This is a genomic window from Edaphobacter sp. FHG110511_03 (assembly GCF_059115365.1).
Window position 1 is genome coordinate 230,687 of record NZ_JBZYWL010000003.1, and the last position, 57,671, is coordinate 288,357.

Sequence of the window (57,671 nt, forward strand, 5' to 3'; positions counted from 1 at the left end):
AGATTTTCTGTGGCGACGTTGGCCTGGGCAGAGATGAAGTTGCTCATCGCCGGCAGAATGCTTAATACGAGCAGAAGCGCGGCGACGCGATAATCCGGGGGGGCGTCGTGGTATACCCAGATCACAGCAGCAATGGTGGCAACAGCAGCAAGGCTGGTTTGGAGGAGCAGGGTGCGTATGTAGATGTAGCGGGCAGTTGAGTAATCTCCGCCGCCGATGAACTCCGCCATATACTTGCGCGTGGTTTCAGGAATTCCTACTGAGCCCAGGCTGCTGACGATCCCAGTAAGCCAGGTGACGTAGATGATGTACCCCATCTTCGTCGGACCGAGAGTCCGAGCGATGGCGACGGAAGTGATCAGCGATGTTACAAAGCCAATCAGGTTTTCCAGCCCATACCAGGCTGTATTTCGGGCGATGGTTTTGCTATTCACACGTTTCCCAGGAAACTTTAATATTGTCGGACCCAGGCGAAAGCGATGGGTCCGGCAACGAAATGAAGCGAGGATCAGCTGAGTTGGCTAAGCGCCTTCTCGGCGTCCTTTGCCGTCTGAGTATTCGGAGCAAGGGTTACTGCCTTCTTCAGATGCAGCGTAGCATCGGAGGCGTCAGAGAGCTTGCTGTAAGTCAGACCAAGGTGATAATGCAGGGCGGCATCATTCGGGTTCGTTTTGACGGCGTCCACTAGCAGATCACGTGCCGAGGTGTAATTCCCTTTGTGATAGTAGGCCCACGCAAGGGTGTCCGCGGTGCTGGGAGAGTCGGGCAAGGCACGATGGGCCACCTGGGCCAGCGAAAGGGCGACATCAATATTCTGGCCGGTCTCGATCATCAGGTAGGAAAGATTGTTGGAGGCGATCGGCTGTTCCGGTTGAATCTGCAACGCTTTTTTGTAAGCAGCGATAGCCTGATCACGGCTTCCCTGCGCCTCCTGCAGGGTGCCGAGAATTGTAAAGCCCTGGGCGTCATTGGGATGATCGTTCGTCCACTGCTGCCACTTTGCGACGGCCTTGCTTGGATCTCCGCTTGCGATGATGGCACGGGTGTAGACGACTGCCGCCCCTGAATCGTTTGGATTCATCTGCATCGCTTTTTCGGCTGAAGTGAGTGCACCTTTCGTATCCCCAGTTGTCCCCTGGAGTTGTGCCAACAGACTGTACATGTCGCCATTCTGAGGTGCCTTCGCGATCTGCTCCTGGACCCGGATAACAGCCTTGGGAGCCTGTTTATCTGCTACGTAGATAGCTGCCAGCAGACGAAGCGCACGCGACGAATTGGGATTGTGGGCAAGGGACTGTTCCAGCAGAGCTTTGGCTTCGCCCATATTCTTCTGGACCAGCCGAAGCTGAGCCAACTCCAGGTAGCCTGTGGCGTTATTGGGATCGACCTTGATGGCTTCCTTGAAATCGGCCTCAGCCTTGTCATTGAGCTTCTGGCTACCCTCAGCGATGCCGCGCCAGATGTAACCATTCGCAGATTGTGGGGTAGAAGTGATGGTCGCATCGCCCAATTGTGCAAGCGTGGTAAAGTCACGACGATCGATTGAGATCTGCGCCAATCCCATCTGTGCTTCGTTATTGCGGGGATTGATTCGAACGGCATCACGGAATGCCTGCTGTGCCGTGGGGATGTCTCCCTTCGCGGCGGCTGCCCGTCCTAGCCAAACCTTCAGCTGGGAGTTTTCCGGGTTGGCTTTGGCGGCTTTTTGCAGGGTGTCAAACGCTTCGGTTGTCTTACCATCATTCAACATCAGCATCCCGTTCAGAAGGGCCACCTGAGGGAGTTCACTGTCCGTCTTAGCCAGTTCCTGACCAAGAGCGCGAGCCTTTGGAAGATCTTTTTTGGCGATCAGAATGCGAGCATAGGCAAGCTTAAGAGAAGGGCTCTTGGGATGTTTGGAGACCAGCTCAGAGTACACCTGGGCTCCACGATCAATCTGTTGGCTTCGAAGGTAATAATTTGCCAGCAGATCGGAGGCATTCCCATCATCCGGCAGATCATCAGCTGCTTTCCGAAGGGCTTCTTCCGCCTTGCCAGGATCATTCTGACGCATATAAAGATCGGCCAGGCTCGAGCGAGCTATGATGTTATGCGGGTCGGCGGCAACGGCGGCGTTCATCTGTTCAAGAGCACCGGAGAGATCACCGTTCTTTTGCAGCATCGCCCCCAGAACGATATGCGCTCCGACACTCTTGTTGTCAAGGGCAATGGCCTTGCGAAGCTGTTCTTCCGCCTGTCCTGATGTGGACGGATCAGAGGCCTGAAGCATTCCAAGTGTGGTGTGGAAGGTTGCCCGGTTCGGGTCAATGGAGAGCGCCTTCTGGATCTGGGTCAGGGCGGTTGCGTGATCGCCTTTGCGCGCAGCAATGGCCGAAAGTAGAGCATAAGCATCTGCATTATTGCTGTTCAGGGCGAGAACGGCATTTGCCTGCTCAGTGGCCTTGTCCAGCGCTTTGCCGGTCAGCAGCAGATTTCCTAATTCGATGCGCGCTTCCTGGTTGCTCGGCGCGAGATCGACCGTGCGCCTCAGTTCGGCATATCCAGTCATTGCCGAACCTTGCTTGAGATAAACTTTCGCCAATTCGTAGTGCGCGTCGGCGAAATTGCGATCAACCTTGAGCGCGTTCGAAAACTGAATCGTCGCTTCCTTGAGCTTGCCTTCGTTGGAGTAGCGCTTGCCGCTTTCAAGATACTTATGCTTCTGTTTATTGGGGTCGCGCGAACATCCAGTTGTAAAACCAAGGGCAAGGGATGCTGCCATAAAGGCGGCGAAGAGACGAACAGGAGCGGAAGCCCGTGAGATTTTCATCGTACCTTTCCTTATTTAGTCGTCCATCGAGGACAGAACCTTCCGAGATGGATCTTACGCCCGGCATCATGCCTGCGGCGTGTTAATGCGACCTCAATTGGGAATGAATTGAGGCAGGTACGGAGTCATATGCGTCGTAAAGAGAACGGCTCGCTTGCGTGCGTCAGCTACCTGCTCGGAGCTAGAGATTGGAGTAATAACTCTGACCAGCGCGCCATCAGTCCGATTGAATCGGATCGCATCGGCCAGCATGTAAGCCTTGGCCTTGTATTCATTTGCAATGCTGCGGCCATGTGCTTGATACCAGTAGATGACAAATTGCCTGGATTCACCATTGTTGATGACATATTCCCCGACGTTGAAGCGTTTGCCCTGAATGTCCTCCAGGCTGGCGTAGCGGGAAGACTCAAAAGTCCAGCCCGCACCAGGCAGACAGTGCTGTGGCGAGTGGATGGATTGGCCGGTGCGCTGAGTGGCGAAGTAGCCGATGAACAGGCTGATGGGGTAAGCCGAGGACGGCTGCGCCGAAATCGCGCTAGCCGTGGGAACGCTGTAGATTCGATTGAGAAAATCACCTTTGCCGAGGACGGCGAGGACGTCCTCTTCAAGAGGAAGGTCCTGAGCGACAAGGCCTTCGATGACACTGGGCATTCGGCTAAGCGGCTCACTGGGAGGGACGTGGTCGGCGTCCCCGCGGTGCATCAACATCACAAGCGTTACACCCATAAGAAGAACAACGGTCCAGAATCGGGGCGATTTCATGCACTTACCTCCTTCGGGCGGGAGACAATCCGCATGAAACAGTGGATGAGATAAAGGCAAGCCAACGAGATCACGAACATGACCCAGCCAGAGAACTCATGAAAAAATCCGAGCGCTTTGACCGGATCCCAATATTGAACGCAAAGGCCGGTTCCAACGATACGAACGGCGTTGGCGGCTACAGCAATAGGAATACTCGCCAGGGCAAGGATCACACGGCGCGCAGTGGTGCGTTCGAGGAAATACCCATAAAACACCGATAACGTAAATAGGCTCATCAGTGACCGGATGCCACTGCAGGCCTCGGCGACCTCGAGCTTCATCACAGGAAGCTGAATCACATTGCCCTCCTGCAGTACGGGAACGCCAAGCACGGGAAGCGTCGAACTCGCTAGCCTTGAGGCCAGAAGCTGTAGCGGAAAGGTGATTTGATTGAAGATTATGGCGGGAAATGGAATCGCCAACAAAAGAATAAGTACGGGAAACTGGAGTTGGCGGAGCATGGGACGGCCGAGAAAAGTCCAGATAAGACCCGTCAAAAGGATTACGAAGGAGACACGAGAGGTAAACAGGTCAACCCCATAGACACCGAAGATGAGGATGATCAAGCCCAACCCTACGAGGGGAAGGCCGGACCAACTTGGTCGGACCGATGTCTCTGCAATCTGCTTTCTTTTGTCCCAAATCAGGAAGATCGAGAAAAGGGGGACCAGAAAACCGTGAGAATAGTCGGGGATGTTGTACCAGTCGACAATGAGCTTGATGCCGATGCGGTAATAGAGCGCAACAAGAAGGACGCCAATGATGGAGGCGGGTAGCCAGACGTGGGATGGAATCTTGATCCGGGGTGAGCTCAAGGGGAGCTGATCATAGCCGGGAAGAGTCTCCGGAGAAAGCTGTTCGTTTTGCAAGCTGCCGGTCACCGTTCTTAGGGCGTTATACTTCACGACTCAAACTATAAGCAATTTTCTTGCCGTGAACAGATGTAAGAGATAAGCGTAATTTCTAACTTAGATACGCCGCGATAGGAAGATAGTCGACCATAGTTGTAGAGAAAAGAGAAAAAGTTTTCCCACTCAAGCTGCACTTCTGCATACCATGGGAGTGCCTGCGGAGGACAAATATCCCATTTCCCTACCTGAAATCGGTGAAATAAGGGGTGGAGCGCGGCCCATATAACAGTCGTTCCATGACTATGCAAAAAAGTCTCTAAAAACTACATTTTGGCCATCCCTGTGCTTACTGGAAATGCGGTGACTGCTTACAGATTTAGTTTTTTGACGGGTGTGCATATTTTTTGCGTTCGCCAATACATCACATTCTTCGAGAGATCGCGCAACGAAAACTAAAATCTAGGGTGAGAACTGCAATCCGAGTGAGTCGTTATGCACGTGTAAATCGAACAAATAAATGCGGATGAACATAAAGGGGAGGCAGGAGCTTAGCCGGATGAGTGAGAATGGGAAGAATAATAAGGAAGGTCGCAGGCGAATCGGGAGTGACCCCATGAAATGGCATCATATTGGATGTTTTGTTCTAGTGGCAGCGATTTCTACCCAGGCGCAAGATTCTACGAAAAAGCCAGATACTCCAGTCCAAGGACAAAGCAGTACGTTGTCGCAGGGGCCGGCAACGAAGTCTGCTTCGCCATCGGTTTCGGGTGTTGCAGAGATAGACAACACCCGATATGTCATCGGTCCCGATGATTCGCTGGCGATCACTGTCTGGAAAGAACCATCGCTTTCGGGAACGATTCCGGTCCGGCCGGATGGAATGATCTCGATCGCCTTGATTGGCGACCTGCGAGCGGCAGGGCGAACGCCAATGCAGCTGGCTGATGACATCACCGTAAAATTGAAGAAGTATATTCAGGATCCGAATGTCTCCGTTGTCGTAATGGCAGATAGTAGCCAACGGATTTTTCTGATTGGGGAAGTTGGCCACGTAGGACCCGTTCCAATGACGCCAGGGATGACTCCTTTGCAGGCGATCGCAGCTGGCGGTGGACTGTCAGCTTTTGCTAACTCAAAGAAGATCTATATCTTGCGGAATGAAGGCGGAAAGCAGCAAAAGATTCCCTTCAACTATAAGCAGGCCCTTAAAGGCGAGAGTTCGCAGGATGTGACCTTGAAGCCGGGAGACACGATCGTCGTTCCATGAGCCAACCAATGAAGACGTGGATTCCCCTCTCGATTTTGCTGTTCGTGTTTGCCGGGCGATTGTTTGGCCAGGCTGCGCCTACAGCGACCAGCGTGCAGACGGCAACGCCTGCCGGCACCACGACGCCTCGCCTGTCGTGGATAGACGGCTCTGTTCACTATGCTCTGAGCGCCTCGGAGATTGTCCAGTACGGCTATTACGGCACAGGAAATCTAACCAGTTCAACGGCGCTTTCCGGCCTTGTAGGGTATTCGTCGTTGAGTATGGTGCACCCTACATCATTTATATTCGCCGGCGGAGTCGTGGTTGGCCAAGGTGGGCAGGGTACTTCAACTTACCAGAACCTCGCTATAAGCCAATCTCTCATCAAGGGATTGTGGCTCTTCAATGTCACCGATTCGTTCAGCTTTCTTCCTCAATCCCCTGTGACGGGCGTCGCGGGAGTTCCAGGTATCAATAACCCTGGAACGATCCCGACCGATGGTCCTTCTCAGGGCCCCGCAGGGGGGATTCTGACTTTTTCGGGAAATCGCCTCAGCAACGTGCTAAGTGGAACCCTCGAGCGCAGGTTGACGGGAAGAACCTCAATCAGCGGCAGTGGCGTATGGTCTGTTCTGCACTTTCTGGACAAGAATGCAGGTCTTGATAACACCATGGTGAGTGGCCAGGTTGCGCTGAATCATCAAATCGATCGGAGAAACTCTGTAAGTCTCAGCGCGGTTTACTCAACTTTTAACACTTCCAATATTTCGGGCCTCTTTCCCCCTGGTTTTCCAGCCAACGACGTTACATACCAGACCAAAGGCATCAATCTATCGTATTCGCGCATATGGACGCGGTCTCTTTCCACGGATATCTCCGCTGGTCCTATGTGGATCCAGACTTCAGCCGCGCCGTTGATCCCGAATAAGCTTAACTATTATTTGAATGCGGGACTCGGATACAACCGCCGGCTCACCCACTACGGCTTGCGTTACACACATGGAGCTAATGGAGGATCCGGAGTGCAGCCGGGGGCGCTGTCGGATACCGTGAGCGGTTCAGTCGGACGTAATTTCAGTCAGCGGTGGGCGGGTTCCGCTGCTCTGGTGTATACGCGAACCACCGGATTGCTTGCTCTCTATCCTGGCCAGCAATCGTTCAATGGGGCAACGAACACCGAATACGGCACATTGCAGCTTACGCATGGCTTTACGCGAACCATCTCCGGCTATGCCAGTTATACGGCGCAGAATCAGTCGGTAAACCAAGGATTTTTGACACCGAACGCTTTCAACGGCTTATCGCATATCTTCGGGATTGGGATCTCGTGGACACCGCAAGCAAAGCGTCTCGGGGATTTTTAAGGAGCTAGCTATGTTGGGACATCGTGCGCTCAATGTGGACGATTATTTTGGAATTCTGAAGCGCAGAGGCTGGATGATCGCACTGCCCGCGCTGCTTTTGACGCTGGTCGGGTTTGCGCTTACGTTTATAGTTTCACCGCAATACGTATCGCAGACCCTTATCCTGGTCGAGCAACAGAAGGTGCCGGACGATTATGTCCGGCCGGTGGTGGTGGAAGATATTACGGCTCGGCTGGCCTCGATGAAGGAACAGATTCTCAGCCGTTCCCGGTTAGAGCCGATCATCGAGAGATTCAATCTTTATGGAACTAAAAAGATGTCGATGGACGATCGGATCGACCTGGTGCGAAAGAATATCGATATCAAGCCAATTCACTCCGAGATGGCGCGAACGGGAGGCCTGCCGGGATTCTTCATCTCGTACAAAGATTCGGACGCTCATACGGCGCAGCAGGTCTGCGGTGAGATTGCATCGCTCTTTGTGACGGCCAACCTGAATGCGCGAGCGCAATCGGTTGAGGGCACGACGGAGTTCCTGAAGGGACAGCTAGCGGATGCCAAGCGCGCGCTCGACGAACAGGACGCGAAGCTTGCTGTCTTCCAATCAAAATACATGGGCAAGCTTCCCGGTGAAGAGATGCCCAACATGAACATGTTGACCAGTCTCAATACGCAGCTCGATGCGACCACCCAGGCCCTTAGCCGTATGGAGCAGGACAAGAGCTACACCGAATCGATGATTGCGCAGCAGCAGAGCTATGCTCCTGCTGGTTCTGGTGAGCACGGTGCACCCGCTCCTGGAGCTCAGCAGACAGAGCTGCAGAATCTACAGAACGAGGAAGCCGATCTAACTCGACGATATACGGACGACTATCCCGATGTAGTCGCGGTTCGGCGAAGGATCAAGAACTTGCGCGCGCAGATTGATGCAGCTCCGCCGGCTCCTGTGGCATCTTCCCCTTCTCCGAGCACAGCCCCGAACCGTAACGATCCTCCCGCTGTGCAGCAGTTGCGCGCGCAACTGCGCTCATTGGACCAGGGAATCCAGGCGAAAAGGCACGATCAAGCTCTGATCTCGAGCCAGGTTCGCATGTACCAGGACCGGATCTCTTCAAGTCCAATGGTGCTCGAAGAATATAAAAACATTACCAGGGACTATCAAACGGCCCAGGGTTTCTATGACGACCTGCTGAAGAAGATGAACCAATCGAAGATGGCAACCGATCTCGAACGGCGCCAGCAGGGAGAGCAGTTCAGCGTAATGGATCAGCCGAATCTACCCGACAGCCCGACGTTCCCTAGACGCGATGTTTTTGTTGGGGCTGGATTCATGGCGGGCCTGATCCTGGGAATGATACTTGTTGCCTGGAGAGAATATCGCGACACTTCGATGCGGACGGAACGTGATGTATGGGCATTTACAAAGCTTCCAACACTCGGCGTCATCTCTTTCTCGATGAATGAGCCTGGGATCGTGACTCCAGCAAGAGGGCGCTGGGCGTTAGGACGCCGTAAGAAGGCGGAACTCCAAGCTGGCAAGCCTTTGGCGAATACGGGCGGATGACGAATGTATAAAAGCTATTTCAAATTACATACCAGTCCTTTTGGCACGAGTCCGGATCCGCATTTCCTTTACATGATGCCGCATACGCGAGAGGCTCTCGCGTGTCTGGAATATGGCATCTCCGCGCGGAAGGGGTTTACGGTGCTTACGGGTGAGGTCGGAACAGGAAAGACGACTTTGCTCAAAAGAGCATTGGCGTCATTCAACAATCGGCGTATCTCTACGGCGTTCGTCTTCAATCCGCGCCTGGAAGTCTTGGACTTTTTAGAATTCGTTCTTGCGGATTTTGGCATCGTGGCGGCAAACAGGACAAAGTCCGGCATGCTGCTTCAACTGAATCGCTGGCTGATTGAGCGATTTCGCATGGAGGAGACCTGCGTTGTCGTCATCGATGAGGCGCAGAACCTCTCCTGGGAGTTATTGGAAGAGATTCGGCTGCTAACGAATCTGGAAACCTCCTCCGAGAAGCTCCTGCAGATCGTACTTTCCGGCCAACCCGAGCTCGAGGAGAAGCTACGTCACCCAAGCGTGCGCCAACTTCGTCAGCGAATTGCCCTGTGGTGCCGCACTCAGCCGCTAACGGAGAGTCAGACCCATGCTTATGTCGGTGAACGGTTGAGGCTGGCCGGGGCAGGTCGCCCTCTCTTTACTCCAGACGCTCTTGACCTGATTTACCGCTATAGCCATGGAATTCCACGCATCATCAATCTGTTATGCGAACACTCCCTGATCGTGGCTTATGTCGAACAAGTGCAACAGGTATCCGCGGTCATCGTTGACGGAGTTGCAGCGGAGCTTGAGCTGGAGACACAACCTTTTTTGATCTCGCCGGTTGCCATAGGCGGAATGAACGCTCGAGGGAACAGCGCCGGTGAAGGCTCTGGCCTGATGACAGCATTTGACGGCGATACGAAGGGAAGGCAGGATCGATGAGCCGAATATACGAAGCACTCCAGAAGGCCGAATCCGAAAGAAAGCTGGAGCGTCCAGAGAATGAACCGCGCACTCCGCCTGAAAGGCTGGATGCTCGACCGCCTTTAGAAACGGTTGAGTATGAGGCGCCGTCTTCCTTTGCCGAATCGAGGATGGAAGATGCCCCCGACGGCGAGTTTTCGCTAGGTAGCGGAGGATTGGACCTGGGCCAGATTCAGCGCTACGCCTGGAACCCTTCCGTTACCCGACTTCCGTCCCTGCTCGAGAGGGGGCCCGCGATCGAACAGTTTCGCAGTCTAAGATCTCGGGTTTATGAGGCGCGAGATATCCGTCCTCTTAAGTCCATCCTGGTGAGCAGTGGCCTGCCCCAGGAGGGCAAGAGTTTCATATCGGCGAATCTGGCTGTGAGCCTCGCCCGCCATAAGAATAGCAAGGTTCTTCTGATCGACGGCGATATGCGCCGGTATACGCTTCATGAGTTGCTGGGCACCGAATCGCATCCGGGGCTTGCTGATTATCTGGCTGGCAAGGCGACTATTGAACAGATCATGCAACGGTCTGAAGATACCGCCCCCCAGGGTACGGGAAACCACGTTCTTTCTAACCTGACATTCATTCCTGGCGGAAATGGTGGCGATAAGGCGGCGGATCTTTCTGGCAACGCAAGATTTGGGGATTTGCTTCGGATAGCAGCTCCCTACTTTGATTGGATCATCGTCGATTCATCCCCTGTTGTACCGGTCTCCGATGGCGTCAATCTTGCACGCTCCTGCGATGGAGTTCTCCTGGTTGCGCGTGCTGGAGTCACAAAATATACGGTAGCTCAGCGGGCCGCCTCAGAATTGCGCGCCGCCAATATTCTTGGATTTGTTCTGAATGCTGTACAGGAGAATCCCCAGACGGGAAGCTACTACGGATACAACACAAACAAGGAGTAGGCGGGAGCACCGTCGGTAATGATTCGACTATTCAATGTGTATTATTCGACCCGCACTATTGTTTTGTTGATGTGCGAGGCTCTGATCGTCAGCGGGTCGTTCCTACTAGCGACAGTGTTAGTTTTAGGGCCGGACACATACATCTGTCTGAATTATGAGTACGGCGTTCTTAAGATCGCGGCACTGACAATTCTGACATTGCTGCTTTCCTACTACTTCGATCTTTATGAGCCCCAGCGCATCTCGGAGCGGTGGGAGATCTATTTCCGGCTGTTGCTTGTCCTTGGTTTTCTCTCGTTTCTACTCTCTGCGGTCATTTATTTTTTTCCTCAAGTTGACATCGCGCATTATGTCCTTCTGATTGGCCTCATGTTCCTTACTCTGGGGCTGGTCATCTGGCGAGGAGCCTATGAATGGATCATCGGCCGTGAAGTCTTCCGCGAACGAGTTTATGTCCTCGGCGGGGGCGATCACGCACGCATGATTGCCGACACACTACGGACACGCAAAGACGCAGGCATGGAGGTAATTGGCTTTGAGGCAATGCCGGTCGACAAGCTTGAACGTCGAGAGGCTTTCCGTGCAGCTCTTGAATCTTTTCGCGGGAGAACTCCAGGAATTGATCGTGTAGTCATCGCACTTGAAGATCGCCGCGGCGAGCTTCCGCTGCGTGAACTACTAAAGCTGCGATTCGATGGTGTCGTGATTGAAGAAGCTGGCGCATTACTCGAACGTCTGACCGGCAAGCTCTATCTCGATGGCCTTCGGCCCAGCAATTTCATCTACAGCGAAGGCTTTCGGGTGAAGCCTTCGCAGCAGATTGCACGTCGTATCGTGTCTACGTTTACAGCTGCAGCCGGGTTACTGTTATTTCTTCCATTTTTCCCTTTTGTGATTTTGGCGGTTAGGCTCTCTTCTCCTGGCCCCATCTTCTTCCGTCAGACCCGGGTCGGCATGAAAGGTCGCAACTTCACGGTTTACAAGTTCCGTACGATGAGAACCGACGCCGAGATTTCCGGTGCCAAGTGGGCGAGTAAGGATGATCCCCGGGCCACAAAGGTCGGACGTTTCATGCGCAAGACCCGGCTCGATGAAGTTCCGCAGCTGTGGAATGTGCTGCGTGGAGATATGGGATTCGTAGGCCCTCGACCGGAGCGGCCGGAGTTTGTGCCGTGGCTTTCAGAAAACATCCCGTACTTCGACCTTCGCCACATGATTCGGCCTGGTCTCACGGGGTGGGCTCAAGTGCGGTATGGCTATGGTGCGACGCTGGAGGAGGCACGAGAGAAGTTGGAGTATGACCTCTACTACATCAAGCATATGACGCTTGGGCTCGATCTCTTGATTATGTTCGAGACGGTCAAGACGATTCTCCGGAGAAGGGGTGCGCAGTGAAGGCGCTCTTCTGGATTTCATTGGCGGTCATCGCTTACACCTATATTGGGTATCCAGCGATCATGTTTCTACTCGCCCGTCTCTTCCCTCGGCCATGGAAGAAGGAGCCCTTCACTGCGCCAGTCAGCGTTGTGATGGCAGTGCATAACGGCGCGGAGCGTCTTCATGCGCAGGCGGAACACCTTCTCTCACTCGAGCCGGATCTAGTACGCGAAGTGATCATCGTCTCGGATGGATCGAATGACGGCACTGCGGAGATTCTGAATCGTCTGCAACAGCCTCGCCTGCAGACGATCGTTTTACCCGAACAGGTGGGAAAGGCAGCGGCGCTGAATTACGGCATCTCCGCCGCTACAGGAGATGTTCTGTTGTTCATCGACATCCGGCCCAAGGTGTGGTCAGGTGCTCTCATGAAGCTACTGAGTAATTTTGCGGATCCAGCTGTAGGTTGTGTCGCAGGGGAGCTGGTTCTAAATACGGACGGGCATGATGCAGCTGCCTCGGCAGTTAGCGGTGTTTACTGGCGCTATGAGCAGTGGATTCGCAACTGCGAAGCCGCGTGGGATTCTCCTGTAGGAGTTTATGGCGGTTTCTATGCCGCGCGTCGAAATTTGGTGCAGCCATTCCCACCAGGTGTCATTTTGGACGATATGTTTCAGCCTTTGTCGATTCTGCGTCAGGGGTATCGCAGTGTGCTCGATCGCTCGGCGATCGTTACGGATACCTGGCCGGGGAAGGTCTCAGGTGAGTTTCAGCGGAAGGTTCGCACTCTGGCAGGAAATTATCAGCTGTTTTCACTGGCGCCTTGGACATTAGGTCCGGGAAATCGGGTGCTCTTTCAGCTGGTTTCTCATAAGCTGATGCGGCTAGTCGTTCCGTATTTCTTCGTTTTTCTATTGCTGAGTGCGACCTGGCTTGGGGAAGAATCCATTGAGTGGAGAATCGTTGCGATTGCGCAATGGGGTTTCTGGTTAGTGGCTGCCCTTGCGCTTCGAATAAAGCTCCCCATGATTCATCGCGTTGCTTCAGCAGCCGGGGCGCTGTTGGTGTTGAATTTTGCTGCGATAGCTGGTTTGTACAAGTTTGTATTTACGGCGGGCCCCCTTTGGAAGATCTGGTCCCCGACAGGTCGGGTGACTGAGGCGATTTCGCTGGAGACGGGGCGGGAACGCGCGTGATCGAGGTCAAAGCAAGTATGTGTGCTGGAGATCACGCGCCGCATAAATCATGCAGAGGTGGTTAGGTCGCCAATTTTTGGAAGTGAGGGTGATAGTTTGTCGATTTCAGGGACGGCGCTGGTAGAGCTCCATGTAGGACGCGTCCATGTGTCCAAGCGTGAAGTGCTCGTTGTAGGCTGCCCGGGCGTTTTCGGCGAGAAGGCTTCTTTTCACAGAATCAGATGCGAGTTGAACGATCGCTTCACCTATCGCCGCGGCGTCACCAACAGGAGCGGTCAGACCGGCATCAGCATTCCTGACCACCTCCGCCATGCCGCCTACATCCGTCACAATGGAAGGCAAGCCAGCCGACATGGCTTGCAAAAGGGACATCGGAAGACCTTCGGACGTAGACGACATGCAGTAGATATCCGCAGCAGTGAAGAATCCCGCAACGTCGAGGCGTTCCCCCCAAAAGGTAATATGATCCTCAATTCCCAATTGGGCGACAAGAAGATCGAGTTGCGGCCGTTCTGCTCCATGGCCTACCACCCAAAGATGAAGATCAGGAATGCGTGGCACCGCAACTGCTACAGCGCGAATCAGAGTCGGAAGATCTTTTATAGGAGCGAGGCGCCCAACGAACAGCAACGTCAAGCCGCTCTTGACTGGTTGATCGGCGGCCGCGACGGGAATTACGGGATCTACGCCGTTGTAGATGCGTACAAGACGACTGCGAAGAGCACCAGGGGTATGTCGCAGGTTTTCACAGGTGGCATCGCAGATGCCGACGACCCAGTCGCAAAAACGCGCAACAAAATTAAAAAGGATCTCGGCGCCCTTTTCATATGGCGGGGCAACAAGGCTATGGCGAGTCGAGAGAACGGAGCGGGCGCCCGCGAGCCTCGCGGGAATGGCAGCCTGAAGCGTCGGTGCTGGGTTGTGGCAATGGACAATGTCAGGACGGAGACGTCGGAACTCGCCGAGGAACCGCACAAAGGTTTTGGGCAGAGGAGCTTCGCCGAGAACGAGGACGGGGATACCTTCAGCCTGAAGTTGTTCGCCAAGAGTACCAAGGTTGCTGTAAGCAATCACCGAAACATCGTGTCCATGCTCTCTCTGAAGGCGACAGAGCTGAGCTACGAGAATCTCCGCTCCGCCCATCTCAAGACTGTAGACAACGTGAATGATCTTCATGCGAAGCGTCGGGTCAATTCCATTGCAGAGAAAAACAAGAGTCTGAATTCGAATCTACATAATACTAACTGCTACGCATATTCTCAGCTACGCGCCAACGTTATCCTTACTCAGTTGCAGATTTTGAAAACAACCGTTTTTTCGCAAGCAGACAGGATTATTGCCGGACGCGCATATCTTAGCGATCGAGGGGCAATTCAGCAGAGGAGTTGTGCGGTATGAGTAGTGAAGCTATAGTCCAGCCACCGAAATCAAAAAACGGACTTGGTGATGTGCGTGAGTTGCTGGGGCAGAGATCCACGGAATTCTGGCCTGCGCTCCGAGCGGCTACTAGAAGCGCAACTGATTTTTCTGAGGTACTCGCTCTAACCACTTTGCGCAAGAAGGCGCTTCGGGCCGGCATTCCCGGCGGTATCGATAAGACAATCCGCCTGGCCATGGTCGGAGGCTCAAGCCTTTATCCTTTGCACGAGCTGATACAGCAGATGATCGGAGCCGGATCTTCAGCAGGATGGTGGGAGATTGAGCTTTGGAAGGGTGATTACGACAACTACATCGCGGAGATTCTCGATCCTGAGAGTGAACTATACGTGTTCAAGCCGGATGTAATCTTTCTGATTCCCTCAAGTCAACGCTGTGTTTATCAAGGATCGATGACCGATCCGAAGGAACTGCAACGCGCGGGGGCGATGAAGACTGCAGAAGACCTGTTAAGTCTTTGCAGGATGGCGCACGAGCGCTCAGGCGCTGAAGTCATTGTTGCAAACTTTCTTCCTGCAGCGGAGTTCGACCCCGGCCCCTTCCGTGTGCGAACTCTCGGCTCAAATTGGAACTTCCGCAAATTGGTTAACCTCGAGCTAGGCCTCAATGCGCCTTTTTATGTCCATGTCTGTGATGCGGAGTTCCTGGCGACCCGCCTTGGGGCAGCGTCTAGCTATGACGAGCGTGCATGGTTTGAGACAAAACAGCTATATTCTTCCGATTTCGCTGTAAGTATTGCGCGGGAGGTGGCCGGGATCGTTAGCTCTTTGCATCGGCCTTCGAAGAAAGTGCTGGCGCTCGATCTCGACAATACGTTATGGGGAGGCGTGATCGGGGACGATGGAATGACTGGCATCGAGATCGGAGGAACACACCCCCGTGGGGAGGCCTTTAAACAGTTTCAGCTTGCCATAGCTTCTTTGGCGCAACGGGGCGTCATTCTGACTGTTTGCAGTAAAAATGATTACAAGAATGCCGCCGAGCCATTTGAGAAGCATCCTGAGATGATTCTGCGGCTCAAAGACATTGCCTGTTTTCAGGCAAATTGGGAGCCCAAGTCGGAAAATCTTCGCAGAATCGCCCAGGAGCTGAACCTGGGCCTCGATTCCATTGTCTTTGTCGATGACAATCCTGCAGAGATTGAGATCGTGAAGCAGTTCGTTCCCGAGATTGAGACCATTTGGCTTGGTCCCGATCCTGCGGAGTATGCCTCGCAGCTTCTCAATTCCCGATTTTTCGAGCCCCGTTCCATTACTGATGACGACCTGAGACGCGGCGAACAATATCAACAGCAGGCTGCACGCGCTCAGGCAATGAACGCGGGGACAGATATGGAGGCTTACCTGGCATCTCTCGAGATGCACAGTACCATCAGCGAGTTCAGCGGAGTGGATGTTCCTCGAATCTCGCAGCTGATCAACAAGAGCAATCAGTTCAATGTCACCACTCGCCGACGCAGTGAAACCGAGGTGGAGGCATTGCTGACGAATCATGACTACTACGGGTTCAGTGTGCGCCTTGCAGATAAATTTGGCGATAACGGCCTGATCTCCGTGGTGATTGTTAAGGCTGAAGGAAAGACCGCTATCGTCGATACATGGCTGATGAGTTGCCGCGTTCTAAAGCGCCAGATGGAGGATGAAGTCGTCAACGAGATTGCCCGTCTCGCCTTACAACGTGGCTGCACAATGGTTGTGGGTCAATATCTGCCTACCGAGAAGAATGGCATGGTAAAGGATCTCTTCCCGCGCATGGGGTTTTCCCTAGTGGAGGAGACCCCGGATCGCACCACGTATCAGTTGATTCTTGAAGATTTTGTACCGCGAAGAACTCATATTCAGATTGACCGGAGAGCTTATGACCCAAACTGAAATCCTTGCAACAATGCAAACTGTCTTCGACGATGTGTTTTTAGACGACGTCAAGGTCACGCCCGAGCTGAGCGCCAACGACGTAGAGGAGTGGGACTCTCTGCTGCAGATCTCTCTCGTTCTGGGTGTGGAGAAGGCCTTCAACGTCCGGTTTCGAGTTGGAGAGGTAGAAGCGACGAAAAACCTGGGCGAGTTTGCCGATCTGATTCAGCGACGCATGAACGAAGGCGCAAAGGTCTAAATGTTCCCTGCGATCTGGTCGAACCGCCATGCGGTAGCCTTGATCCTCGTTATCGCGACTCTGCTTACGTTCCCGATACTGATGTCGATCGTGGGTCTGCCTCCGCGCGACCGCGTCTATAGCGGAATCCGCGTAGAGACCGGCATGGGTCCATTTGACGAACACGAGATCTTTGAAGAAAAGGGGCCGGTCGACATTCTCTTCGTGGGTAGTTCGTTGATGGTGCGTGGCGTCGACATGGGGTATGTGCAGCGGCAATTGAGCGCAAAGCTGGGAAGGCCGGCAAAGATTAGCTACCTTTCGCTCAAATGGCAAGGCCTGGATATGCAGTACATGCTGATGCACGATTTCCTTGAACATCACAAGGTGGGGATGGTCGTGATGGACATGCCCACCTTAGCTTTGGTCGGTGACTCTCCGCATATTCAGGCATATCGATGGATGCGATGGGGCGAATTTCCCAGATCGACCTCGGATCTCTCTTTGCGCGACAGGCTGGCGATCTACGGGGCTCAGGTACTGGGTGCACCCAGACAACTCGTTAACTATCTGCGACCCAATCGACTGGTGCAGAATCGCCAGCTTGTCACCCGGCTTGGGTCGCAATCGGAGTATGGATCGGTGGGATACTTTGGCGGCCCCTTCGTTGCTGAGCCGCGAACGCCACCGACGATACCCACGGGCAGCATGTTCTCGCATGGACCGGAGGATCAGCACTTCGACTTCGATGGCCTTCCGCTGGGACCCTATCATCGGCACTGGGCACGAGAGATCGGCAATCTGGCCAAACAGTACAACATTCCATTTGCCATGATGCACATTCCGGAAGACCTGGAGAAGGGAATGACCCGCGTGCCTGAACGCATGTACTGGCCGGATGTCATTGGCCTTCCGTCCGCTCCAATTCTCGGAATTCCTTCAGCAACTCTTTTCCACGATACGCCGCCATCCGAGGTTAGCAATTACTACTACGATCAGCATTTCAATGACAACGGCAAAGAATTCTTCACGCGCGCGATTACGCCGGCGGTGCTGGATCTCTATGTGAGGGAGGTCCATGGCAATACCATCCAGTAAGCCGCATCCCGTCCTCGTTGGGGTTCTCTTTGCACTTTGCATCGCGGCGATCACGCTGACCCTGTTCATTACCCCCGACTCGCTCTCAGTCAACCTCGTTTATCAGGCGTTTTAACCAGAGGAACCCGCTCGCGATGCCACCCGGCCTTACTCATTTTTTGTCGAATTCGCTGCTCCTTGTAACGTTGGCGGTTCCATTTCTTCTGTTTCCTCTGGCGGCCTGGATCGTGTTGCGCTTGCCACCTGGTAAATTCCGCATGGCGGCGTTTGCCATCGTTAATCTTGTCTTTGCACTTGCTGTATGCATTTCACGGGGAACTTATGGAGTACGTCTTCACGACGTGAAGCAATACTTCGTCTTCTCGACTGTGATGTTCGTGGTTTATGTTCTGCTTGTTGCGGTGCAGTATCTTTTGCTTGAAAAGAAGCTGGGCTCCTGGCTGCCCCTCTTTTTCCCAATTCTGATTCTCGCCCTCGTTAAGTATGTTCCTGGAAGCTGGACGCAAAGCTTCGTTCCAGCGCCCTTTTCAAACAAGGTTTTCGCGGATTTTTTTCTAGGGCTCTCCTACATGGCCTTTCGGCTCACGTATATGGTGCATGAGATCCGAAATGGAATCGTCCCACTGCCCAGCTTTGCGGAATACCTCTCCTTTGCTTTTTTCGTGCCGACTCTTTCCATTGGGCCGATCAACCCTTACAGCGCCTTTCACAACTCACTGGCTGCCCCTGATCGCTCCATCACGCCAATTGGTCGAAGCTGGGCGCGAATTCTCATTGGTCTGACGAAGTACATTTTTCTGGGAAACCTCGCCAATCAGTTGACCTACGATGGCCTGCTGGCAGATGGTTTGCCGCATCATTGGATCGATTTTCCAATCGCAGTGGCTGGATACTGTGCTTATCTATACCTCAACTTTTCCGGCTTCTGCGATATCTCTATTGGCGTCTCCGGATTGCTTGGCATTCACGTACACGAAAACTTTGATCGACCTTTCAACAAACGGAACCTGCAGGAGTTCTGGGCGCACTGGCATATGACGCTGACCAACTACATGCGCGATATGGTCTTTGTGCCGTTGTCGAAGACCCTCATTCGCCGCTTTGGTCCAGCTTCAGCGCCGCACTGTATCGCTCTGGCCATCGCCATCGTCTTTGTGCTGATGGGAATATGGCACGGGGCGGGCTGGAACTTCGTAGTCTATGGCTTATGGCATGCGGTCGGCGTAGTCGTCGTTCACTACTACACGCTCTTCCTGAAGAAGCGTCTGGGGAAGGTTCGTTATGCCAAATATCGTGAGAATAAAGTGATCTATCACGTCGCGAATGCCATTACCCTGGCTTATTTCGCTTTGGGATTGATCTTCGTAACCAACTCCATGCGAGGGTTGAAGATGATCTTTCACGCCTTTCAACCGATGTAAGGTCCTGAATCCTATTTCGGCATCAAGTGCTGGAGCCGCAGCATGATGTAGACCACAAAGATCAGTCCGACGGATCCGATTGCGGCATATTGAACTGCCTTGAATGCATTCATCCTTGGCGGTGCAATCTTGCTGACCAACGCCATGGAATAGATCACCTGAACCATCCCGCCATAGATGAAAAGGGTCATGACGTAGGCGCGCGATAGGAACCATCCTGCTACGAAATAGCCGACAATCGAGATCAGCATGAGTCGCGCGATGCGCTCGATCTCTTCCGGGGATGAGGGCTGCGGCTCATTCAGGTCAATGGCAAGATGTAGCGGCGTTTTTACTTCTGTCTCCGAAACAGAGGCCTCTTCAAGCAGGACAGGGGAGTTGATGTTCTTTGCAAACGAAGATCCAGTTGCCGACCTATCAAATCGCGCTAGGGGCCCCCGGGCCACATTCAATGCGCGATCATAAGAAAAGCTATCTTCTTCAAGAGGCTTAGGTTCCTTTGAAACAGAGCAAACCATGGCATCTCGGATGGTGGGAATAACGAACAGAACCCACCAAAAGAGGCCAAACATCCCGAGTTCAGCCGCACAGACGACCACGGTGTTGTGGGCGGTAATGAAGAAGTACTCGCCGAATCGCTGAAATCCCACTCCGAAGAGAGGATGCGCCTTGAGCAGGTCAATGCCTACCGCCCAGGCCTCCATGCGGCCTGCGCCAGCTTCTACTGAGACGTCGCGGCCCCCAGACCAGCCCACTACGCTGGTGACCGCGAAGAGGGCTCCGGCGATAATTGTTGCGGGGATGGTGCCTATCTTACGTCTTGCTCCGAACAGAACGATAGCGAGCAGAGCTATGATTCCGCCTCGGGAATGGGTCAAATACATCCCAAACACCAGCCACGCAACCGGTGCTAAAACGAACAGAATATTACGTGGAAGGCTTCCCTTCTTCCAGAAGAAGAACATGCATGGAATCAGACTGACCATCACTTGAGCAAAATCATTGGGATCATTGATGAACGCCATGCCCCGAAGCCGATAGAAAGTTCCTTCATCGTTGCCCTGGGGCATCAAATAAGGATTAAGGAAATCGCCCGCCCGCAAGGCCGAATATCCTCGGAAGATTGTGAATGCGCTCACAAAGAACAACGTCAGGACCAACAGTTGCAGGTGCTTCTTCGTCCTGAAGTTCACCACAACCAAGAAGAACGTAAAAGCATTCGGGATAAAGCCAAGCACGGCCGGCAGAATAGAACCAAGCCACCCCGTCAGTACCATCGAACAAAAGACTGCAATGCACATGCCGACCAACGCATAGCTCTGGGGCATAGTCAGTAGCTTTGATCGTTGAATTCCGGGCAGGGAAGCTACCAGCGCCAGGGCAGCTAGAATAATTTCGATATGGAATTCATAAATAGGACCCCACAAGGTCTCGGGACCGATATACGCCGTCAGAATGTACAGTAGCGTTAGAAAAAGTCCCATAAAATAGATACTGAAGTCCCAATGCAATATTAGTGCATCTCGAATTCCAAATGAGAGGGATAACTAGCATACCCCGAAGAACGGGCAATCGCACTCTCACCGTTCCTGTACGATTCACTCGGGCCGAATAGCCATGAAACTTCCACGACATGCTGAGTTATGGTTTCCAGGCTACCTCCGCGACCGTACGCGGCGTGTATTGGGCCGACCTGCAACCCGACGTTTATGGGTGGGAATCACCGACCATTATGAACCGTTGTGCCAAAAGGCGCCCATGGAAACGGCACTACGCCGTGTCGCTCGTTGGCAGGAGGCGTGGCCACGGATCGCCAGCGACGCCCCCCGTGATTCCACAGGCAAGATGCCTTGCTACAGCTTCTTCTATCCACAGGAAGAATACAGGTCCGAGTTACTTGATCCTTTGGCAGAGATGACGCAACAGGGAATTGGCGATGTTGAAGTTCACATCCATCATCATCGTGAAACCGCAGAAGGCTTTATAGGAAAAATCACTGATTTTTGCCGTAGATTAAGGAATGATCATGGTCTTCTACATGACCATCGGGGTCGCATGGTCTTTGGCTTTATCCACGGCAACTGGGCACTGGATAACTCTCGCCCAGACGGGCTTGACTGTGGGCTGACCGGTGAGATTGAGCTTCTACGCGACCTGGGTTGCTACGCCGACTTCACCATGCCATCGATCCCATCGCCAACACAGGGAAGAATCCTGAACCAGGTCTATTGGTGTACCGGAACGCCAGGCCGCCCGAAGGCGTTTGATCGCGGGATTGAAGCTTCTGTCGGGGGAGGATCCCAAGGCGATCTTTTGATGATCACTGGCCCCGCAGGGCTGCGATTCTCAGGGCGACTGATACCTCGAGTGGAAATGGGAGAGATCGCCCACAATGATCCGCCGACGAGGGAGCGCGTTCGTCGCTGGCTTGATTTAGCTGCACAGATTGGTGACGAAATGTTTCTTAAACTTCACACGCATGGGGCTCGTGAAGATAACGCAGATGCCTTATTGGGAACAGGTGCACATGCTGGAGGTTTGGAGCAGATGTTCCGTTGGCTCCATGAAGAGACTCAGAAGCGTAGCATTGAGCTCCGCTGGGCGAGCGCCTATGATATGTTCTGCGCGGTGGAAGCTCTCACCGGCCCTCTCTATCCAGGCTCGCATTCCGGCTCGGAGATGACCGGGATTCCTGCTGGGGCTCGCTAAACTTGAATCTACTCCTGATTACATTTTCTTTTCCGCCGGCCGGAGGCGTTGGTGTGTTGCGAGCCCTCTCGCTGGCGAAGTATTTGCCTGAGAACGGTGTTCGCGTCGATGTCCTGACTGCCCGCAACGCTCCTGCGGTGGGCAAAGACCTGACATTGCTTCAGCAGGTTCCAGAAGTCGTCAATGTACATCGCAGCTGGACCTTAGATCTCCCTTTCTGGCTCCGCAAGTCAGTGAAAAAAGTCATTACTGGAGGGAAGGGAAAGTCTTCTCTAGGAAACGATTCTCAAGCGGATACGAAGAGCAGGAATTCCTTGAAGCGCCTGATAGGCAATCTGCTTCTGCCTGACCCTCAACTCGGTTGGCTTCCTTTCGCTCTTCCGGCGGCAGTTCGCATTATCCGCGAGCGCTCGATCGATGCCGTATTGATTACGGTCCCTCCATATTCAAGTCTGAAAGTCGTCACACGTCTCAGGAAGCTTTTTCCGGCATTGCCGATTGTCGTGGATTTTCGTGACGAGTGGCTCACCACAACGCTGGATCTCGTCAGCTTTAACAACAACGACCGTGCTCGAATCGTTGCTGAGAGAACAGAGAGCGAAGCTGTTCGCAATGCAACGACGGTTGTTTTGGTAACGGAGGCGGCGCGCAGCGAGCTTCAATCCCGCTATCCTGATGTACCTCCGGAGAAGTTCCTCTGCATTGAGAATGGGTATGATGCTCCTCCACCCCAGGCTCAACCCCAGTCCAACCTTTCGCGGTCGCTCCAACGGCAGGTTGTCCTTACTTACATTGGTACAGTCTATGGATCCACCGCCCCCGGCAATTTTGTCGAGGCGGTTCGCAGCCTCCCTGAGGCAGTTCGATCTCGCTTACATATCCGCTTCATCGGCCACATAGAAGAGCCGGCATATCGGAAGCAACTGCTCTCACTGGGAGACACGATTGAGTTGAGAGGATTCATTCCACAGGCTGAGGCGCTCGCCGCTATCCAAGATTCCGATTATCTGCTGCTGATCACACACGACAAGATCAACGTGGCCGCAAAGTTCTATGACTATCTTGGCGGAGGCAAACCAATCCTTGGGGCGGTTCATCCTCAGGGCGATGTGCGACGTCTCCTTGAGGAGACTGGTGCCGGAAAGTGGGCCGATGTGAACGATCCCCATGCGATCCGGAAGATGCTGGAAGATGCGGTCGAGTTCACAGGGACTTTAAAGCCCGACTTCGACCGTATCGCGGCCTATCATCGCCGGCCACTTACAGCGCGCTACGCCGCCCTGCTGAAGGATCTTGTCAAAGGGGATCGTCGGACAAATGAGCGGTTCAATTCATGAGAGTTGCGGTCATTACACGATATTTCCCCACCTCACACGAGCCCTGGGCCGGCCACTCTGCGTATCAGACATTGCGCATTCTTGCGCAAAACTGCGATCTCAAGGTCTTCTATCCTGAATCGCAATATCCTCCTATGCTTACGCCGCAGAGTCGCGCTGGCCGCAAAATCAACTTTGACCACCGGGTAGCTGGGGTCGCAGTCGAGTACATCCCCTATTTTGCGCTTCCTGCGGTGTCACGTCCGTTGAACGGATTCTCTGCAGGCCGCAGCATTCTCTCCCGTATTCGGGCCTATCGCCCCGACATCATTCTGAACTACATCGTTTATCCCGATGGTGACGCTGCACTTCGAGTAGCTCGTGCCCTTCGGATTCCACTTGTTGTCACCGCGATTGGCTCGGACCTGAATGTCATTCCCGACCCGTTTTGCGGATGGCTTACTCGTCGCGTGCTTCGCGAAGCGGATTTCACGATCACTGTCAGCGGCGATCTTCTACGTACGGCACACAGACTAGGAGCACAGGCCGAGCGAAGCAGGGCCGTTCTGAATGGCTGCGACACCGGCGTCTTCTATCCTCGTGACCGAGTTCAGGCACGCGCTTCTGTCGATGTTCCTGACGATGCTGAAGCGGTGGTGTATGTCGGGAGACTCGATATGGCCAAAGGGCTAGGCGAACTGGTCTCGGCTCTTGCAGCCCTACGAACCCGGCGTCCCCGGCTGCACGCTTGGATCGTCGGAGATGGGCCAGCGCGTCAGGAACTCATTGACTTAATTGCTTCCAGTAACCTCTCCGGCCAGATAACGCTAGTTCCTTCCTGTCCCACCGACAAGGTTGCTACCTGGATGGCGGCGTCCGATCTGATCACCCTGCCGAGTTATCGGGAAGGCTGTCCCAATGTGATCATCGAGGCTCTCGCCTCTGGTCGGCCTGTTGTGGCGACGGAGGTTGGTGGAATTCCTGAGCTGATGGATCGGTCGAGCGGTTGTCTCGTTCCACCTAGGGACGCAGAAGCGCTTGCGCTGGCACTCGATGAGGTTCTATCGCGCACATGGGACGCCCAAGCGATGGCTGCCCACCACAGTCGGAGCTGGGAAGATGTCAGCGGGGAGGTAGCAGACATTCTGATGGATACACTCGAAGCTCAATTCACCCCAAATGACATGCTCAATCAATAGAGTCTTGTACGCGGCGTCGACAAAGGCTGAACTGGACCGATTGCGCTGCCGTTTCTCTTCGTGGTGGACGTCCGTAGAGGTCGCGGAGGAACCTCCGGCATCCCAGCTTCGCTGAGCTTATACAGCAAGGATCGATAGCTGATCTGCAGCCACTTCGCGGTTTTCTGCCGGTTCCAGCTGTTTGCCTGCAGAACCTTCAGAATGATCTGCCTCTCAAGATCGTGGGTAGCCTGGCGGGTAATGTCTTTCAAGGAGATCGGCTCACTGAGATCGATCTCGGCAGTGATCCCGCTTCGAGGCTGCTCCGGGATCAATTCCGCGACCAGAGCATCTTCACTGCCGATCAGAACATAGCTGCGAATCAGGTTTTCTAGTTGCCGGATATTTCCTGGCCAGTGATAGCTTTGCATGAGCCGTATCGCGCTCTTCGACAGTAGTTCCGGCGTATGACGGAATATCCGCGAATAATGCTCAATATAGTGGTCGATCAACACCGGGAGATCCGCAATCCGCTGACGCAGGGGGGGCAGGTTGATCGTTACGGCATTAATACGGAATAGGAAGTCGAGTCGAAACGTTCCATTTTCAACCTGAGTCCTTAGATCGCCATTCGCTGCCGAAACCAGCCGGGTAGCGATGGAGCGAGATTCATGTCCTCCAACGCGGACAAAGGTTCCATCCTGTAAGACCTGTAAAAGCTTTGACTGAACGTTGAGATCGAGGCTTCCTACCTCGTCTAGGAAGAGAGTTCCATTATGGGCTTGTTCCACCCGGCCCAACTTTGTACTCGCCGCACCGGTAAAGGCCCCTTTTTCATAGCCAAACAACTCCGTTTCAAGCAGGGAGTGAGGAATGGCCGGACAACTGACTTTTACCAGACTTCCCCGGGAGCGAAGGGAAAGGGAATGAAGCAACTGTACGCATATCTCTTTCCCAGTCCCGCTTTCCCCCTGGATCAATACCGGAACGTCGGTTTCGGCAACCCGTTCTATTTTATTGCGTACGGCTTGCATAGCCGCGGTTTTGCCGAAGAGGATATCCATCGGTGGCAGACTAAAGGAGGCAGCGGATTCGGCATTATGAATCAAGTCATTTTCCCGTCTTGTTGGGTAGTCGACGCAATGAGTGCAATACGTTTCACTCAGCACGTAGCGCGCCAACTTATCTAGACGAAGAAATTATGTGGATGGAAATCCGCTCAAAAAATCCTTCATGAAAGCAGATTTTTTGCAAATGAACATCGGCCCTGCATTTATAGGATGATTTGTAGGTAACCAAATCACTCTTTACTTTGGTAACTATGCTGTCGATAGTCCAATTTTTTCTTCAAATGTACCAAGTTCAAGATGATGTCCTATGATTTTTTCGGCAGAGTGGTAAACATTTTTCTCTTTTATCGGCAAAATTATTAACATTTTTGTGTCACACTTCGGCTAATCCGAACTAAAATTCGGCTAGTAGCTCGCCGGGAGTTCTCCCTACTTCACGGGTGGTATGGAGTTACAGTAAGAGGCTGGGAAACCGGGTACGATCTTTGTAAGGCCAGCCAGGCTCGCAAGATTCGGGCGCAAGAACTCGAATCGGCATCATAGGGGTATTGGTATGTCGGCTTCTCCGTCTTATAGTATGCCTGCTTTGAAGTCAGTCGCTAAGTCCCGTCCGCAGGTGCTCATCCTTGAGCCTGACCTAGCGGTGCTGGACTATCTTCGACTTACACTGGGGGACCGTTACGCATTGAGTCTCTTTTCAGAAGAGAAGTCTCTTCTGGATCGGCTGGAACAGAATGATGCCCCGGATATTCTCTTGCTCGCCCTGCATCCAGGCCGCGAACCTCTTCCGCTGCTGACCCACATTCGATCCGTCAGTCCTAATTTACCGGTGGTTGTACTGTCCTGTTCCGCTGAATTGCGTGATCTGGAAGTGGTAATCCGGCTTGGCGTTCGCGCCATCGTGATGAAGCCTTTTGTGGGAACCGACGTCGAAGAGACGATCGAGGAGCATCTTGCCTCCGCAAGTCGGAAGGTGTCCGCAGCTGATTCGCCGCGGGAAGTTCCTCTCAATGAGACTCATTCCTTTGTTCGTTCCAGCAAGCGTATGCGCGATCTGGAGTCGCAGGCATCGCTTGTCGCCAGGGCAGACATCCCGTTGTTGATCTTGGGAGAGAGCGGGACCGGTAAGGAAATTCTTGCCCTTTACACTCACAAGATGTCGGCGCGCAGCCAGAATACCTTCCTGAAGGTCAATTGTGCTGCTGTTCCCGCGGATCTACTGGAAAGTGAGCTCTTTGGCTACGAACAGGGAGCATTTACGGGCGCGGTAAAGACCAAGCCCGGCAAGTTTGAGATCTGTTCCGGAGGAACGATCTTTTTGGACGAGATCGGAGAGATGCCGGCTATCCTGCAGGCGAAACTTCTCCAAGTTCTTCAGGACGGAACCTTCTCACGGCTTGGAAGCCGTTCCCCGATGAGGGTAGATGTTCGTGTGATTGCCGCCACGAACATCAATATGAAAGAAGCTATGGCGAACAAGACCTTCCGCGAAGATCTTTACTATCGCCTCAACGGGTTCACCTTGAACATTCCTCCGCTTCGCGAGCGTCAGGAGGAAATTCCTGTTCTCGCCGAATATTTCATGCGCAAAGGATCGCGGCGTTATGACCGCGATCCGCTGCCTTTCTCCCAGAAACTAATGGACACCTTGTCGTCGCACAGCTGGCCTGGAAACCTGCGAGAGCTCGAAAATGTCGTCAATCGTTATCTGGTCCTTGGCGATGAACGCGCGATTCTCGAGGAACTGGCTCCGGCCACGGCTCAAACTTCAGGCGGAGTTTCAGCGGAATCAGCTAGTGGCGCTGGACTTAAAGCATTGGTAAAAAATCTTAAGGGTGGCGCCGAAGCAGCTGCGATTGCACAGGTGTTGGAGGGTACTGGATGGAACCGCAAGGCGGCGGCAAACGATCTGCAGATCAGCTACAAAGCTCTGCTCTACAAGATCAAACAGTACGATCTATCTCCACAAGATCGCGCGTAGCTGCCAAAATAGCCGCTATGGCGGCGGCTGCAGCCGAAGGTGTCCATCGAGTGGTAGTACGATTTGAGGATCGTACCATTCGAGGAACGGTGGAGATCAGCGAACTGGGCTCCATCGAGCAGTTGCTGCAGAATGATCCTCATTCTCCGCTCGATCGCATCAAGCTCACCTTAGTGGATACGGGCGAGATCGAAGAGATTCCGACGCGTGATGCGAAGGCAGTCTTCTTCGTCAAAACCTTTAGTGGTGACCTACGTCATAAAGCCCTCCATTTCCATGAAAACTCCCCAATCGTTCCAGGGCTGTGGGTAAGGATTTACTTTTATGACGGAGAGATGATCGAGGGGATCATCAGCAATACTCGGGATTTCGTCCTGGAAGACGGCTTTTTTCTCATACCCACTGATCCCAATGGAAACAATAGGCTGGCTTATGTGAATAAGAGCGGTCTGAAGGACTTTCACGTCCTGGGCATGCGAAATATGCCCAAAAATCTCCACAAGCTTTAGATCTCGTGGACGGCCTGTCGCCGCCGATCTTTAGACGGTTGCGACAGCTTCTTTAGCCCATGCGATCGTCTGTTCAAGACCATAAGGGAGATCGGCAAGGACTTTGTAGCCGAAAGCTGCTTGTGCCCCGGAGATATCAGCAAGCGAATGTTTGATGTCGCCTTCTCTCTCTGGGGCATGATTTATGCCTCCCCGGTAGCCGGTGATCCGCTTGATCTCTTCAAAAGCTTGAAGGAGCGTGGTGCGATCTCCCGTAGCGACATTGAAGATCTGGCCTGCAACCTTTTCTGCAGGAGCCTTTGCCGCCAGCAAATTCGCGCTTACGACGTTGTCGATATAGGTGAAGTCGCGGCTGGTGAGTCCGTCCCCATAGATAGTGGGAGTTTGTCCCGCAAGCATGAGAGAGATAAAGCGTGCCAAAACCCCGGAATACTGTGACGAGGGATCCTGTCGCGGACCGAAGATATTGAAATAGCGTAGAGAGACAGTCTCGAGACCAAAGACACGGTAGTAACTGGCAAGGTAGTGCTCTCCGGCTAGCTTCTGGACCGCGTAGGGCGAAAGAGGGGCGGGAAGCATCGCCTCTGTCTTCGGCAGTTCAGGAGAATCTCCGTAGGCTGCTGAAGATGCAGCATAGAGGACACGCTTAGCGCCCGCCTTTCGGGCCGCTTCGAGGACATAGAGAGTCCCTGTCAGGTTTGGGTCATTCGTCCCGATGGGATCGTCGACTGATTTGGGGACCGAAGGTATCGCGGCTTCATGGAAGATATAGTCCACATCCCTGCTGGCATGAGAAAGGGCTTCACGATCCAGAACGTTCGCTCTGCGGAAATCGATTTGTGACCGGATCTCTTCAATGTTGTCCATCGAGCCGGTTGAGAGATTATCGATTCCGCGTACTTGCGCGCCTTCTGCCAGAAGCGCTCGCGCGATACTTGATCCGATAAATCCGGCGATGCCGGTAATGAGAACGGTAGACATGGAGCCTCCATGAAGAACTCGGCTGTGGATATGCTTCTTTAATAAGACTATCGCAGCGGGCCCCGCCGTCGGCAGCGATAGCGTGCCTCGAAAGTGTCATTCTTTTGGATGCAAACTCGCGAAGATCAGCCATTCAAACTAAAAAGAAAACCGCGAAGCCCCGAGCTTCGCGTTTTTCTTTTTTAGATAGTGTCTTACCTAAACTCCCACAGGCTCCGCGACTTTCACATTGACGGGCGTGAGCCAGTTGTAACGGTCAGCCTTGAGACCATTGACGATACCGAAGAACTCTTCGTGAAGAGCTGAAGTAATCGGTCCCATGCTTCCATCTCCGATCATGATCCGGTCGACCGAGCGCAGATGCGTCACTTCGGCCGCGGTTCCGGTAAAGAAAGCTTCATCGGCAATATAAATCAGCTCTCGCGGAAGCGTCTGTTCGACCACTTCCATGCCAAGCTGCTTTGCCAGAGTGATAACCGAGTTGCGGGTGATGCCGCTGAGCACGGAGTTGGCCAAGGGGGTGGTGTAAATTACTCCATTGCGGACCAGGAAGAGATTCTCGCCTGAGCCCTCGGACAGATAGCCGTTCACGTCCAGCGCAATTCCCTCTGCGTAACCATTCACCTCAGCTTCCATCCGGATAAGCTGCGAGTTCATATAATTTGCGCCCGCCTTCGCGAGAGAGGGCATGGTGTTGGGAGCCAGGCGCGACCAGCTGGAGACGCAGACGTCTGCGCCCTCGTTACCGGGAACATACTTGCCCCACGGATAGTTGACGACGTAGACCTCAACTGGGGACTTGAGAGGATTGACACCGACCTCACCGTATCCGCGGAAGGCGATGGGGCGGATGTAGCAAGGAGCCACTCCATTCGCCTCAATCACATCAATGACTGCAGCCGAGAGCTGCTCGACGGTGTAGGGCAGCGGCATGCGATAGATCTTGGCCGAGTCGATCAGCCGCTGCATATGCTCCTGCAAGCGGAATACGCCGGGGGCGTAACAACGGATTCCCTCGAAGACAGAGGAGCCATAGTGGACGACGTGGCTCATAACGTGGATCTGGGCCTTGTCCCAGGGAATGAGTTGCCCGTTGTGCCAGATGTTTGCAGTGGGTTGTATAGGCATGTACGTTCCTCGCGTAGAGCTTCCATTATAGCCATTCCGAGCGGCCGCTGGGCCAGATCGTGCCTGCCTCGAGCAGGTCAGTGAATCGGACGTGGGAAAATAGATTGTGTTCTACGAGCCCCACTCGTCGGTGAGTCTCTACGGCCTGCAGCACTCGGTCTACGTCCGATTCTCGGTCCTGGCGCTCAGTTCGATCTTCTTTCTGGTCGATCCCTTCGCCGCTCTGCCGACATTTCTGGCGGTAACGGCTGGTGCTGACAATGCACGGCGGCGCCGAATGGCGCGAAAGGCTTCGTTGACGGCGCTGATCTTTCTGAGCGCCTTTGCAGTTGGCGGGCAATACATCTTCAAGATGTTCGGGATCACGCTGCCGGCATTTGAGATCGCCGGCGGTGTCATTCTCCTCTTGATCGGCCTCGACATGCTTGAAGCAAAACGTTCGCCGACCCAGGAGGCGAGCGGAGATGCTGAGGCTGCGGCCACCAAGGAAGATGCAGGCATCGTTCCGCTCGGAATTCCTATGCTCGCCGGTCCTGGCGCGATCGCCAGCGTGATGGTCCTCGTGGGACAGGCGCAAAACCACTGGCAGATGGTCGCAATTCTTGGCTCGATCTTCATTACCGCGATGATTTGCTATTTGGTTCTCGGCAACTCCGACAAAGTAGCTCGGGCTCTGGGGGATACGGGAATTCGGATTCTAGTTCGTATCATGGGCTTGCTCCTTGTCGCCCTGGCGGTGCAGTATTTCGTAAATGGAATGGCTGATCTTGGAGTGATTGCGAAGCCTTCATAAAAGCATTGCTCCCTCGACCAACGTTTATGCAATTTGTAGCCTTGCAGTGATGAATACGAGAAGGAGTGGATCATGTTTCGATCGGGAAGCCCGGCGAGGATGATTTTGACGGTTGCCCTGGTCCTGGGTGGTGCAACACAGGCCGCGTGGGCACGTTTTCAGGTTCCTCCACCTTGCAAAAATGCCTTCAGTGTTCAGCAGGAGCAGACCGAAGGCGCAAAGGTTGCGGCCGAGATTTTCAAGCAGATGCCTGTTCTCCCAGATAGCTCTCCGCTTTCCCAGTATGTGCGACAGTTGGGTGCCAAACTGGTCGCCGTTACCCCTGGATATCGCTGGCCATTCAACTTTCATGTTGTCGCCAGTGACGAAATCAATGCCTTCGCCCTTCCGGGTGGTGCAATGTTTGTGAATGTCGGCGCCATTCGCGCCGCGGAAACCGAGTCCCAGTTGGCTGGCGTGATGGCGCACGAACTCTCACACGTTGTGATGCGGCACTCAACCTGCAATATGACCAAACAGCAGTCGGTGGGAACCTGGGCGGCCCTGGGCCAGCTTGGGGCCGCCATCGCACTCGGAAACGGCGCGTTGGGTTCCTTAGCCACTCAGGGAATCGGAATGGCAACTGGGCTGGGCTTCTTGCGCATGTCTCGTGATTACGAGAAGCAGGCCGATCTTCTAGGGGCAGGCATCCTCTACGACGCCGGTTTCGATCCCCGTGGTCTTCCCCAGTTTTTCGAGACGATCCAGGCAAAGTACGGCGAGGGGGGAGCGCAAATCTTCAGTGATCATCCCAACCCCGGAAATCGCATGCAATACGTCGGTGCTGAGATCGCGACCCTGCCGAAAAAAGCAAATCCGACCGTGACTTCAACAGCATTTACCAATGCCCGCGCCCTGGCAACCAAAGAAAAAACCTATACCGCCAAGGAGGTGCAGGCCGGAGCGTGGAGGCAAAGTGGCAAGTACGCCTTAGTGCCGGGAGGACCCGCACAGGTAATTCCTGCACAGGCCGACAGCAACGCTCAAGGTGGAGGAGGAACTGCGCGCCTGGACAAGACAGCGCTGGGGCTCAACGACCGCATGATCTTCTATAACGGCAAGAACTTCTCCATCAGCTATCCGCAGAGCTGGCAAAAAGGGGAAGGGAAGAATGGCAGCGTTGCCTTGGTTCCCGTCAATGGTGCTGCGCAAGCGGGAATTGCTTACGGGGCGATCGTCGAGGGTGCGCGGTTTCAGAGCGCAGTGACCAACGCGAGTGACTTGGAGCGGGCAACCTCCGCAATCGCAAGCCAGATGAGTCAGCAAAATGAAGGAATGGCGCAGGTCGGCGACATCTCTTCTACGACCATCAATGGCCAGCCGGCGAACCTGGTGGAACTCAAAGGACGATCTCCACTGACAAGCGGCGGCGCTCCCCTCCAGGAGAGAGATCTGCTGGTGACTGTGGCCCGTCCGGATGGCGCGGTCAATTACATGGTTTTTGTCGCGCCAGAGCCAGATTATCCAGCGTTGAAACCGCTCTTCAACTCGATGGCTCAAAGCTTTCGAGCCCGTTGAGGCCCTTTTCGCGCGCTGGAAGGGATCGGTCAAGAATGTTTGGCCGATAAAAATGCCGCGTCATTGCTGGCCTAATTCGACTTTTCTACAGAAACGGCAAGTTATTCACAGCCTATGGAGTTGCATGTTTGCATGGTCGTTGATACTCTCAGGAAGTCGCAGTGAGCGGTTGAGCTTGCAAAGATAAGGCAAGCACGATACTCTCAGTGTGGAAGTAAGAAAATGAGCTTCGCACCTGGACGCCAAAGCAATAAAGGGCCGGTAAGGGAAGATGAAGCGCAGTCCAAGCGTTTGACGCGGCATTGAGCCACTGGCCAGCCAAATCCAAACCCAAGTCACTGCAGGCTAAATTTGATAGAAGCTTAGGCTTCGCGGCACATTTTGCGCCGTAGAGATGTTTTGAAATTTTGCGTACGCGAACGATCGGTCAGCGGGCTGATTCTATTTATGAGAAAAACTTCTCAAAAATAAATCAAAAAGTTGTTGACAAGGGATGAAGAAACAGATAATCTCAGAAAGTTCGCTAAAACGTCGAACACTACTGAGTAGTAAGCGCGGCCGGCAGCAAGGCAAGCCTAAAGTAGTGAAAACAAAGACGAAACAAGCGCAAACAAGTTCGAGGACACGACCCAAGGCTTATAGCCGGGAAGTTCCTTGATCCAAAGCTGCCCGCCTAGTGTGGATGCAGTTCGGATCTTTGACAACATAGTTGAACGTGCCAGTCGTGAGAATGATAACGGAATTTGGTTTAGTCAATCTCACTAGTTATATCCTTCGCTCCTTTCGAGCGAGCGAAGGCGTCTGACTCCCGGACCTCCGTCCTGGGAGCGGACACACCAAGATTAAACGAGAGTTTGATCCTGGCTCAGAATCAACGCTGGCGGCGTGCCTAACACATGCAAGTCGCACGAGAAAGTGGAGCAATCCATGAGTACAGTGGCGCACGGGTGAGTAACACGTGACTTATCTACCTCCGAGTGGGGAATAACCTAGAGAAATCTGGGCTAATACCGCATAACACTTACGAGTCAAAGCAGCAATGCGCTTGGAGAGGAGGTCGCGGCAGATTAGTTAGTTGGCGGGGTAATGGCCCACCAAGACGATGATCTGTATCCGGCCTGAGAGGGCGCACGGACACACTGGAACTGAAACACGGTCCAGACTCCTACGGGAGGCAGCAGTGGGGAATTTTGCGCAATGGGGGAAACCCTGACGCAGCAACGCCGCGTGGAGGATGAAATCCCTTGGGATGTAAACTCCTTTCGATTGGGAAGATTATGACGGTACCAATAGAAGAAGCCCCGGCTAACTTCGTGCCAGCAGCCGCGGTAATACGAGGGGGGCAAGCGTTGTTCGGAATTATTGGGCGTAAAGGGCGCGTAGGCGGTTTGACAAGTCTGATGTGAAATCTCTGGGCTCAACCCAGAGTCTGCATTAGAAACTGTCGGGCTTGAGTATGGGAGAGGTGAGTGGAATTTCCGGTGTAGCGGTGAAATGCGTAGATATCGGAAGGAACACCTGTGGCGAAAGCGGCTCACTGGACCATAACTGACGCTGAGGCGCGAAAGCTAGGGGAGCAAACAGGATTAGATACCCTGGTAGTCCTAGCCCTAAACGATGATTGCTTGATGTGACAGGTACCCAATCCTGTCGTGTCGAAGCTAACGCGATAAGCAATCCGCCTGGGGAGTACGGTCGCAAGGCTGAAACTCAAAGGAATTGACGGGGGCCCGCACAAGCGGTGGAGCATGTGGTTTAATTCGACGCAACGCGAAGAACCTTACCTGGGCTCGAAATGTAGTGGAATCCGGCAGAAACGTCGGCGTCTAGCAATAGACCGCTATATAGGTGCTGCATGGCTGTCGTCAGCTCGTGTCGTGAGATGTTGGGTTAAGTCCCGCAACGAGCGCAACCCTTATCTTCAGTTGCTACCATTTAGTTGAGCACTCTGACGAAACCGCCTCGGATAACGGGGAGGAAGGTGGGGATGACGTCAAGTCCTCATGGCCTTTATGTCCAGGGCTACACACGTGCTACAATGGCCGGTACAAACCGCTGCAAACCCGCGAGGGGGAGCTAATCGGAAAAAGCCGGCCTCAGTTCGGATTGGAGTCTGCAACTCGACTCCATGAAGCTGGAATCGCTAGTAATCGCAGATCAGCATGCTGCGGTGAATACGTTCCCGGGCCTTGTACACACCGCCCGTCACATCACGAAAGTGGGTTGCACTAGAAGTCGGTGCGCTAACCGCAAGGAAGCAGCCGCCCAAGGTGTAATTCATGATTGGGGTGAAGTCGTAACAAGGTAGCCGTAGGAGAACCTGCGGCTGGATCACCTCCTTTCTAAAGAGAAAACGTCATGGCACTCATATGTGTCCTGCAAATGCAGGCAGCCTGACCGCTGAACATATGAGGGGTTCCATGCACCATCTCCATCTATCAAGCCTGATGGGGATGAGCCTGAACTAAGCCTCTCTTTGTCGATATCAATCAACACCGATGGTCAGGACCGGCGTAGCCGATCCGCACGTTCAACTGTGTCCTCGAAACCTTTTCGAGAAATCCAGCTAGTAGCTCCTAGCCGTTAGCTCTTAGCTAAAGACTAGGAGCTAAAAGCTAAAAGCCGCTGTTTCGGGCCTGTAGCTCAGTTGGTTAGAGCGCACCCCTGATAAGGGTGAGGTCGGTAGTTCGAATCTACCCAGGCCCACCACCTTTCATCGGATCTACTGGTATATTTGTAGTGATGGGGCTGTAGCTCAGTTGGGAGAGCGCCTGCTTTGCAAGCAGGATGTCATCGGTTCGATCCCGGTCAGCTCCACCATCCTCTCGAATAAGGAAAGCGAAGTCTGCTTGAGGTTGAGGTTCTGCGCAAGCGGGACTTGAACCTTGAGCAGGAATGCTCGAGCCGCCTCAGGGCGCGACAGCGACAGTAAGTCGCTCAACGATTTTTGACAACTGAATAGATTGGGTAAATATAACTACAAGGCTGAGCAGCATGTCTTCGGGTAGTTTCCGGAGAAAGCTGTCAATCAGTGTTGAGTGTCTTTAGAATATTCGTATCGGCAATCAGATCCCAGCAAGTTGAGGTGATGATTGTAGCGATACAGGCGAAAAATGGACAATATAGATTGCTTGTAAATGGTAGAGGTAATCACTCTGCTGCGTGCGAGTAAATTCTATGGTCAAGCTACTAAGGGCGCACGGTGGATGCCTTGGCAGAAACAGGCGATGAAGGACGTGGCAAGCTGCGATAAGCTTCGGGAAGCCGCACACAGGCGTTGATCCGGAGATTTCCGAATGGGGAAACCCACCCAGGTAAAACCTGGGTATATCCAACTGAATTCATAGGTTGGAATAAGCGAACGGAGGGAAGTGAACCATCTCAGTACCTCCAGGAGGAGAAAGAAACCTCGATTCCGAAAGTAGTGGCGAGCGAAATCGGAACAGCCCAAACCCGTTGCATTAAGGTGCGTCGGGGGTTGTAGGGCCTGCAACAGTAGAGTTACCAATCTGGTCGATAGTCGAAGCTTCTGGAAAGGAGCTCCATAGAGGGTGACAGACCCGTAGACGAAATTGATCCAGACTCGAAGCAGGTACCTGAGTAAGGCGGGGCACGAGAAACCCTGCTTGAATCCACGGGGACCATCCCGTAAGGCTAAATACTCGTTTCTGACCGATAGTGAACCAGTACCGTGAGGGAAAGGCGAAAAGCACCCCTTTGAGGGGAGTGAAAAGTACCTGAAACCGTGTGCCTACAAGCAGTGGGAGGACTATGCCCGTAAGGGAATGTCTGACCGCGTGCCTATTGCATAATGAGCCGGCTAGTTATTCTTGTCAGCAAGGTTAAGCGTGAGCGAGCCGCAGCGAAAGCGAGTCTGAATAGGGCGATAAGTTGGCAGGAATAGACGCGAAGCGGGATGATCTACCCTTGGCCAGGTTGAAGGTGGGGTAACACCTACTGGAGGACCGAACCGGTGTTTGTTGAAAAAAGCTCGGATGAGCTGAGGGTAGGGGTGAAAGGCTAATCAAATTCCGTGATAGCTCGTTCTCTCCGAAATAGCTTTAGGGCTAGCCTCGGGTGATTTGGATTGGTGGTAGAGACATGATTGGACTAGGGGGCTTTCCGGCTTACTGAATCCAGCCAAACTTCGAATGCCAATTACAACCAGCCCGGGAGTCAGACTGTGGGGGCTAAGCTTCACAGTCGAGAGGAAAACAGTCCAGACCGCCTGCTAAGGTCCCCAAATTATAGTTAAGTGGGAAAGGAAGTCGGAACGCTCAGACAGCCAGGAGGTTGGCTTAGAAGCAGCCATCCTTTAAAGAAAGCGTAATAGCTCACTGGTCAAGCGGTCCGGTGCCGACAATACAACGGGGCTAAAACTATATACCGAAGCAGCGGATGCACACTTTGAGTGTGCGTGGTAGGAGAGCATTCTCACAGCGATGAAGTCAGACTGAGAAGACTGATGGAGCGTTGAGAAGAGACCCTGCCGGCATAAGTAGCGATAAGGAAGGTGAGAACCCTTCCCGCCGAAAGTCTAAGGTTTCCTGAGGAAGGTTAATCCGCTCAGGGTTAGGCGGTCCCTAAGCCGAGGTCGAAAGGCGTAGGCGATGGACATCCGGTTAATATTCCGGACCTCCCAGTTTTTCGTTATCACGATGGGGTGACGCAGAAGGATAAGCAGGACCTCCTATGGCTATGGGGTTCGATGCGCGTAAGCTGGTTTTCCTAGGCAAATCCGGGAAGACTTAACAGTGAGGCGCAAAGCAGTAAGCCGAATGGCTGAAAGCTGCTGATTTCATGCTGCCAAGAAAAACCTCTAAGGAGAGAGATTGGGAACCGTACCACAAACCGACACAGGTAGACGAGGAGAATATCCAAAGGCGCTCGAGTGAAAGCTTGTTAAGGAACTCGGCAAATTAGACCCGTAACTTCGGGAGAAGGGTCGCCATCGAGGTTCATAGCCTCTGATGGCCGCAGCGAAATGCGAACGGCGACTGTTTAACAAAAACACAGGTCTCTGCAAAGTCTAAAACGACGTATAGGGGCTGACTCCTGCCCGGTGCCGGAAGGTTAAAGGGAGAGGTTAGGGCGCAAGCTCGAAGCTTTGAACTGAAGCCCCGGTGAACGGCGGCCGTAACTATAACGGTCCTAAGGTAGCGAAATTCCTTGTCGGGTAAGTTCCGACCTGCACGAATGGAGTAACGATCGTTCGACTGTCTTAACGAGTTGCTCGGCGAACTTGTAGTACCGGTGAAGATGCCGGTTACCCGCAGCTAGACGAAAAGACCCCGTGCACCTTTACTATACTTTTACAGTGGTTTACGGCAATTGCTGCGCAGGATAGGTGGGAGGCTTTGATATCGGACTTTTGGGTTCGGTGGAGCCAACGGTGAGATACCACCCTGCGATTGTTGTGATCCTAACCTCCTCCCGTGATCCGGGAGAGGGACATTGTAAGACGGGTAGTTTGACTGGGGCGGTCGCCTCCTAAATTGTAACGGAGGCGCGCGAAGCTACACTCAGGTCGTTTGGAAATCGACCGTCGAGTGCAAAGGCATAAGTGTGGTTAACTGCGAGACCTACAAGTCGAGCAGATGCGAAAGCAGGCCTTAGTGATCCGGTGGTTCTGTATGGAAGGGCCATCGCTCAACGGATAAAAGGTACGCCGGGGATAACAGGCTGATCATTGCCAAGAGTTCATATCGACGCAATGGTTTGGCACCTCGATGTCGGCTCATCACATCCTGGAGCTGTAGAAGGTTCCAAGGGTTCGGCTGTTCGCCGATTAAAGTGGTACGTGAGCTGGGTTCAGAACGTCGCGAGACAGTTCGGTCTCTATCTGCTGTGGGCGTAGGAGATTTGAAGAGGGCTGTCCTTAGTACGAGAGGACCGGGATGGACGAACCTCTTGTGTTCCAGTTGTCTTGCCAAAGGCACGGCTGGGTAGCGAAGTTCGGTTGTGATAACCGCTGAATGCATATAAGCGGGAAGCACGCTCTAAGATGAGATCTCCCAACCCGTAAGGGAAATGAAGGGCCCAGGAAGACCACCTGGTTGATAGGCTGGAGGTTGAAGCGCAGTAATGCGTGTAGCTTACCAGTACTAATCGCCCGTTCGGCTTGTCCATAGAATTTACTCTGCGCAGTGAAAGCATTGTCCGCTGTTTTGGAGTCATTCAACACAAGCTTTGTAGTTATACGAGATATAACGAATACGTTTTGGTAAATGTCTGCTCAATCTATTCAGTTGTGGAAGATCGCGTGAGCGAAATTCTCAAGTTTGCCGGTGAGTTTACCGCGAGGGTCACACCCGTTCCCATCCCGAACACGGAAGTTAAGCCTCGTTGGGCCGATGGTACTGCACGCGTAAGTGTGTGGGAGATTAGGTGATCGCCGGCATAATTTTGAAAAGCCCCATCCTTGGATGGGGCTTTTCTGCTTTTAACTTCCTGAAAAATACTTCGACTCTAGAAGCAAACCACGCCTTGTCCCTTTACCTTGCTATCAGTATTCGAGCTTTGGATACCAGTCTCCACCTCTACCTTCGGAGGTTAAGTCGAGAATCGTCCAGAGTGGATCAAGGTCCGGAGCTCCGCGTGGGTCTTGGTTCGGGTCCGCCATCTCGCTGCTCATCTCTCCCGCCCAGAAATGATGAATGACGCCATTGTGGCGGGTAAAGATGTTGAGCGCCGGGACGTCGCCATCCTCGGAACTTACATAGCTGCGCGTGTAGTCACCTTTACCATCCGAATATACCTGCAGATTTTTCCAGCCGCGATCTTTCTTGAAATCAAGAAGCCGCTGGATGGGTGACCGTGCAGTAACGGCGATGGCGACGCGCTCACGCAAGTTCCTTGCGGTCCCTTCCCAGGAAGTAAGCATTGCAGTACACATGGGACATACGTGCTTGCGCTGTGGGCCAAACATCATGCTATAGAGAACGAGAGTTTGCTTTCCCCCGAAAAGATCGGAGATGCCAACCGCGCCTTTTTCTCCTTCGAAGGTGTAATTTTCGGGAATTTCTCCGCCCAGTGGAAGGGTCCGCCGCTGAGCGGCAACCTGCTCGATGTGGCGGCGGAGCTCAATCTCTTCTGCAAGCAGGGCGTTCCGTGCTTGACGATATTCACTGCTTTCATTGGGGAAGCTCGATCTGTTTTTGGCTGCCAGTTCTGCAGCTGGAGTGAGAGTGGTCTCTACTGTCATTCCGTTCTCCTCATGGCGAAGGTTTAGACCGCTGCCGTGCTCAAGGTAAGATTCCCGCGGCTTTGGATACTTTGTCTGATTGAAGCAAATGTCTCGATGCTCTTTTAAATTAGTCCCGGGAAAGAGGGAGGGCAACTAATTGAAAAAATATTAGGTTCCGCTTTGTGGTACGCATAAGAAGAAAGAACCCGCGTCAAAATGCCTTTGGTGCCTGATTCAACGCAAAAAATCCCATATTTCGGAATATGGAGTTCCTTTCTATTCCTTCTCGGCATGAAGGAGGAACCTCAATCTTGACAGTGCCATTTTCGACTCCCTATACCTTGCCCGAAAACTAAAACAACTCAGGAGCTTTCCGTTCTGGGCGTCTCTGATCTTCCTTTGTCTGATGTCCACCTCGGCCTTCGCTCAGAATACCGATGCCAGTCTCTCGGGATCTGTCCTTGACTCGACGGGAGCTGCCATCCCGCAAGTCAAGATCACTCTCACCAATGACGACACTCGTCTAAGTCAGTCGGTCGTCAGCAGCGACAGCGGCAACTTTGTACTCACTCCATTGCCTCCCGGTCACTATACCGTCTCTGCCGAACGCGACGGGTTCCGTCGCCACGTTCAATCCGGCATTCTCCTTACCGTCGCCCAGAAAGCCACTCTCAACCTGACTCTTCAGGTCGGCAACGCGAGTGAAATCGTAAGCGTCAATTCGACACCGGAGATGATCAATGCGACCTCCCCGGATCTGAGTACGATTGTCGACGCGCGGGCGATCCAGGAGCTCCCGCTTAATGGACGCGACCCCTCCACGCTCGTCCTGCTGGCCCCAGGAATGACCAACGGTCTTCGCCTGGGTGTCCTGCAGGCGACGAATTCCTTTCCCGGTGAGACCGGCGCGTCCTCTTCGGGGGCCGCTCCGGAAGCACGTATTACCTTCTCGATGGTGCTCGCAACATCGATACCTACAACCTCCTCGCCGCTCCCTTTCCCAATGCGGACGCCACGCAGGAGTTTCGTGTCACAACGAACAATTTCGATGCCCGCTATGGAATTTGCGCCCGGCGCTGTCGTTAGCATCCAGACCAAGAGCGGCACGAATGCCTTTCATGGGGGGGCATTCGAGTTCCTGCGCAACGATGCCTTCAACGCTCGCAACTGGTTCAATAAATCCATCGACACTCTAAAACGCAACCAATTTGGAGCGTTCCTGGGCGGCCCCATCATCGCCGACAAGCTTTTCTTTTTCACGAACTATCAGGGAACTCGTTCCATAAGCACATCGGCGGACAGTCATACCAATGCTCCTACGCAGGCGATGCTCAATGGCGACTTCACTGCCGTTCCCAAAACGCTTGCCGGAGGATTTGTCGGCAACAGAATAGACCCCAAGCTCTTCAGCCCCGGAGCTCTGGCACTCGTGAAGAATGTTCCCCTCGGACAGGATCCCGCTACGGGCATCGTCTACTATTCAAGTCCTGTCACGCGCGTCCCTCTTAATGAGGGAACTGCAAGAATTGACTGGCAGGTGAATCAGGCCCAGCGACTCTCCGTCCGCAGCTTTATTGGTCGCTTCTCCCGGCCGCAGGGCTCGATTCCCGGCAATATCGTTACCGCAGTCCTTGGGGATGATGGCAGGTACTGGAATGAGGCGTCAATCATACCTGGATCCTTAGTCCCAGAATGGTCAACTCTTTTTCGGCTGCGTGGATTCGCATGGACTTCGTCTCCGGGGCACAGCAGCTTGACGCGAATGGCAATCCTATCTGCCTCTCGCAGTTTGTAAAGATCTCCGATCCCATCTCTCCTCCTCTGACGATCAGTACGAGCTTTTCCCGCAACTTCCGTCTGGCGATCACCCAGAGCTGGAACTTCTCAGTCGAGCAGCAGTTTACGCGCGACATCGCCATCCATCTTGCGTATTTCGGAAATGAAAGCTACCACCTGCTCACGCCGGTCGAGCGTAACCCCGGCATCTACTGTGCCGTTGCCAATACCTTCTGCTCTGTGAGCGGCGCCCGTTCTACGTTTCCACAGTTCGGCTCCATTACGGAGTACAACACCGCAGGAACAGCCAACTATCAGTCTCTGCAGGCCGGTATCGAAAAGCGTATGCGCTACGGCCTTCAGCTTCAATCGAACTTCACCTGGTCGAAGACATTCGATGTCACCACACTCGGAACCGACGTCCTTTCAAGCGTCCCCAATCCGTTTGATATTCGCTTCAACCACGGCCTTTCCGACATGAATGTGCCATACACGCTGGTGACGCACTTCGTTTACACCACACCCTCTCTGTCACGGCACGGTTTTCTTATCCGTCAGGTTCTGGGGCAGTGGCAGGGAAGCGGCATCTGGCAGACCGCTTCCGGAAAGCCCTTCAGCATCTCCGGAGGCAACGGGAATAATCGTTCTGCTTCCTAGGTGGGTCGCGATCGGGCCGATGTAACGGGACTTCCTTATCGAGTCCACGAAGGTTCTCGGGATAACTGGCTGCAGCATTACTACAGCACGGCCGCATTCCGAACGAATGTTCTTGGCACCTTCGGCAATTCGCAGCGCAATCTCTTCAACGCACCCTGGATCAACTCCTGGGATCTGGGAATCGCGAAGAGCTGGCATGTCTACGAAAGCTACGTGCTCCAGTTTCGTTGGGAGGCGTTCAATGCCTTCAACCATCCTACGTTCGCTGGTCCCAATACCGATCCGACCAGCGCCAGAGGCGGCCAGATCACATCGAACAGCAGCACCCCCCGAGTGATGCAGGGAGCCCTCAAGCTTACCTTCTAATTCAGCTACAGGGCTTTGTCTGATTTATTTGTTGCGAACCGTTGCGTCGCGATCGGCAGCGGCCTTATTGGCGTCACGTTCGGCCTCGCGCAGTCGGCTGTCGATCTCGGAGCTGGAGAGTGCATGGCCGCTTGGGCTGCTGCCACTGCGGGAGCCATCGGCGCCGATGATAATTTTGGTGCCGTCTTTGCCGCGGTAAGTCTTCGCGCCAGAAGCCTCTACGGTGTAGCGGGTTCCATCTGCTCCCTGATAGATACGGGAGCCGTCGGCGCCTGTCGTGAGGTGAGTTCCCTTGTTGTCGTAAATACTGGAGCCATCGGTACGGATGTTGATGTGGAGCCCGTTCTTGTCGCTGATGATGGAAGACCCATCGCTGCTTTTGATGTTGACGCCCTCTTTGCCAATGATCACCGAGGAACCATCATTATCCCGGATTGAGATTGGGGCAGGAGGCGCCGGTGGGGCCGGGGGCATCGGCGCGACTGAAGCCTTCTTGAGTGAGATATCTCCCTGGCTGGTGGAGATCCGTACCAGCGGGCCGCCTTTGCCGACCATTCCGTTGTAGCTCTTGTGATTGCTGTCCTCATTGCCCTGCTGAGGAAGAGAGAAGTCGTTTTCGAGGTCGCCGTTGGTGGTGTCGGCCTGCACGGAGAAGCTGGCCTTCTCAGGAAGTGTGAGGTCAACCGAGCCGTTGCGGTTTTCGATGGTGATGTTGCCGAGCGGGGGAGCTCCGGTCAAATCGACTGAGCCATTTCGGTTCGTGATCGAGACGTCGCCGGTGATGCGTTCCAGGCTGACATTTTTGTTGCCCGTAGCAAGCGTGAAGGGACCGGCAGCGCGATCGGCGGAGATGTCGGAAGAACTGATCTCGCTTTCGCCGTCCAGGCGGGTGAAACGCATCTCGGTACGGCTGGTATGGAAGCGAACGTCGCCGGTGATGTGCTCAAGGTGTGTGGTCCCGAAGAACTCCCCAGTCATCGATGCCGGGCCGGAAACGTCGGAGAAAGTGAGGTCGCGAGCGCGGCCTTCCACGGTGACTGGCCCGGTGGCGCTGTGCACCGAGAACGAGGAGTCGCCGTTGTTGATGCGCGTACTGATGGGGCCGGAGATGGCGGTGAGAGAAACATCGCCGTGATTGGCCGTGACGGTTACAGGAGCCTTGATGGAGGCGGCATGGATGTCTCCCCGGTTCGCCGTGACCGTGACGGGGGCCGAGGGAGGAAGCGTAATACTGAGATCGGCGCGCGCCCCCTCAATCGAGGGGACAGTGAGACGCAGGGTTCCGGTTGGAGTATCCGTGTCGAATGTTGGCGAGAGTTGCTGGGCGCGAGTATTCGCCTCGGAATCAGAGCGCGTGTAGACCTGTTTGTGAACCTGGACGTGGACCTGCTGATCGTCGCTGGTACCAGCGATGATGACGTCGCCGCGAGGATTGTTGATCGTCAGCCCGCTCCCCTGAGGCAGAGCCTGGGAGAGAGTTTGATCGCTCTCGTGCTTATCCCCCAGAAACTCGTCCATGTTGTCCGGGTTCAGGTTGAAGGTCCTACTGAAAGCCCCTCCGCGAAAGCCGCTGAAGGTGACCCCTAGGATTCCGATGAGAAGCAGAAGCGTGAAGACGCCGCCGCCGAGAGAACGCCTTCGATACTGTGGCTCTTCGGAGTGAAAGTACTGGTCCCATCCCCATTCCAGCAGCATGATGACGCCGATGCAGATCAGCAGCAGCGGCCACCAGCGCCCATACCAGTCCCAGAAGAAGCGTGCTGACATGCGGCCGGTCTGAATCAGGAAAAAGATGATGCCGGTTGTGATAATCAGCAGCGGCCCCACGATGGAACTCCGCCGCGTACTGCGGAGCTGGGCGCGGTAAGCAGCCTGCTGCGCGCGAAGATAGCTGCGTTGGTAGCGTGCCTGTTCCTTCATGGCGCGGCGCTGATATCGCCAGTCGCCCTGGGGTGGAGGGTACTGTCCGGGAGGTGGAGGATAGGGCGGGGTCTGGTTTGCCATCTTCGTTCAGCGCCCTTCCTGGTTGGACTGGTTCGAGGGGGAGGCCTGCGTTGATGGGGGAACCACGGAGACCGGATTAGGTGGAGCTGTCGGAGGCACAGGTGGTCCCGGATAGACCGGAGGCACAGAAGCTTGGCTGTAAAGAGTCTTCTCCGCGAGGATCATCACGCCCGCCACAATGATGAACAACGGCCAGCTGCTTCCCCAGGAGAGAATGTTGAAGGCTGAGAGAAAGAACATGATTCCAACCAGAATCACCCAGATGGAGCCGCGCAGAGCGCTGAAGAGGCGCATCCGGTAGAGAGGTGAGCCGTCGTCTGCAAGCGTCCCTCCCAGGGCTGTCATCTTGTAATAGAAGAGCCACAGCCCCAGCCCGATTAGGAAGATGGGAAAAAGCCGGTGTACGGGAAAGCCATGGAACAAGCCAGTATTGCCAATCAGAAAGATCGCGCCCAGACCGATAAGCCAGATTGCTCCGGTTGGAAAACGATTTCGCGGATAGGCCGCGTTGGGATCGAAGGCAGGTGGCTGCGCGGCATAAGCAGATCCCATGTAAGCGCTGTTATAGGGGGAACCCGGGAAATTGTCAGCCGGAGCCCCCCAGCCGGCTCCGGGAGGCGGATAGCTGGATGGTGGCGGCGGATAAGCTACTGCGTCTGCGGGCGCGGCTTCAGGAGCGGTGTAAGCTGTCGAGGCTGCCGGACTGGCATTCGCAGAAGAGCTGGTGGCGGTCCATGATTTTCCAAAGCCTAGCCGATCGCCAAGGTCGTTGAGCCCGAAGGGATTGGGCAGAGGGGTGGCGTCGCGGCGTGCTCGCGCCGTCTGATACGCCTCGAAAACCTGGTAGAAGACCCAACCGGCGACGAAGAGACCAAAGATGCCGTGTTCATCCGCAAGGCTGACGAGAACCGCAAAGACGATCAGGTGGACGATCCCTTTGGCATACTGCCCGTTGTACATCGCTCCCACGCCTGGGATAAAGCCAAGCAGCGCGGCCAGGCCGGGATTCGGCGCTCCAGCCGCGGAAGGGGGCGGAATGGAGCCGTTGACGGTGTATCCAGTAGCTGGATCTGTATAGGCGTAGCTCCCTCCGGTGGCGGAGGTGGTGAAGTTGACGCCCCCAACGTTGCCGGAAGCATACCCGGCACCGGCTGTGGGTGGTGGCTGAGTGCCAGCGAGTCGAGCTTCAAGGCAGGGCTCACAGAAGACAGCAGTCCCGATGACGCGGGCGCACTCCTGGCACAATGCCTTACCGCAGTTCTGGCAGAAGGCGATTCGTTCTCGCTCTGGATGATTGGCGCAGTTCATGCCTGTCCCCCTTGCTCGACTGAGTTGAAAACCGTGGGAGTAAAGAAAGTAGAAACCTTCCGGCGCTCATGGACGGGTTCGGGGGATGAACCGGGATGAACGAGCGAAGCAGTGAACTCAAGCGAATGATCAAGTCCAAGGCTGCGGCTGCTGCCAGACCGCGGCCGGGGATTGGATCGTTTCTGCTCCTCTTGATTCGGATCGTTTCGGTGCTGGTCCTCAGAGGGATTGCTCTGAGCGGGGGCCGGGGTGGTCACCTGCGGGGCCGGGGCAGTGTTTGAATCGCTATCGCGTTGCAGATCGCGTACCCGCGACTCCAGTTCATAGACGACGCGGAGGTTGTCGATGGAGCGGACCACCCGTGCGTTGGTGTCGTAGAAGGTGCGCTTGAGGCTGGACGGGGTGAAGTCACTGGCGCGAAGGTCGGTGATGCGAACTCCCGTCAGATTGAGCGTAAGTGCAATCGAGAAGAAGGCCATCGCTGCCGTCATCGCCAACCGTGGCTGCATGAGCGTGTGCCGGACGTTGGCAAGCTTGAAAGCTCCGGTGAGCCGCTTGTGAAAGGGCAGAACCTTGCGTGAGGCGTAGGCGGTTCCCGGGATGTACGCACCAGGAATGCCCGATACAGTTGCCGGTACGGTCATGGAACCGCTCAACAGGCCTTTTTGTTGTGCTATCGAGGATACGGCGAGGTCGGCCGCCGGGCCCGTGGTGGCGAGGATGCGCTCCAGCAGCGATGCTGAGGGCTGGGGCCGGGAGCCATGCAGCTTTGCAAGGAGGTCAACTCCCAGTTTCGTGTCGATGAACATGCGTGAGCAGTCCGGGCAGATTGCCAGGTGGCGGTCGAAGACGGACTGATCTTCCGCCGAGAGGGTCCTGTCGAGGGCATCGGTCAGCATAGCCTCGCACTGGGCGCAGTGAGTCGGGTCCGGAGACCGTGAGGGTTGCGCGTTACCGAACTGATTGAACTCTGCCACCTGAAACCACCTCGCCTTCTATCGTTACATCATCTGTTGTTTTTCTATACGTTGTAACAGCCTTGCAAGTTCCCCGCGACCCCGACTGATACGGCTTTTCACGGTCCCTTCCGGAATCCGCAGAACCTGGGCGATCTCCTTGTAATCCATATCTTCGAGGTCACGCAGAATAACAGCTTCGCGTAGCTCCGGAGAGAGCTGTTTCAGGGCTTCCTGGATGCGCGTCTTAAGCTCCAGGCTGGCGAATTGCTGCTCCTGGGACTCCCGCGTGTCGGCGAGACGGTCAGCCATCGTGGGGCTGTCCTCTTCTCCATCGAAGCTCGCATCCAGCGAATCGGAGGCGCGGTCCAGTCGCGTGCGGCGGAAGTGATCGACAAGGAGATTGCGGGCCAGCGTTGTAATCCAGGTCTGGAAGCTGCCCTTCTGCAGATCGAAGCTCGCCAGGTTTTTGTAGAGCTTGAGGAAGACGTCCTGGGTCAGGTCCTCGGCATCCGTCGCAGAACCCGTGAAGCGATAGCAGATCGCGTAGATGCGCCGGTGTTGCGTCACGACAAGCTGCTGCCATGCCTGGGCATCGCCGGCGATACACTGCCGAACCAGTCGGGCTACAGCTTCCTGTGCGGCTTCCTGTTCCGGGGTGCGCTCTAACATGGCCTCAACTGGCTTTAACGGTTGTATGAGTTTACCGCGTGAACCGGTCGGAGTTGCAGGAATGGAGCCAGGGTTATACGGGGCGGAACGGGCCACGCGGTGATTGAGGGATACAACGCGAGTGGTCCGGCCAGTAACGCGTCGGCCGGTAACGGGAAGCGCAATGGAAAGGACGCCCATGCAGGTCTATACGCAGGGGCGTCCGGGATGGTTCAGTAGCTCAAAAGATCAATCGATATCGATCTATTTAGAAGCCTATTTAGGAGCCGTAATGACTCCGCATGCGATCCGGCCGCCAGCGTTCCCCGTGGGATCCGTCTTCATGTCGTCCGCCTTCTCATGGACCATGATGGAGGTGCCCCCATTGGCAAAGATGGAATCGGCGGCTGAGGGGTCAAGAGACAGATAATCTACGGTGAAGGCGGCAGTTCCGATGCCGTTGGCGGCGACGGTCACATTCTGGGGCAGGTCCCCGTTGTGGTGGCCCATCGGGTTTTCCGTACCGTGCTTCTTTTCAGCGGGATTGAAGTGGCCTCCGGCAGTCTTGAAGTCAGGAGCGTCACAGGCGGCATGCTCGTGGACGTGAACGGCATGCTCTCCTGCGGGAAGGTTCTTCAATTTCAGCTTGATGGCGACTTTGTTGCCCTTTGCAGGGGAAAAGCTGGCGGTACCGGCATCCTGTCCAGTGCTGGTCTTTAGGGGAACAGTTACGCCTTTGGGCTTCGCCAGGGCTGGCACGGTAAGAAGACTGACGGCAAGGGCGGCGGCGGTAAGACGCATATTTATTTTTCTCCTGCTTGATATAGATGCTGGACGAGTAGGGAGAAGGATACCGTAGCAGCCCCGTTTATTTGTCTTTGTAGCCGGTTATCGGGTAGAAGGCAGCTCCAGCTGTTCGGATTGAAGCTCGTCGACCCAGGGGCGGAAGTGAGCCCGGCAGCGCGCTTCATAGAGCCCGGCTGCTCCGACCACAACGAGCTCCTGGCTCTGGCCCAGCCGTTGGGTATGGATGGCGGGAGCGCCGCAGACCATGCAGACCGCCGAGAGCTTGGTGACCTCATCAGCAATAGCCATCAGGTCGGGAACGGGACCGAAGGGCTCATTCGCGAAGGTGGTGTCAAGACCGGCGAAGACGACGCGCTTGCCCAGGTGCACAAGCTCAAGGGCGAGCGGAAGAATGGCTTCCGAGAAAAACTGCACCTCGTCGATTCCAACCACTTCAATTTCATCGAGTTGGGGAAAGAGCGCAGCGCGAAGCTCCTCGACCGTCGCTACGGTCGAGGCATCATGAGTCTGCGAGCTGTGGCTGGCGATGGCGGTGCGGTGATAGCGGAGATCGATATCCGGTTTGAAGCAGGCGACGCGCTGGCGGGCAATCCGGGCGCGCTTCAGGCGGCGGATCAGCTCTTCGGACTTTCCAGAGAACATGGGGCCGGTGATGATCTCGATGCGGCCGGGAGGGACTGTGGTCATTAGCCCCATCTTAAACGCCGGCCCCTCACAAGCTTGTGGATTTCAGGGGTCGAAAATGGGTAACCGGTGTTCCTGTTTTAGATGGTTACTGGCGCTCGACAACGACGGCTGTCCCGTAAGCCAGAACCTCGGTGACTCCTTGCATCAGCTCGTTGGCGTCGTAGCGTGCGGCGACGATAGCGTTGGCTCCGCGCTCCGAGGCGTGCTGCATCATCATCACGAAGGCGTCCTGCCGGGTCTTCTCGCAGAGCTGCGAGAGCAGGGTGATATTGCCGCCGAGGATGGTCTGGAAGCTGGCGCCGAGGGTTCCGAAGATGGAGCGCGACCGAACCACGATGCCACGGACCACGCCGAGATTGCGGACGATGCGGTAGCCCGGCAGCTCGAGCGCAGTCGTCACCATGGAGACATCGAGGAGTGCGGGCGGAGGCATGGAAGACATGGCAGTCGTTTCCTGAATGTGAAATGCGTGCCCGCTGATTCTATGTCCCGCTGCGGAGCCGGTCGAGAAGTTTCGTCACCGCGCCGGAGTCGATGGTGTGCGCTGCCAGCGCGATTCCAGTAGCAAGATCCGGAGCAAGATCGGCTGCAACCAGCACTGCGGCGGCGTTGAGCAGAACGATCTCGCGGCGGGGCCCGGGCTCGCCAGAGAAGATGGCGGTAAGGATTCCGGCGTTCTCGTGAGAGTCGCCACCGGCGAGCGTCTCCATGGGAGCACGCGTGAGGCCGACGTCTTCGGGGGTGAGGGTGGAGAGGGTTACGACTCCGTTGCGAACCTCGGCCAGATGGGTGGGGCCGGAGATGGAGATCTCATCCAGCCCACGGACAGTCCCGTCCGCACCTTCGGCGGTTCCATGGACGACGAAGGCATGGCGGGTTCCGAGCAGCGCCATCGTCTGCGCGACCAGGGGAACGGCGGACTGCGCATAGACTCCCATGACCTGCGCGGAAGCTCCGGCAGGATTGGTAAGCGGTCCAAGGAGATTGAAGACGGTGCGAACGCCGAGGGCACGGCGGACGGGCATCACGGCCTTCATCGCGGGATGGAGCGAAGGCGCGTGCAGAAAGGCGAACCGGTGCACGCGCAGAGCGGCGGAGGCTTCGGCCGGAGTGAGATCGACCGGGATCCCGAGGGCTTCAAGAACATCGGCGGAGCCGCACTGCGAGGTGATGGCGCGGTTGCCGTGCTTGGCGATGGTGGCTCCGGCGGCGGCAGCGACCAGCGCTGAGGCGGTGGAGATGTTGAAGGTGCGGCTGGCGTCCCCTCCGGTGCCGCAGGTGTCCACCAGAAGCGCCTGTTCGTCGGCATCGAGCGGAACCCGGGTCACGGCGGATCGCATGACGTCGACGAAGCCCGCGACCTCTTCGGGAGTCTCACCGCGAGCGGCCAGCGCGCCGACGAGTGCAGCGATCTCAATATCGGTAAGAGCCCCGGCGAGGATCTGCTGCATCAGCTCCCGGGCCTGCTCGCGGGACAAGGTGGAGCGGCCCTCGATGAGGTGCTTGAGATGAGGCTGGAGAGGCATGAGTTAAAGGGTAACAGGGACGCATCCTGCAAAAAGATACAGGGATTCTTCGACTCGCTTTGCTCGCTCAGAATGACGACGGAGGGAGGATGCAGAAGAGGATCCCTGACCGAGTGATCCAAGCGGGCCCTTCAATAGAACACCGCGCTATTGCCAGGCGGAGGCGTGGTCCCGGGCGTACTGGGTGAATGTACGGGGTGGATGTCCTGTCAGTTTCTCCACGTCGAGGGATATTCCTGCCGCTGCGCCGTCACGGGTAGGGCCGAACAGACCGGTGATGTACTTCGCGTCTTCGAGAGGAAGGCCCGCTTTCAGCAGCGATTGCATGAAAGCGTCGTCTTCGAGCGGAACGTAGTCGATCCTGCGTCCGATGATGGTCGAGAGAGTGGCCGCAGCTTCCGCGTAGGTGAGAGCCTGCGGTCCTGTGAGGGTGAAGGTGCTTCCGTTGAGATGGTCGCCTCGCAGGGCTGCCGAGGCTGCCGCTGCGATATCCCGAGAATCGATGAAGGAGGTACGGGAATCCCCTGCGGGCAAAGGGATTATGCTCGCCTGCGCGATGGGATCGAGCCACAAGGTGTGGAAGTTATCCATAAACCAGTTAGGTCGGAGGATTACGAAGGGTCTTCCGGAGCCGATGACCGCATCCTCGACAGGGTGCAAAGGATCGTTTGAATCGAATTCGACGCTGGCCGAGCTCATCAGGACGATCTTGCATCGGCTGCGGCTGGCGGCTTCGATGAATGGAGCCATGAAGGTGTACGGAGCCCCGGGGAGAGACGGCTGAGGCTCGAGCAGGAAGACGCGGTTGCAGGTCTCGAGCGCGGGCTCGAAGGTGGAGGGATCGGTGTAGTCGAAGAGAACAGGTTCGACCCCAGGGGTGGGGGCAAAGCTGTCAGGGTTTCGAGTGGCGGCGCGGACCTGTTCCCCTGCTTGCAGGAGCTGCTGGGTAAGGGCCTGACCTACTTTACCGGTGCTGCCTAAGACGAGGATCTTCTGCATGGGTTTCTCCTTGTTTTGTGCGTTCGTTGTCATTTGGTTTCGATCCTGCCGGTTCCCATCCGATAGATAGCTGTGGTGAAGGACATGGACGCAGCGAGGGCGCCGACGGTTCTTACGTGGTTCCATGCGATCCAGCTGGAAAGGAATGACGTCCAGAAGTTCGTTCCTTCGGAGCTCGCGGGATCGATCTTTGCAAGAGCATCGTTCAGCGGCACGTTGAATCCGAACGTCGCGGCCATCGTCACGCCGAGATAGAGCAGGCTTCCGGCGATCTGATATCCGGCACCCGATTCCTGGCGGCGCAGGATCGCTCGAATGCCAAGACGCACAGCGTGGCGGTCCCAAAGAGCTGAATGGCAAAGGACAGGTTGATGACCGAGACGTTGATGGACTGCATGGCGGCGATGCCCTGCACGGGAGGCAGCCGGCTTAACGCCTTCATGACGAAGCTCGAGAAGGCGAAGAAGACTCCCCCCACCGAGCCTGTGCCGAGCGCAGCCAAAAAGGTCAGGATCAGGAGTAGAGAGCGAGGTTTCGGGGTCGTGGTCGCGTTCATGAGCCAACTCTAGAAGGGGTTAGCGAGGCGATCCATGTGACAGAGTCTCCCATTCATTGCTATCCGTCTCATCGCCGGGCTAGAGTTGAGGCGTTATGGACGACGTGCTGACAGATTGGCTTCGCGAGATCGAGACCAATGCGGTGGTGCTTTGCCGCAGCCGGATGCCGGCTCCCTGGGGAATGAAGATCTCGGCACGCGAAGGCGTGATGTTTCATATCGTTACCGAGGGAGCGTGTTGGCTGCGGCGTCCGGAGGCCGATCCGCTTCGATTGTCCGAGGGCGACCTTGTGCTGTTGCCGCAGGGGCTGGATCACGATGTCGTGGATGATCCCGCAAGCAAGGCGGAACCGCTTGGCGCGTTTCTTTCGAAGCCGTCGTTTCCTCCGAACGGAAGTCCCACGACGACGCTGATTTGCGGGGTCTACCTGGCCGATGTGGAGCTCGCGCATCCCATGCTTCTTGCGCTGCCCCCAGTAATGCACTTTGCGGCCAGGACCGTGCAGGCGACACCGCCGCTGGCATCTACCCTTGCGCTGCTGCGAGCGGAGATCGAAGCTCCCTCGCCGGGAAGCGAGGCCCTGGTTCAGCACCTGTTCGACGTACTGTTCGTGTACATCGTGCGCGCCTGGACCGATGAGGGCTCTTTAGAGAGACGGGGATGGCTCTCGGCGCTGAAGGAGCCGGCGCTCTCTAAGGCCATGGCGAGAATTCACGCCGAACCGGCGAAGACATGGACGGTGGGAACGCTGGCCCGCGAAGCGGGTCTGTCCAGGGCTGCATTTGCCCGCCGATTTGCCGAGCAGGTAGGGGAGCCGCCGCTGTCTTATCTGACGCGGTGGCGCATGATCGTCGCCTCGCGCCTGCTGAACAGCAGCGGAGCGTCGCTGGCTGAGGTTGCCGAACGGGTGGGCTATGAGTCGGAGTTTGCCTTCAGCCGCGCCTTCAAGCGAAGCCGGGGAGTCTCGCCCGCACGATTCCGGCAGATGAGATGTCCCCGGGAAGAGCCCGCTCTGACGTGAACAAAGCCCCTCCCTCCGGGACAAAGGAAACTACGATCAGGCGGCGGGCTTCAAAATGATCTTGCCCTGCGGGTGACCTTCCTCGGCCTCCTGCTGCGCTTCGCGGACCTGATCGAGAGGCATGACTTTAGCGACGGGAATAAGAAGGCTGCCGCGCGAGACATCGTCGGCGAGCTGGTAGAGACGTGAGGCATCCGGCTCGGCCATCATGTTCCTGATCTGTATGCCGAGCTTATCGGCGCTCTTCGAGGGAGTGAGGACAGTCCCGAACACTCCTCCTGCCTTCAGGGCCTTGAGAGCGCGTTGAGCGACGGCTCCCCCAACGGTGTCGGCGATAGCATCGAGATCGTGAAGCCTGCGAAGCGCGATTGCACCGCGGGGCTGCAGGAAGCCGGATTCTAGGAAAATTGACCTACACGACGGCGATAACCGCACTGTTGTTCGCATTTCGCATTGCGGGTGCTTGTTTCGGTCCGCTACACTTTTTGCGCGGGCGGAATAAACGAAACCTCTATGAAAATTCACGAATATCAGGCAAAAGAGATTCTGCGTAAGTACAACGTGCCGGTTCCGAGCGGCGAGATGGTCTCGACGCTGGAAGAGGCAGACAGGGCCGCCAAGGACCTTTTCGACAAAGGCAACGCGGTGGTGGTGGTGAAGGCGCAGATCCATGCCGGAGGCCGCGGTAAGGGCGGCGGCGTGAAGGTGGTCAAGTCGCTGGACGATGCCTCGAAGGCCTCGAAGGCGATCCTGGGGATGCAGCTGGTGACCCACCAGACCGGTCCACAGGGCCAGAAGGTGCAGCGTTTGCTGGTCGAAGAGGGTTCGGCGATCGACCGCGAGCTCTATCTCGGCATCGTGCTCGACCGCGCTGCGGCTCGCCTGGTCTTTATGGCATCGCAGGCAGGCGGCATGGAGATTGAGGAGGTCGCGCATGCGACTCCTGAAAAGATCTACAAGGAATACATCGACCCTGCCATCGGGCTGCAGCCATATCAGGCGCGCAAGCTGGCATTCAAGCTGGGGCTGAAGCCGACGCAGATCGGGCAGGCGACGTCGTTCATGCTCGGGTTGTACAAGGCGTTTATTGAGACCGACTCAACGCTGATGGAGATCAATCCCTTCATCACGACGAAGGACGACAAGTTGTTGGCTCTGGACTGCAAGATCAACTTCGACGACAACGCGATGTTCCGTCACAAGGACCTGAAGGAACTGCGCGACCTGGCGGAAGAAGATCCCCTTGAGGTGGAGGCGTCGAAGTTTGCGCTGAACTACATCAAGCTGGACGGCAACATTGCCTGCATGGTGAACGGAGCAGGCCTGGCGATGGCGACGATGGACATCATCCAGTATGCCGGCGGCTCAGCGGCGAACTTCCTCGATGTAGGCGGTGGAGCGAACCAGGAGCAGATCGAGAACGCCTTCGGCATCCTGCTGAGCGACCCGAATGTGAAGGCAATCTTCATCAATATCTTCGGCGGAATTCTGCGGGTGGACGTGCTGGCGACGGCAGTGGTAGCGGCGGCGAAGAAGCTCAATGTGCAGCTGCCGATCATCTTACGGCTGGAAGGCACGAACGTGGAGGAAGGTCGCAAGATTCTCGCGGAGTCGGGCTTGAAGTTCGAAGTGGGCACAACAATGAAGGAAGCGGCCGATCTGGCCGTCGCAGCCGCGAAAGGTGGTAAGTAATGGCAGTTTTGGTCGACAAGAATACGCGGCTGATCGTGCAGGGAATCACCGGGCGTGAGGGAACCTTTCACGCGAAGGGCTGCGCTGAGTACGGCACGAAGGTTGTGGGTGGAGTAACTCCGGGCAAGGGCGGCACAACGCACGAGGGCTGGCCGGTCTTCAACACCGTCGAAGAGGCGGTGAAGGAGACGGGCGCGAATGTCTCGGTGATCTTTGTGCCTCCGCCCTTTGCCGCGGATGGAATCCTCGAGGCTGCGGCTGCCGAGGTTCCGCTGGTGATCTGCATCACCGAGGGGATTCCGGTGCTCGACATGATCAAGACCTGGGAGGTCGTGAAGCAGTCGAAGTCACGGCTGATCGGGCCGAACTGCCCGGGCGTGATCTCGCCGGGTAAGGCCAAGGTTGGCATCATGCCGGGGCGGATCCACAAGGAAGGCTCTGTCGGCATCGTCTCGAAGTCGGGCACGCTGACCTACGAGGCGGTGTACCAGCTGACGACGCGCGGCATCGGGCAGTCGACGGCGATCGGCATCGGCGGCGACCCGATCATCGGAACCACGCACATCGACGCGCTGAAGCTGCTGAACGAGGACCCGGAGACCGAGGCCATCATCATGATCGGCGAGATCGGCGGTTCGGCGGAAGAGGCTGCGGCGAAGTACATCAAGGAGAACGTGAAGAAGCCGGTGGTTGGCTTTATCGCGGGCCAGACGGCTCCTCCGGGACGCCGCATGGGCCATGCCGGGGCGATCATCTCGGGCGGCGAAGGAACGGCCGCGGAGAAGATGAAGGCCATGACCGAAGCCGGAATTACCGTGGTGAAGTCGCCGGCGGAGATCGGCGAGGCCATGGCGCGGGTACTGGGGAAGGCCTAAGGCTATCTTTGCTGGCGCCGGTAGAAGAAGCCGGCGGCCAGAAAGACCATGGCCACCAGAAAGGCGAGCTGGGCGTGCTGCATCGAGTGGAAATGGAGGCTGATGAGGCCGTCCACCACCCATGCGGCAAAACCGACGAACCATATCCATGCGAAATTCCGCATAGGGCTATGATGCACCATGTTCACGTGACTTTGGCTACCGTGTTCTACACTAATTTGAGCACCCAAACAGCAAGGGAGAACTACGTTGTCACAGCGCACATTCAGCATCATCAAGCCGGACGCGGTCAAAAAGGGACACGCCGGTGCCATCCTGGCCGAGATTGAGAAGGCCGGATTCAAGATTGTTTCGATCAAAAAAGTTTCGATCTCCAAGGCTCAGGCCGAAGGTTTCTATTACGTCCACAAAGAGCGGCCGTTTTTCGGCGAACTGACTGAATTCATGTCGAGCGGCCCGATCTTCCCGATGGTCCTCGAAAAGGACAATGCCATTGCCGACCTGCGCAAGCTGATGGGCGCGACCAACCCGGCTCAGGCCGAAGAGGGAACCATCCGCAAGAAGTTCGCGGCTTCGATCGGCGAGAACGCGATCCACGGATCGGACGCCGAGGACACTGCGGCATTCGAGATCGGCTACTTCTTCGCAGGGTTCGAGCTGAAGTAGTTTCGAAGTTTCAAGATATAGGCGGTTCGCGGGCAAATGCCTGACGAACCGCCTTTTTGTTTCTAACGGTTGAATTTAAAGCTGTTTGCGAAAGTGGATACAGCGATCGACGACCTCAAAACCTAAAGCTTCATGGGAGTTTTGAGAGATCGTCTCATCGATCCAGGTATCGGAGGCCATCTCTTTGCAGCCTTGGCTGCTGGCCCAGTCCTCGGCGCCGTGCATCAGTGCCCGTCCGATGCCTCGTCGTCGAAATGCCTCGAAAACAAACCATCCCTCAACAAAACCTACGGGATGCGCCGGATCGCAGCCGTCTGCATGAGAACGCAGACCCACCTGCAAAAAACCTGCGAGCCGTCCCGTGCCATCCTCCGCAACAAAGATCGTCGCCGGGAGAGTCCCGGACATACGAGTTTTGAGAAGCAGGTCAATCTCGGCTCGATGCTCCTTTTCAGTTGCGTCGGGCCAAAGGGCAGCACACATGATTGCGATTGCTGCTGCGTCGTTTAAGGAGGCAGATCGGACTGACGGATCGGACATGGTGGATGAAAGATCCTCCATGTACGATCCGTCGTCAAGTCCGCTGGTTATTTGGTGAAAAGTTTGAGGTCGATGGCGTTGCCCATGGACTTGTAACCGGCATCGCTGGGGTGGAGATGATCGCCGCTGTCGGCTGCGCTTAAAAAGGCGGTCGGGTTCGCAGGGTCCTGTGTGGCCTTTTCGAAATCGATAAACCCGTCGAGCTGATTGCTTGTGCGAATCCAGCGGTTGACTGCCTGAACCATGGCTTCGCCTGCCGGCGAGGAGTACTTTGCGCCGACATATGGCGTCAGCGTGGCGCCGTAAACTTTGATGCCATGGGTGTGGGCGCGCGCGGCGAGTTGGGAAATCCCGGCGATCAGATCCTCTGCCGAGACCACATCGTAAGGCTTGACGGGGTCCTGCGCGTGGCCAATATCGTTGATGGACTCAAGGATGATGAGGTACTTCACGCCAGCCTGTGCCAGAACGTCGCGGTCGAAGCGAGCCAGGGCGCTTGGGCCCGTGTTGTCGTGGAGAATGCGGTTTCCGCCAATGCCCTCGTTCAGCACGCCTAATTTCCGGGTCTTCTTGTCCGCCTGCAAACGCTGGGCGAGGATATCGGGCCAGCGTTGGTTGGTGTCGCGAGTACTGTGCGCGCCGTCGGTGATGCTGTCGCCAAAGGTGACGATGGCCGCGCTCTTGTCGTCTGCGCGAACATCGATGCCTTTGAGAAAAGGCCAATCCGTGATCTCTGTAGGGGTTTCTAACGACTTTGCTCCAGAGACGCTCCCGGGAGAGGTGTAGCTGGTCTGGTCGGCGAAGCCGTGGTGGGTCGCCTGCTGAATTGCCTGGGCGGGCAAGACGAAGCTCACGGCGACATCCGAAAGGGGAGAAAGTTTCAGGGCCACCGGATCGCTGACCGCGAGCGCTCCTGCCGGAATGGTGATGGACGAGGCTCCGCTGAAGGTGACCTGGCGGGCGGTGGCGACATCGATCTCGCTGCCCTTTGCGCGAAGGGCGATATAGGCCGAAGTAATGGTCAGGGGGGCGAGACCAAATTC

49 protein-coding genes, 2 tRNA genes, 3 rRNA genes and 1 pseudogene (2 of these 55 running past the window's edge) are annotated in these 57,671 nt (G+C 55.4%); 30 read left to right on the forward strand and 25 right to left on the reverse strand.

The annotated features are described in order from the left end of the window. The 4 genes from AC5S26_RS14340 to AC5S26_RS14355 form a co-directional block, all read right to left on the reverse strand. Positions 1-434, reverse strand: partial view of an oligosaccharide flippase family protein gene (locus tag AC5S26_RS14340; RefSeq protein WP_494185592.1) — the 5' end (the start) only. The gene continues 1,111 nt to the left of window position 1, outside the view; only the first 434 of its 1,545 coding nucleotides appear in the window; it begins with the start codon at positions 432-434; its stop codon lies beyond the left edge, outside the window. Positions 435-508: 74 nt separating this feature from the next. Then, on the reverse strand, positions 509-2,809 hold the full coding sequence (locus AC5S26_RS14345; protein ID WP_494185593.1) for a tetratricopeptide repeat protein: 2,301 nt from the start codon (positions 2,807-2,809) through the stop codon (positions 509-511). Positions 2,810-2,902: 93 nt separating this feature from the next. After that, positions 2,903-3,571 carry an exosortase C-terminal domain/associated protein EpsI gene (locus tag AC5S26_RS14350; protein ID WP_494185594.1) on the reverse strand — a complete coding sequence of 223 codons (669 nt, stop codon included), beginning with the start codon at positions 3,569-3,571 and terminating at the stop codon, positions 2,903-2,905. Next, positions 3,568-4,518, reverse strand: coding sequence for an exosortase/archaeosortase family protein (locus AC5S26_RS14355; RefSeq protein ID WP_494185595.1), 951 nt, complete (start codon positions 4,516-4,518; stop codon positions 3,568-3,570). Before AC5S26_RS14355 ends, AC5S26_RS14350 begins: the two co-directional genes overlap by 4 nt. Positions 4,519-5,110: 592 nt before the next feature. Here AC5S26_RS14355 and AC5S26_RS14360 point away from each other — a divergent pair. The 7 genes from AC5S26_RS14360 (at position 5,111) to AC5S26_RS14390 (ending at position 13,085) form a co-directional block, all read left to right on the forward strand. Beyond that, entirely contained in the window at positions 5,111-5,731 is a 621-nt protein-coding gene (locus tag AC5S26_RS14360) for a polysaccharide biosynthesis/export family protein (protein ID WP_494185596.1), read from the forward strand. Between the two features lie 8 nt (positions 5,732-5,739). After that, a complete protein-coding gene (locus AC5S26_RS14365) occupies positions 5,740-7,077 on the forward strand; it encodes a hypothetical protein (RefSeq protein WP_494185597.1) in 1,338 nt (445 codons plus the stop codon). A 10-nt stretch (positions 7,078-7,087) separates the two neighbouring features. Next, positions 7,088-8,641: a GumC family protein gene (locus AC5S26_RS14370; protein WP_494185598.1), complete on the forward strand. Its 1,554-nt coding sequence runs from the start codon at positions 7,088-7,090 to the stop codon at positions 8,639-8,641. A gap of 72 nt (positions 8,642-8,713) precedes the next feature. Next, on the forward strand, positions 8,714-9,574 hold the full coding sequence (locus tag AC5S26_RS14375; protein ID WP_494185599.1) for an ExeA family protein: 861 nt from the start codon (positions 8,714-8,716) through the stop codon (positions 9,572-9,574). Continuing rightward, positions 9,571-10,512: a CpsD/CapB family tyrosine-protein kinase gene (locus AC5S26_RS14380; RefSeq protein WP_494185600.1), complete on the forward strand. Its 942-nt coding sequence runs from the start codon at positions 9,571-9,573 to the stop codon at positions 10,510-10,512. Before AC5S26_RS14375 ends, AC5S26_RS14380 begins: the two co-directional genes overlap by 4 nt. 18 nt (positions 10,513-10,530) lie before the next feature. After that, entirely contained in the window at positions 10,531-11,907 is a 1,377-nt protein-coding gene (locus AC5S26_RS14385; protein ID WP_494185601.1) for a TIGR03013 family XrtA/PEP-CTERM system glycosyltransferase, read from the forward strand. After that, positions 11,904-13,085: a glycosyltransferase gene (locus AC5S26_RS14390; RefSeq protein ID WP_494185602.1), complete on the forward strand. Its 1,182-nt coding sequence runs from the start codon at positions 11,904-11,906 to the stop codon at positions 13,083-13,085. The genes AC5S26_RS14385 and AC5S26_RS14390 overlap by 4 nt, the downstream gene beginning before the upstream one ends. A gap of 105 nt (positions 13,086-13,190) precedes the next feature. Here the strand turns inward: AC5S26_RS14390 and AC5S26_RS14395 are convergent, their stop codons facing one another. Continuing rightward, positions 13,191-14,261, reverse strand: a complete 1,071-nt coding sequence (locus AC5S26_RS14395; protein WP_494185603.1) for a glycosyltransferase — start codon at positions 14,259-14,261, stop codon at positions 13,191-13,193. Between the two features lie 218 nt (positions 14,262-14,479). Between AC5S26_RS14395 and AC5S26_RS14400 the strand changes: the two genes are divergently transcribed. The 5 genes from AC5S26_RS14400 to AC5S26_RS14420 are packed head-to-tail and all read left to right on the forward strand — an operon-like array spanning position 14,480 to position 19,132. Beyond that, positions 14,480-16,393 carry an HAD-IIIC family phosphatase gene (locus tag AC5S26_RS14400; RefSeq protein WP_494185604.1) on the forward strand — a complete coding sequence of 638 codons (1,914 nt, stop codon included), beginning with the start codon at positions 14,480-14,482 and terminating at the stop codon, positions 16,391-16,393. Then, positions 16,380-16,634: an acyl carrier protein gene (locus tag AC5S26_RS14405; RefSeq protein ID WP_494185605.1), complete on the forward strand. Its 255-nt coding sequence runs from the start codon at positions 16,380-16,382 to the stop codon at positions 16,632-16,634. Before AC5S26_RS14400 ends, AC5S26_RS14405 begins: the two co-directional genes overlap by 14 nt. Continuing rightward, positions 16,635-17,711 (forward strand): hypothetical protein, encoded by a 1,077-nt coding sequence (locus AC5S26_RS14410; protein ID WP_494185606.1) that lies wholly within the window; start codon positions 16,635-16,637, stop codon positions 17,709-17,711. Continuing rightward, positions 17,692-17,826 (forward strand): hypothetical protein, encoded by a 135-nt coding sequence (locus AC5S26_RS14415; protein WP_494185607.1) that lies wholly within the window; start codon positions 17,692-17,694, stop codon positions 17,824-17,826. The genes AC5S26_RS14410 and AC5S26_RS14415 overlap by 20 nt, the downstream gene beginning before the upstream one ends. 19 nt (positions 17,827-17,845) lie before the next feature. Then, a complete protein-coding gene (locus AC5S26_RS14420; RefSeq protein ID WP_494185608.1) occupies positions 17,846-19,132 on the forward strand; it encodes an MBOAT family O-acyltransferase in 1,287 nt (428 codons plus the stop codon). An 11-nt stretch (positions 19,133-19,143) separates the two neighbouring features. Here the strand turns inward: AC5S26_RS14420 and AC5S26_RS14425 are convergent, their stop codons facing one another. Then, complete coding sequence (locus AC5S26_RS14425) at positions 19,144-20,616, reverse strand: O-antigen ligase family protein (protein ID WP_494185609.1); 1,473 nt, start codon at positions 20,614-20,616, stop codon at positions 19,144-19,146. 274 nt (positions 20,617-20,890) lie between these two features. On the opposite strand from AC5S26_RS14425, the gene AC5S26_RS14430 reads away from it, so the two are divergent. Genes AC5S26_RS14430 through AC5S26_RS14440 form a run of 3 tightly spaced genes read left to right on the forward strand, consistent with a single transcriptional unit; the run spans position 20,891 to position 24,356 of the window. Then, positions 20,891-21,841, forward strand: a complete 951-nt coding sequence (locus AC5S26_RS14430; protein ID WP_494185610.1) for a hypothetical protein — start codon at positions 20,891-20,893, stop codon at positions 21,839-21,841. Between the two features lie 53 nt (positions 21,842-21,894). Beyond that, a complete protein-coding gene (locus AC5S26_RS14435) occupies positions 21,895-23,178 on the forward strand; it encodes a glycosyltransferase (protein WP_494185611.1) in 1,284 nt (427 codons plus the stop codon). Beyond that, a complete protein-coding gene (locus tag AC5S26_RS14440) occupies positions 23,175-24,356 on the forward strand; it encodes a glycosyltransferase (protein WP_494185612.1) in 1,182 nt (393 codons plus the stop codon). Before AC5S26_RS14435 ends, AC5S26_RS14440 begins: the two co-directional genes overlap by 4 nt. On the opposite strand, the gene AC5S26_RS14445 is transcribed toward AC5S26_RS14440, so the two are convergent. Beyond that, on the reverse strand, positions 24,350-25,444 hold the full coding sequence (locus AC5S26_RS14445; RefSeq protein WP_494185613.1) for a sigma-54 interaction domain-containing protein: 1,095 nt from the start codon (positions 25,442-25,444) through the stop codon (positions 24,350-24,352). The two genes, AC5S26_RS14440 and AC5S26_RS14445, sit on opposite strands and share 7 nt — an antisense overlap. 538 nt (positions 25,445-25,982) lie before the next feature. On the opposite strand from AC5S26_RS14445, the gene AC5S26_RS14450 reads away from it, so the two are divergent. Together AC5S26_RS14450 and AC5S26_RS14455 are read left to right on the forward strand one after the other, a co-directional pair. After that, positions 25,983-27,386, forward strand: a complete 1,404-nt coding sequence (locus AC5S26_RS14450; protein ID WP_494186119.1) for a sigma 54-interacting transcriptional regulator — start codon at positions 25,983-25,985, stop codon at positions 27,384-27,386. Between the two features lie 17 nt (positions 27,387-27,403). Continuing rightward, entirely contained in the window at positions 27,404-27,895 is a 492-nt protein-coding gene (locus AC5S26_RS14455; RefSeq protein WP_494185614.1) for a DUF6982 domain-containing protein, read from the forward strand. A 30-nt stretch (positions 27,896-27,925) separates the two neighbouring features. Here AC5S26_RS14455 and AC5S26_RS14460 read toward each other — a convergent pair whose 3' ends face one another. Then, complete coding sequence (locus AC5S26_RS14460) at positions 27,926-28,876, reverse strand: SDR family oxidoreductase (RefSeq protein ID WP_494185615.1); 951 nt, start codon at positions 28,874-28,876, stop codon at positions 27,926-27,928. Positions 28,877-29,074: 198 nt separating this feature from the next. Continuing rightward, a complete protein-coding gene (locus AC5S26_RS14465; protein ID WP_494185616.1) occupies positions 29,075-30,004 on the reverse strand; it encodes a branched-chain amino acid transaminase in 930 nt (309 codons plus the stop codon). Between the two features lie 106 nt (positions 30,005-30,110). On the opposite strand from AC5S26_RS14465, the gene AC5S26_RS14470 reads away from it, so the two are divergent. From AC5S26_RS14470 to rrf, 7 genes are all read left to right on the forward strand, one after another. Next, positions 30,111-30,797, forward strand: a complete 687-nt coding sequence (locus AC5S26_RS14470; protein ID WP_494185617.1) for a MarC family protein — start codon at positions 30,111-30,113, stop codon at positions 30,795-30,797. A 72-nt stretch (positions 30,798-30,869) separates the two neighbouring features. Beyond that, on the forward strand, positions 30,870-32,354 hold the full coding sequence (locus tag AC5S26_RS14475) for a M48 family metallopeptidase (protein WP_494185618.1): 1,485 nt from the start codon (positions 30,870-30,872) through the stop codon (positions 32,352-32,354). An 842-nt stretch (positions 32,355-33,196) separates the two neighbouring features. Next, positions 33,197-34,696: ribosomal RNA gene (locus AC5S26_RS14480) — 16S ribosomal RNA — on the forward strand. A gap of 290 nt (positions 34,697-34,986) precedes the next feature. Beyond that, a tRNA-Ile gene (locus AC5S26_RS14485) sits at positions 34,987-35,063 on the forward strand. A gap of 35 nt (positions 35,064-35,098) precedes the next feature. Further along, positions 35,099-35,174 (forward strand) — tRNA-Ala (locus tag AC5S26_RS14490). Positions 35,175-35,533: 359 nt separating this feature from the next. Then, positions 35,534-38,483, forward strand: a 23S ribosomal RNA gene (locus AC5S26_RS14495). Positions 38,484-38,637: 154 nt separating this feature from the next. Continuing rightward, positions 38,638-38,754: ribosomal RNA gene (gene rrf / locus AC5S26_RS14500) — 5S ribosomal RNA — on the forward strand. Together the 16S, 23S and 5S rRNA genes with 2 tRNA genes alongside form the textbook arrangement of a ribosomal RNA operon. A gap of 105 nt (positions 38,755-38,859) precedes the next feature. Here rrf and AC5S26_RS14505 read toward each other — a convergent pair. Next, positions 38,860-39,558 (reverse strand): DUF899 family protein, encoded by a 699-nt coding sequence (locus tag AC5S26_RS14505; protein ID WP_494185619.1) that lies wholly within the window; start codon positions 39,556-39,558, stop codon positions 38,860-38,862. 388 nt (positions 39,559-39,946) lie between these two features. On the opposite strand from AC5S26_RS14505, the gene AC5S26_RS14510 reads away from it, so the two are divergent. Then, positions 39,947-41,335 carry a carboxypeptidase-like regulatory domain-containing protein gene (locus AC5S26_RS14510; RefSeq protein ID WP_494185620.1) on the forward strand — a complete coding sequence of 463 codons (1,389 nt, stop codon included), beginning with the start codon at positions 39,947-39,949 and terminating at the stop codon, positions 41,333-41,335. Continuing rightward, positions 41,266-42,339 (forward strand): annotated as a pseudogene (locus tag AC5S26_RS14515) (outer membrane beta-barrel protein). The gene AC5S26_RS14510 and the pseudogene AC5S26_RS14515 overlap by 70 nt, the downstream one beginning before the upstream one ends. Positions 42,340-42,363: 24 nt before the next feature. On the opposite strand, the gene AC5S26_RS14520 reads toward AC5S26_RS14515, so the two are convergent. The 11 genes from AC5S26_RS14520 to AC5S26_RS14570 form a co-directional block, all read right to left on the reverse strand. Continuing rightward, on the reverse strand, positions 42,364-44,343 hold the full coding sequence (locus tag AC5S26_RS14520) for a DUF4097 family beta strand repeat-containing protein (RefSeq protein WP_494185621.1): 1,980 nt from the start codon (positions 44,341-44,343) through the stop codon (positions 42,364-42,366). Positions 44,344-44,349: 6 nt separating this feature from the next. Next, positions 44,350-45,651, reverse strand: a complete 1,302-nt coding sequence (locus AC5S26_RS14525; RefSeq protein WP_494185622.1) for a B-box zinc finger protein — start codon at positions 45,649-45,651, stop codon at positions 44,350-44,352. Continuing rightward, positions 45,648-46,628, reverse strand: a complete 981-nt coding sequence (locus tag AC5S26_RS14530; RefSeq protein ID WP_494185623.1) for an anti-sigma factor family protein — start codon at positions 46,626-46,628, stop codon at positions 45,648-45,650. Before AC5S26_RS14530 ends, AC5S26_RS14525 begins: the two co-directional genes overlap by 4 nt. A 24-nt stretch (positions 46,629-46,652) precedes the next feature. Then, entirely contained in the window at positions 46,653-47,459 is an 807-nt protein-coding gene (locus AC5S26_RS14535) for an RNA polymerase sigma factor (RefSeq protein ID WP_494185624.1), read from the reverse strand. Between the two features lie 75 nt (positions 47,460-47,534). Beyond that, entirely contained in the window at positions 47,535-48,059 is a 525-nt protein-coding gene (locus tag AC5S26_RS14540) for a superoxide dismutase family protein (protein ID WP_494185625.1), read from the reverse strand. Between the two features lie 87 nt (positions 48,060-48,146). Beyond that, the gene (locus AC5S26_RS14545) at positions 48,147-48,752 is read right to left on the reverse strand and encodes a thymidine kinase (RefSeq protein WP_494185626.1); all 606 of its coding nucleotides are present in this window, start codon (positions 48,750-48,752) and stop codon (positions 48,147-48,149) included. 85 nt (positions 48,753-48,837) lie between these two features. Further along, positions 48,838-49,194: a YbjQ family protein gene (locus AC5S26_RS14550; protein ID WP_494185627.1), complete on the reverse strand. Its 357-nt coding sequence runs from the start codon at positions 49,192-49,194 to the stop codon at positions 48,838-48,840. 40 nt (positions 49,195-49,234) lie between these two features. Next, the gene (trpD, locus tag AC5S26_RS14555; protein ID WP_494185628.1) at positions 49,235-50,278 is read right to left on the reverse strand and encodes an anthranilate phosphoribosyltransferase; all 1,044 of its coding nucleotides are present in this window, start codon (positions 50,276-50,278) and stop codon (positions 49,235-49,237) included. A gap of 147 nt (positions 50,279-50,425) precedes the next feature. Beyond that, positions 50,426-51,277, reverse strand: coding sequence for an NAD(P)H-binding protein (locus AC5S26_RS14560; RefSeq protein WP_494185629.1), 852 nt, complete (start codon positions 51,275-51,277; stop codon positions 50,426-50,428). A 29-nt stretch (positions 51,278-51,306) separates the two neighbouring features. Further along, the gene (locus AC5S26_RS14565; RefSeq protein WP_494185630.1) at positions 51,307-51,606 is read right to left on the reverse strand and encodes an anthrone oxygenase family protein; all 300 of its coding nucleotides are present in this window, start codon (positions 51,604-51,606) and stop codon (positions 51,307-51,309) included. After that, on the reverse strand, positions 51,519-51,833 hold the full coding sequence (locus AC5S26_RS14570) for an anthrone oxygenase family protein (protein WP_494186130.1): 315 nt from the start codon (positions 51,831-51,833) through the stop codon (positions 51,519-51,521). Before AC5S26_RS14570 ends, AC5S26_RS14565 begins: the two co-directional genes overlap by 88 nt. 95 nt (positions 51,834-51,928) lie before the next feature. Here AC5S26_RS14570 and AC5S26_RS14575 point away from each other — a divergent pair, with 95 nt between their 5' ends. Then, complete coding sequence (locus AC5S26_RS14575) at positions 51,929-52,855, forward strand: AraC family transcriptional regulator (protein ID WP_494185631.1); 927 nt, start codon at positions 51,929-51,931, stop codon at positions 52,853-52,855. A 36-nt stretch (positions 52,856-52,891) separates the two neighbouring features. Here AC5S26_RS14575 and AC5S26_RS14580 read toward each other — a convergent pair whose 3' ends face one another. Next, on the reverse strand, positions 52,892-53,302 hold the full coding sequence (locus tag AC5S26_RS14580) for a zinc-binding dehydrogenase (RefSeq protein ID WP_494185632.1): 411 nt from the start codon (positions 53,300-53,302) through the stop codon (positions 52,892-52,894). Between the two features lie 66 nt (positions 53,303-53,368). Here AC5S26_RS14580 and sucC point away from each other — a divergent pair, with 66 nt between their 5' ends. Further along, positions 53,369-54,547: an ADP-forming succinate--CoA ligase subunit beta gene (sucC, locus tag AC5S26_RS14585; RefSeq protein ID WP_494185633.1), complete on the forward strand. Its 1,179-nt coding sequence runs from the start codon at positions 53,369-53,371 to the stop codon at positions 54,545-54,547. Continuing rightward, a complete protein-coding gene (sucD, locus tag AC5S26_RS14590; RefSeq protein WP_494185634.1) occupies positions 54,547-55,422 on the forward strand; it encodes a succinate--CoA ligase subunit alpha in 876 nt (291 codons plus the stop codon). Before sucC ends, sucD begins: the two co-directional genes overlap by 1 nt. 2 nt (positions 55,423-55,424) lie before the next feature. On the opposite strand, the gene AC5S26_RS14595 is transcribed toward sucD, so the two are convergent. Then, complete coding sequence (locus AC5S26_RS14595; RefSeq protein ID WP_494185635.1) at positions 55,425-55,586, reverse strand: hypothetical protein; 162 nt, start codon at positions 55,584-55,586, stop codon at positions 55,425-55,427. A gap of 85 nt (positions 55,587-55,671) precedes the next feature. Between AC5S26_RS14595 and ndk the strand changes: the two genes are divergently transcribed. Then, the gene (gene ndk / locus AC5S26_RS14600; protein ID WP_494185636.1) at positions 55,672-56,088 is read left to right on the forward strand and encodes a nucleoside-diphosphate kinase; all 417 of its coding nucleotides are present in this window, start codon (positions 55,672-55,674) and stop codon (positions 56,086-56,088) included. Between the two features lie 75 nt (positions 56,089-56,163). Here ndk and AC5S26_RS14605 read toward each other — a convergent pair whose 3' ends face one another. Together AC5S26_RS14605 and AC5S26_RS14610 are read right to left on the reverse strand one after the other, a co-directional pair. Further along, positions 56,164-56,571: a GNAT family N-acetyltransferase gene (locus tag AC5S26_RS14605; protein ID WP_494185637.1), complete on the reverse strand. Its 408-nt coding sequence runs from the start codon at positions 56,569-56,571 to the stop codon at positions 56,164-56,166. Positions 56,572-56,675: 104 nt separating this feature from the next. Then, positions 56,676-57,671: the 3' portion of an SGNH/GDSL hydrolase family protein gene (locus AC5S26_RS14610; protein ID WP_494185638.1), read on the reverse strand. Its footprint extends 228 nt past the window's final position; the window shows 996 of its 1,224 coding nt (coding positions 229-1,224); its start codon lies off the right edge, out of view — the gene reads right to left on this strand; the stop codon is at positions 56,676-56,678.

What these genes read in the sequence shown, in the direction of transcription:
- AC5S26_RS14345 (WP_494185593.1), bottom strand. Translation starts at nt 2,809, where the DNA reads ATGAAAATCTCACGGGCTTCCGCTCCTGTTCGTCTCTTCGCCGCCTTT.
- AC5S26_RS14350 (WP_494185594.1), bottom strand. Translation starts at nt 3,571, where the DNA reads ATGAAATCGCCCCGATTCTGGACCGTTGTTCTTCTTATGGGTGTAACG.
- AC5S26_RS14365 (WP_494185597.1), top strand. Translation starts at nt 5,740, where the DNA reads ATGAAGACGTGGATTCCCCTCTCGATTTTGCTGTTCGTGTTTGCCGGG.
- AC5S26_RS14370 (WP_494185598.1), top strand. Translation starts at nt 7,088, where the DNA reads ATGTTGGGACATCGTGCGCTCAATGTGGACGATTATTTTGGAATTCTG.
- AC5S26_RS14375 (WP_494185599.1), top strand. Translation starts at nt 8,714, where the DNA reads ATGATGCCGCATACGCGAGAGGCTCTCGCGTGTCTGGAATATGGCATC.
- AC5S26_RS14380 (WP_494185600.1), top strand. Translation starts at nt 9,571, where the DNA reads ATGAGCCGAATATACGAAGCACTCCAGAAGGCCGAATCCGAAAGAAAG.
- AC5S26_RS14385 (WP_494185601.1), top strand. Translation starts at nt 10,531, where the DNA reads ATGATTCGACTATTCAATGTGTATTATTCGACCCGCACTATTGTTTTG.
- AC5S26_RS14395 (WP_494185603.1), bottom strand. Translation starts at nt 14,261, where the DNA reads ATGAAGATCATTCACGTTGTCTACAGTCTTGAGATGGGCGGAGCGGAG.
- AC5S26_RS14400 (WP_494185604.1), top strand. Translation starts at nt 14,480, where the DNA reads ATGAGTAGTGAAGCTATAGTCCAGCCACCGAAATCAAAAAACGGACTT.
- AC5S26_RS14405 (WP_494185605.1), top strand. Translation starts at nt 16,380, where the DNA reads ATGACCCAAACTGAAATCCTTGCAACAATGCAAACTGTCTTCGACGAT.
- AC5S26_RS14410 (WP_494185606.1), top strand. Translation starts at nt 16,635, where the DNA reads ATGTTCCCTGCGATCTGGTCGAACCGCCATGCGGTAGCCTTGATCCTC.
- AC5S26_RS14415 (WP_494185607.1), top strand. Translation starts at nt 17,692, where the DNA reads ATGGCAATACCATCCAGTAAGCCGCATCCCGTCCTCGTTGGGGTTCTC.
- AC5S26_RS14420 (WP_494185608.1), top strand. Translation starts at nt 17,846, where the DNA reads ATGCCACCCGGCCTTACTCATTTTTTGTCGAATTCGCTGCTCCTTGTA.
- AC5S26_RS14425 (WP_494185609.1), bottom strand. Translation starts at nt 20,616, where the DNA reads ATGGGACTTTTTCTAACGCTACTGTACATTCTGACGGCGTATATCGGT.
- AC5S26_RS14430 (WP_494185610.1), top strand. Translation starts at nt 20,891, where the DNA reads ATGGAAACGGCACTACGCCGTGTCGCTCGTTGGCAGGAGGCGTGGCCA.
- AC5S26_RS14440 (WP_494185612.1), top strand. Translation starts at nt 23,175, where the DNA reads ATGAGAGTTGCGGTCATTACACGATATTTCCCCACCTCACACGAGCCC.
- AC5S26_RS14450 (WP_494186119.1), top strand. Translation starts at nt 25,983, where the DNA reads ATGCCTGCTTTGAAGTCAGTCGCTAAGTCCCGTCCGCAGGTGCTCATC.
- AC5S26_RS14455 (WP_494185614.1), top strand. Translation starts at nt 27,404, where the DNA reads ATGGCGGCGGCTGCAGCCGAAGGTGTCCATCGAGTGGTAGTACGATTT.
- AC5S26_RS14460 (WP_494185615.1), bottom strand. Translation starts at nt 28,876, where the DNA reads ATGTCTACCGTTCTCATTACCGGCATCGCCGGATTTATCGGATCAAGT.
- AC5S26_RS14465 (WP_494185616.1), bottom strand. Translation starts at nt 30,004, where the DNA reads ATGCCTATACAACCCACTGCAAACATCTGGCACAACGGGCAACTCATT.
- AC5S26_RS14475 (WP_494185618.1), top strand. Translation starts at nt 30,870, where the DNA reads ATGTTTCGATCGGGAAGCCCGGCGAGGATGATTTTGACGGTTGCCCTG.
- AC5S26_RS14505 (WP_494185619.1), bottom strand. Translation starts at nt 39,558, where the DNA reads ATGACAGTAGAGACCACTCTCACTCCAGCTGCAGAACTGGCAGCCAAA.
- AC5S26_RS14510 (WP_494185620.1), top strand. Translation starts at nt 39,947, where the DNA reads ATGTCCACCTCGGCCTTCGCTCAGAATACCGATGCCAGTCTCTCGGGA.
- AC5S26_RS14520 (WP_494185621.1), bottom strand. Translation starts at nt 44,343, where the DNA reads ATGGCAAACCAGACCCCGCCCTATCCTCCACCTCCCGGACAGTACCCT.
- AC5S26_RS14525 (WP_494185622.1), bottom strand. Translation starts at nt 45,651, where the DNA reads ATGAACTGCGCCAATCATCCAGAGCGAGAACGAATCGCCTTCTGCCAG.
- AC5S26_RS14535 (WP_494185624.1), bottom strand. Translation starts at nt 47,459, where the DNA reads ATGGGCGTCCTTTCCATTGCGCTTCCCGTTACCGGCCGACGCGTTACT.
- AC5S26_RS14540 (WP_494185625.1), bottom strand. Translation starts at nt 48,059, where the DNA reads ATGCGTCTTACCGCCGCCGCCCTTGCCGTCAGTCTTCTTACCGTGCCA.
- AC5S26_RS14545 (WP_494185626.1), bottom strand. Translation starts at nt 48,752, where the DNA reads ATGACCACAGTCCCTCCCGGCCGCATCGAGATCATCACCGGCCCCATG.
- AC5S26_RS14550 (WP_494185627.1), bottom strand. Translation starts at nt 49,194, where the DNA reads ATGTCTTCCATGCCTCCGCCCGCACTCCTCGATGTCTCCATGGTGACG.
- trpD (WP_494185628.1), bottom strand. Translation starts at nt 50,278, where the DNA reads ATGCCTCTCCAGCCTCATCTCAAGCACCTCATCGAGGGCCGCTCCACC.
- AC5S26_RS14560 (WP_494185629.1), bottom strand. Translation starts at nt 51,277, where the DNA reads ATGCAGAAGATCCTCGTCTTAGGCAGCACCGGTAAAGTAGGTCAGGCC.
- AC5S26_RS14570 (WP_494186130.1), bottom strand. Translation starts at nt 51,833, where the DNA reads ATGAACGCGACCACGACCCCGAAACCTCGCTCTCTACTCCTGATCCTG.
- AC5S26_RS14575 (WP_494185631.1), top strand. Translation starts at nt 51,929, where the DNA reads ATGGACGACGTGCTGACAGATTGGCTTCGCGAGATCGAGACCAATGCG.
- AC5S26_RS14580 (WP_494185632.1), bottom strand. Translation starts at nt 53,302, where the DNA reads ATGCGAACAACAGTGCGGTTATCGCCGTCGTGTAGGTCAATTTTCCTA.
- sucC (WP_494185633.1), top strand. Translation starts at nt 53,369, where the DNA reads ATGAAAATTCACGAATATCAGGCAAAAGAGATTCTGCGTAAGTACAAC.
- sucD (WP_494185634.1), top strand. Translation starts at nt 54,547, where the DNA reads ATGGCAGTTTTGGTCGACAAGAATACGCGGCTGATCGTGCAGGGAATC.
- AC5S26_RS14595 (WP_494185635.1), bottom strand. Translation starts at nt 55,586, where the DNA reads ATGCGGAATTTCGCATGGATATGGTTCGTCGGTTTTGCCGCATGGGTG.
- AC5S26_RS14605 (WP_494185637.1), bottom strand. Translation starts at nt 56,571, where the DNA reads ATGTGTGCTGCCCTTTGGCCCGACGCAACTGAAAAGGAGCATCGAGCC.